Genomic DNA, 55,212 nt, shown 5'->3' with positions numbered 1-55,212 from the left:
AGGCAGCGCGGAGATCGCCGCCGCGGCGCCGTCTCCCCCGCCGAGGAAGCCGCCGCTCGGCGACACCGTCGCGCCGGCGACCGGCAGCGCCTGCACCTCCCAGTCCTCGCGGACGTCGACGAGCGCCACGGGCGCGTCGCCGGCGAGCAGTGCCGCGGCGTCGACGGCGCTCATGCTGGCGGGGCCGAGCCCACCGCCCGTCGTGCCCGTGCCGGCGTCCGCCGTGCCGCCGACCGGGGCGGGCAGGCCGCAGAACGCGGCGTACGCGGCGTCGTCGGCGAGCAGCTCGGCGACGGGCTCGCGCGTGGGGTCGGGGCGGACGGCGAGCTGGCGCCACGAGAGCTCGAGCGCGTCGTAGACGGCGATGCGGCCGAGCAGCGTGGTGCCCGCGCCGGTGATCAGCTTGACCGTCTCGGTCGCCATGACCGAGCCGACGGTGCCGCACAGGGCGCCGAGCACGCCGCCGGTGGCGCAGTCGGGCACGGTGCCCGGCGGCGGGGGCACCGGGAAGACGTCGCGGTAGGTGACGCCGCGCTCGCGGGCGCCGTCGTCCAGCACCGGCGCTCCCCAGAAGACGGCGACCTGGCCGTCGAACTGGTGGATGGCGCCCCACACGACGGGCACGCCGAGGATCTCGGCCGCGTCGGAGACGAGGTAGCGGGTCGGGAAGTTGTCAGCCCCGTCGAGCACGACGTCGTACCCGCCCACGATCTCCAGCACGTTCTCGGGGGTGAGCCGCACGGGGTGGGTCACGACCTCGACGTCGGGCGCGAGGTCGGCGAGCCGGTCGCGCGCCGACTCGACCTTGGGCCGGCCGAGGTCGGCCGTGCCGTGCACCACCTGGCGCTGCAGGTTGGAGAGGTCGACGACGTCGTCGTCCACGACGCCGAGCGTGCCCACCCCGGCGGCCGCGAGGTACTGCAGGGCCGGGCTGCCGAGGCCCCCCGCCCCCACGACGAGCACGCGCGCGGCGGCGAGCCGGCGCTGCCCCTCCGGCCCGACGCCGGGCAGCGGCAGGTGCCGGGCGTACCGGGCGAGGCGCGCGGCGTCGAGCTCCGGGCCGGGTGCGACGAGGGGGGCGAGCGACGTCATGCCGCGTACCGCTCCTCGAGCGCCGCGAGCTTGGCGTCGGCGTCGGCGTGCACGCGCTTCTCGAGGACGAACGACATCACCGGCACGACGCCGGCGAACACCATGGTGGCGAGGCGGCCGAAGCCCCAGCGCATCTTGGACCACAGGTCGAGCACCGTGACGAGGTAGACCACGTAGATCCAGCCGTGCGCGAACGGCACCCAACCCAGGTAGTCGATGACGACCTCGACCGGCACCACGTACTTGAAGAACAGCTCGACGCACAGGATCAGCAGCATCACACCGGTGAGGATCGCCATGAACCGGTAGCGCTTGAGGGCGCCGCGAGCCTTGCGGATGGCGGCCTCGGCCTGGGCCTGGCTGGCGCCGCCGGCGGGCGACGGCGAGGGCTGCGGGGCGGGGGTCTGCTGCGGCGTGCTCACCCCAGCATCGTAGGCGCGAAACGATGCGGTTAATCCGTGGCCCGGTGTCGGCGGGCGTTCGTAGGCTGGATCCTCGTGCGACCTCTTCCCTTGCCCGACGTGGGCAACCCTCCCCTGAAGTCCCCCGCCCGGCTGCTGGCCTGGCAGGGGTGGCGTCAGCGCGACGTGCTCGCGAAGTCGCTGGTGGCGGGCGTGGTGGCGATGCTGGCGTCGGCCGCGGCCCCGCTGCTCATCGGTCGCGCCATCGACGAGGGCCTGTCTCAGGGCTTCGGCGGCCCCCTGTTCGCCTGGTGCGGCGCGATGCTCGGCGCCGCCGCCATGATCGTCGTCGCCGGCATCTTCAACCACATCTGGGACGTCGAGAACTGGGTGCGGGCGTCGCTGTCGTTCTCCCAGCTCGTGGGCTACAAGGCCTCGCGCGCGGGGCACGCGATCACGCGCAAGCTGCCCACCGGCGAGGTCGTCTCCGCCGTCGCGAACGACGCCCTGCGCGTGGGCGACATGTTCTCCATGGCCGGCCGGTTCACCGGCGGCGTGATCGCGTACGTCGTGGTCGTCGTGATCATGCTGTCGCAGCACGTGCAGCTCGGCCTCGTGCTGGCTCTCGGCATCCCGGCGGTGGCGGCCGTCCTCGGCCTGCTGATCAAGCCGCTGCAGTCGCGCCAGACGACGCAGCGCGAGGCCACGGGCCGCCTGACGTCGCTCGGCGCGGACACCGTCTCGGGCCTGCGCATCCTGCGTGGCATCGGCGGCGAGGACGAGTTCGCCGCCCGCTACGCCCGCCAGTCGCAGGAGGTCCGGCACCAGGGCGTGCGCGTCGCCGTGCTGCAGTCGGTGCTCGACGGCCTGCAGGTGCTGCTGCCCGGGCTCCTCGCCGCGCTCGTGCTGTGGCTCGGCGCCCGCGCCGCCGTCCGGGGCGAGATCACGAGCGGCCAGCTCGTGACGTTCTACGGCTACGCCGCGTTCCTCGCCTGGCCCGTGCAGATGGCCACGCAGATGCTGCAGATGGTCATCCGCGCCGTCATCTCCTCGCGCAAGATCCTCGACGTGCTGCGGGTCACCGAGGCGACGCCGTCGACCGCGACGCCCACGGACGCGCCGCCCCCCGGCGTCGAGCTCGCCGACGAGGCGAGCGGCCTGGTGCTGCGCGAGGGCCGCGTCCTGGGTCTCGTCAGCGCGGACCCGGATGCCTCGGCGCGCGTCGCGACGCGGCTCGGGCGGCTCGACGACGAGGCCGAGGCCGGCACGCCGGTCCGGCTCGGCGGCGTGCCGCTGGCCGACCTCGACAAGGAGGCGCTGCGCCACCGCGTCGTCGTCTCCGAGGCGACGCCGCACCTGTTCTCGGGCGTGCTCGGTGAGGCGCTCGACGCGCGCGGCCGCGCCACCGAGGCCGACCTGCTGGCCGCGATGGTCACCGCCGACGCGCACGACGTGCTCGACAGCGTGCCCGGCGGCCTCGCCGGCGAGCTGCCCGAGAAGGGCCGCTCCCTGTCGGGCGGCCAGCGGCAGCGCGTGGCGCTCGCGCGGGCCCTGCTCACCGAGCCGGAGATCCTCGTCCTCGTGGAGCCCACCAGCGCGGTGGACGCCCACACCGAGGCGCGGATCGCGGAGCGGGTGGCGCAGGTCCGCCGCGGCCGCACCACGCTCGTCGTCACGGCGAGCCCGCTCGTGCTCGACCACCTCGACGAGGTCGTGCTGCTCGACGACGACGCCACGGTCGCGGCCAGCGGCACGCACGCCGAGCTGCTCGCCCGCCGCGACGCCCACGGCGCGGCGTACCGCGCCGTCGTCGGCCGGAGCATGGCGGAGGACACCGACGACGAGACCGACGAGCTGACCGACACCGACCTGGAAGGAGCGGCACGATGAGCAGCACGACGAGCAGCACCACCAACCCGAACCTGCTGCCGATCGCCGACCGCGCCGAGGTCAACCGCACGGTGGGCCGCCTGTTCCGCCGCCACCGCGGCCAGCTCGGCGGCGTCGCGGTGCTGCACACCCTTGCCGCGCTGGCCGGCCTGGCGGGCCCGTTCCTGCTGGGGCGGATCATCGACCTGGTCGCCGACGGCACCACGCTCTCCGCCGTCGACTCGCTCGCGATGGTGCTCGTCGGCGCCGTCGTCGCGCAGGCCGTCATCACGCGGTACGCGCAGCGCCTGTCGATGGTCTTCGGCGAGCGGGTCTTCGCCGACCTGCGCGAGGAGTTCATGGACGCCGTGACCCGGCTGCCGCTGTCGACGGTGGAGAAGGCCGGCACCGGCGACCTCGTCGCGCGCACCACCAACGACGTCAACAAGCTGCAGCACGCCGTGCGGTTCGGCGTGCCGCGCGTGCTCGTGTGCGTCGTGACGATCGTGCTCACGCTGGTCGCGTCGTTCCTCGCGAGCCCGCTCGTGGCGGTCGGGCTGCTCACCGGCGTCCCGCTGATCGTCGTGGCCACGCGCTGGTACCTCCGGCGCGCGACGCCGGGCTACCTGCGCGAGTCGGCGGCCTACGCCGCGATCAACGGCTCCATCACCGAGTCCGTCGAGGGCGCCCGCACCACCGACGCCCTGCACCTCGGCGCCCGCATCCGCCGCCGCATCGACCGCGACCTGCGCGAGGCGTTCGACGCCGAGTCGTACACCCTGGGCCTGCGCCTGCGGCTCATCCCGGCCCTGGACGCGGCGGTCGCGATCGCGCCGATCGTCGTCATCCTCTGGGGCGGCTGGCTCGTGTCGCAGGACCTCACCACCGTGGGCACCGTCGCGACCATCGCGATGTACGGCCACCAGATGGGCGGCCCGGTGTTCGACCTGGTGTTCTGGCTCGACGAGCTGCAGGTCGCGGCCGTCGCGCTGGCGCGTGTCGTCGGCGTCGGGCTGGTCGGCCCGGACCGGACCGCCGGCACCGCCGTGCCGTCGTCGGAGGACGTCCGCGCCCGGTCGGTGCGGTACGCGTACCGCGAGGGCCACGACGTGCTGCACGGCATCGACCTGGACCTCGCGCCGGGCGAACGGCTGGCCGTCGTCGGACCCTCCGGCGCGGGCAAGTCCACGCTGGGCCGCATGCTCGCGGGCATCCACCCGCCCACCGGCGGCTCGGTCACCGTGGGCGACGTGCCGCTCGTCGAGCTGCCGCTGGAGGACCTGCGCCACCACGTCGCGCTGGTCACCCAGGAGCACCACGTGTTCGTCGGGTCGCTGGCGGAGAACCTGCGCCTGGCCGACACGTCGGCCACCGACGACGCCCTGTGGGGCGCGCTCGGCGCGGTCGACGCCGCGTCGTGGGCGGCCGCGCTGCCCGACGGCCTCGAGACGGCGGTCGGGTCGGGAGGCCACACGCTCACGCCCGCCCAGGCGCAGCAGGTCGCGCTCGCGCGGCTCGTGCTGCTCGACCCGCACACGCTCGTCCTCGACGAGGCGACGTCGCTGCTCGACCCGCGGGCCGCCCGGCACCTGGAGCGGTCGCTCAACGCCGTGCTCACCGGCCGCACGGTGGTCGCCATCGCGCACCGCCTGCACACCGCGCACGACGCCGACCGCGTCGCCGTCGTCGACGGCGGCCGCATCACCGAGATCGGCCCGCACGACGAGCTCGTCGCCGCCGGCGGCGACTACGCCAGGCTCTGGCACAGCTGGCAGCACGAGTAGCCCGCGCGCCCAGATCGAGGTATCCGTCGTGAGATCGACCCACTGAAGGTCGATCTCACGACGGGTACCTCGATCTGGTGTGGTTGTCCACAGACGCCGCTTCGTGCACGACCTTTTTCTGACACGCTCCCTCGCCATGACGACACCGCCTGCACGCCCGGGCGACCGCCGAGGGCTTGCCGCTCCGGTCGTCCCACCCGCCACCCGGTTCAGCGAGGGCCGACGCAGCGAGATCGCGGTCGAGGTCTCGCGCGGCAGGCTCGAACGGGTGCGCAAGGGCGTCTACCTGGCGCCGGTCGACGCCGACGGGCCCGCTCGTACCAGGCGGGCCGAGGTCCTGCGACAGGTCCGCGCCGTCGAGGCTAGGCTCTCGACGACGTTCTGGTACTCCCATGCGACGGCGGCCGTGCTGCACGGATGCAAGACAGTCCGGTTGTCCTCCGCGGTCCACGTCACTCAGCTGCGAGCACCCAACGCCGACCAGGCGCGCGAGCGCGACCTCCGCCGCCACTGGACCGCCCTTCCTGAACGCGACCGAACCGCCGTCGACGGCTTGCCCGTCACCACACTCGAGCGGACGGTGGTCGACTGCGCGCGGACGCTCGCCTCCGACCAGGCCCTGGTGATCGCCGACTCCGCGCTTCGGGGCGACGCGGACCCCGCGCTGATCCGGACGATCCTCGAGGAGTCCGTCGGCGGGCGAGGGGTTCGCCGGGCCCGCGAGGTCGTCGGTCTTGCAGATCCCCGTGCGGAGTCCGCCGGTGAGTCACTTCTCCGTTGGATCATCCACGACGCCGGCCTGCCCGCCGCAGAGGTGGGGTATGCCGTCACGACCCGGCGCGGCGACGCGTGGCTCGACCTGGCGTGGCCGGACCGTCGGGTCGCGCTGGAGTTCGATGGCGCCGTGAAGTACTCCGGGGGCGAGTACGGCGACCCCGCTCGGCGCCGCTTCGAAGAGAAGCTCAGGCAGGACGCGCTGGAGGAGAACGGATGGCTCGTCATCCGCGTCGTCTGGGAGGACCTGCAACGCCCGGAGGCTCTCGTCGCCCGCATCCGGTCCGCGTTGCGGTCGCGGGCACCGAGATCGAGGTAGCCGTCGTGAGATCGACCCACCGAAGGTCGATCTCACGACGGCAACCTCGATCTCGCGGTCAGGGCGCGACGGGCTGGCGGATCAGGGTGCGCAGCTTCTCCGGGGCGGTGCGGCGCAGGTCGGACAGGTAGATCTCGTGGTGCAGGCCGCGCAGCGCTCGCCCCTCGGCCTGGATGAACGCGTGCAGCCGTTCGATCGTCGCGGGCTCGGTGGCGAACGGCCCGCGGTGCAGCACCTGCGCGGCCTCGCCCTCGTCGTGACGCTCCAGCCGGACGCGGTCGCCGGCCGGGGGCCGCTTCGCGGCGACGGCGCGCGCCAGCACCTCGGCGGCGTCGACGTGCTCGACGGCGTCCGGCAGGCTGATCATCAGCGTCCAGCGCCACTCGTCCTTGGCGTCCACGCTGAACGTGCTCATGTCGTCCGACCACCACAGGCCCTCGAGCGGCATGACCGTGTAGGCGTCGCCCGTGGCCTCCTTGACCGCCGCCCGTAGCGTGTACGCGAGCGGGTACAGCGTCTCGACCGCCTCACGGTACGCCGGCGCGGTGTTCGGGTCGCCCTCGCCGTCGACCATGAGGAACGGGCGGGGCGGCAGCGCCACCATCGCGGGCGTCGTCGTCGCGCCGTAGTGGTACCGCGGCTCGCGCTTGAGGTCGATGCTCGCCATGCCGACAGCCAAGCAGCCGCCGCCGACATCAGGGGGGTCAGCCGGGCAGCCCCGCGATGCCGGTGCCGACGGGGTCGTCGGAGTCGTCGTGGGTGCGGCCGCGCTTCGTCCCCGCCGCCTCGTCGCGCACGAGCCGGATCCAGAGCACCACCGCGAAGAGCCCGAAGACCCACCACTGCAGGGCGTAGAACAGGTTCTGCAGGTTGACGCCGTCGCTGCCCTCGAGCACGGGGCGCGGCAGCAGGGCCGGGCCGCCCTCGGCGGCGGTCGCCTGCGCGGGGTCGGACGTCGTGAGCACGACGTACCCGGAGTAGATCGGCCCGCCCCACGTGTTGACCAACGCGCCGGTGGAGATGGAGTCGGTGAGCGGCGGGCCGTCCGGGTTGTCGGGGAGCGGCTCGACGCCCTCCTGCACGGACTCCGACGCCTGGAGCCAGCCGGTGACGCGTACCTCGCCGTCGGGGACGTCGAGCGCCGCGGCGTCCGGGGCAGGAGAGTCCACCCACCCGCGCACGACCGGGAGGACCGGCGGCCCGGACAGGTCCGCCCACGACGCACCGCCGGTGCCGTCGTCGGTGACGCGCAGCGGCGTGAGCACCAGGTACCCGGTGCGGCCGTCCAGCGCGCGCCCGGCGACGAGCATCTGCCCCTCGGGCTCGTACTCCCCCGTCACCCACGCCTCGGTGCCGACCAGCTCGCCGGGGAACGACGTCTGCGGCGGGAGCAGGTCGCCCAGCGCCTCGGGCCCGTGCGACGCCTGCTCCGCCGCCTCCTGCTGGGCGGCGAGCTCGGCGCGCTGGTAGGCGCGGTCGAGCTGCCACACACCCAGCCGGCCGCACACGGCGGCGGCGAGCAGGAAGAGGAGCAGGATCCCGATCATGCGGGGCTGGAGGGCCACCGCCCCGAACGACCTGCGGGCGGGCTGGGGGCTGGGCACGGCACCACCGTAATCGGCCCGGGCCCTACCCCAGGAATCCGTGCGCCGCGGGCACCTGACACGTCGCCAGATCGACGTCACGCCCTCTGACCTCGCCGGTCGTGCTGCATTCGGGCACCGGGTGCGGTGGAATGAAGGCGCCGGCCTTCCCCGAGCCCCTGGAGCGTGTGATGAGCACCACGACCACCCCGACCGTCAGCCCCACCCCGTGGCGCACCGGCGCCGGCACCGAGCTCTCGGCCGAGACGATCGACCGGATCGACCGGTGGTGGCGGGCGGCGAACTACCTGTCGGTCGGTCAGATCTACCTGCTCGGCAACCCGCTGCTGCGCGAGCCGCTGACCCGCGACCACGTCAAACCGCGCCTGCTGGGCCACTGGGGCACGACGCCGGGCCTGAACTTCTTGTACGCGCACCTCAACCGGGTGATCAAGGAGCGCGAGCAGTCCACGGTCTACGTCGCCGGCCCCGGCCACGGCGGCCCCGGCCTCGTCGCGAGCACGTATCTGGACGGCACGTACTCCGAGCTCTACTCGGACATCACCGAGGACACCGACGGCGTGCGGCGCCTGTTCCGCCAGTTCTCGTTCCCTGGCGGCATCCCGAGCCACGTCGCCCCCGAGACGCCCGGTTCCATCCACGAGGGCGGCGAGCTGGGATACGCCCTCTCGCACGCGTACGGCGCGGTGTTCGACAACCCGGACCTGCTGGTGGCGGCGGTCGTGGGCGACGGCGAGGCCGAGACCGGCCCGCTGGCCACGAGCTGGCACTCGAACAAGCTGCTCAACCCCGCGCAGGACGGCGTCGTGCTGCCGATCCTGCACCTCAACGGGTACAAGATCGCGAACCCCACGATCCTCGACCGCATCGGCCGCGACGAGCTCGAGTCGCTCATGGTCGGGTACGGGCACAAGCCGCACTGGTTCGAGGTGGCCGACGGCTCCGACGAGTCGCACGAGTCGATCCACCGCCGCTTCGCCGCGGTGCTGGACGAGGTGCTCGACGAGATCGCCGCGATCAAGGCGCAGGCCGCCGTCGAGGGGGTGGACATGGCGCGCCCGGCCTGGCCCATGATCGTGTTCCGCACGCCGAAGGGCTGGACGGGCCCGGAGTACATCGACGGCAAGAAGACGGTGGGCTCGTGGCGCGCGCACCAGGTGCCGCTCGCGAGCGCGCGGGACACGCCCGAGCACCTCCAGGTGCTGGAGACGTGGCTCAGGTCGTACCGGGCCGAGGAGCTCTTCGACGACGACGGCCGCGTCCTCGACGACATCCGCGAGCTGGCCCCGCCCGGCGAGCTGCGCATGAGCGCCAACCCGCACGCGAACGGCGGCGTGCTGCTGCGCGACCTGCGCCTGCCCGACTTCCGCGACTTCGCCGTCGACGTCCCCGCGCCGGGTGCCGGCGCGGTGGAGGCGCCGCGCGTGCTGGGCCAGTTCCTCACCGAGGTGATCCGCCGCAACCCGGACAACTTCCGGATCTTCGGCCCGGACGAGACGGCGTCCAACCGCCTGCAGGCCACGTTCGACGTCACCGGCAAGCAGTGGAACGCCGAGTACTTCTCGCCGGAGGTCGACGAGCACCTCGTCCGCGCCGGCCGGGTGATGGAGCAGCTGAGCGAGCACCAGTGCCAGGGCTGGCTGGAGGGCTACCTGCTCACCGGGCGGCACGGCCTGTTCACCAGCTACGAGGCCTTCATCCACATCGTCGACTCGATGTTCAACCAGCACGCCAAGTGGCTCAAGGTCACCAACCACATCCCGTGGCGGAGGCCGATCGCGAGCCTCAACTACCTGCTCTCCAGCCACGTGTGGCGCCAGGACCACAACGGCTTCAGCCACCAGGACCCGGGCTTCATCGACCACGTCGTGAACAAGAAGGCCGAGATCGTCCGCGTGTACCTGCCGCCGGACGCCAACACCCTGCTGTCCACCTACGACCACTGCCTGCGCTCGCGCCAGTACGTGAACGTCGTCGTGGCGGGCAAGCAGCCGGCGCCGCAGTTCCTCACGATGGAGCAGGCGGTCGCGCACTGCACGCGCGGCCTGGGCATCTGGGAGTGGGCCGGCACCGAGGTCGAGGGCGAGGACCCGGACGTCGTGCTCGGCGCCGCGGGCGACGTGCCCACGCTCGAGGTGCTCGCGGCGGCCGACATCCTGCGCCACCGCATCCCGGACCTCAAGGTCCGCGTCGTGAACGTCGTCGACCTCATGCGGCTGCAGGACGAGAAGGAGCACCCGCACGGCCTGTCCGACAAGGACTTCGACACCCTGTTCACGGCCGACAAGCCGGTGATCTTCAACTACCACGGCTACCCGTGGCTCATCCACCGCCTCACCTACCGGCGCACCAACCACGCCAACATCCACGTGCGCGGGTACAAGGAGGAGGGCACCACGACGACGCCCTTCGACATGGCGATGCTCAACGACATCGACCGGTACCACCTCGTGGTCGACGTCATCGACCGGGTGCCGGCGCTGCGCTCGCGGTACGCGGGCCTGCGGCAGGAGATGGTCGACGCCCGCCTCGCGGCCCGGCAGTACACCCGCGAGCACGGTGAGGACATCCCCGAGGTGCGCGACTGGGTGTGGCCGGACGTCGGCGAGACGGGCACCGAGAACGGCGGGCCCCAGTACGACGCCGCGGCGGCGACGGGCGGCGACAACGAGTGACAGGGGACGCACGATCGACAGGAGACATCGCGTGACGGGCTCGACCCGCAGTCTCTACATCGCCTCCCCCGAGGGCGAGACCGGCAAGTCGACGGTCGCGCTGGGCGTGCTGGACCTGCTGGTCCGGCAGGTCTCACGCGTCGGGGTGTTCCGGGCCGTCTCCCGCGTACCGTCGCCGCCGGCGTCGGACGCGGGGGGCGACGCCCCGCGCGACCACGTGCTGGAGATGCTGCTCGCGCACGACGGCGTCGACCTGACGTACGAGGACGCCGTCGGCGTCACCTACGACGACGTGCACGCGGACCCGGAGGCCGCGCTCGCCCGCATCCTCGACCGCTACCACGCGGTCGCGGAGCGGTGCGACGCCGTCGTCGTGGTCGGCACGGACTACACCGACGTCGCGGGCGCCACCGAACTGGCGTTCAACGCGCGCGTGGCGGCCAACCTGGGCGCCCCGGTGCTGCTGGTGGCGTCCGGCCGCGAGCGCTCGCCGGAGGACGTGCGCGCGCTGGTGCGGCTCAGCCTGTCCGAGCTGCGCGCCAACCACGCGCAGCCGGTGGGGGTCGTCGTGAACCGGTGCCCCCCGCGCGTGCTCGCCGCGGGCGCCGCGGCGCTGGTGGGCGACGGCGACCTGCCCGTATGGACGATCCCCGAGGAGCCGTTCCTGCACGCGCCGACGGTCGGCCGCCTGGCCGAGGCCGTGGAGGGCACCCTCATGCTCGGCGACGCCGACCTGCTGGGCCGCGAGGCGCTCGAGGTCATCGTCGGGGCGATGTCGTTCGAGCACGTGCTCGACCACCTGTCCGACGGCGCCGTCGTCATCCTGCCGGGCGACCGCTCCGACGTGCTGCTCGGGCTGCTCTCGGCGCAGTCCGCGGCCACGTTCCCGTCGCTGTCGGGCATCGTGCTCACCGGCGGCTACGTGCCGCGCGGGGTGATCGCGCAGCTGCTGTCGGCGCTCGGCCCGCGCGTGCCCGTGGTGGCCACCGCGCTCGACACGTTCCAGGCCGCCCGGCGCGCGGCCGAGACGCACGGCTACGTCACCGTCGCCTCGACGCGGAAGATCGACGTCGCGCGCGCCCTGTTCGAGCAGCACGTGGACGGCGCCGCGCTGCTGGCCCGACTGGACCTGCCGCGCACGCGCGTCGTCACGCCGCTGATGTTCGAGTACGAGCTCATCGAGCGGGCGCGCGGCGACCGGCGCCGCGTCGTGCTGCCCGAGGGCGACGACGACCGCATCCTGCGCGCCGCGTCGACCGTGCTGGCCCGCGGCATCGCGGACCTGGTGATCCTGGGCGACGAGTCGTCGATCCGGGCGCGCGCCGCCGAGCTGGGCCTCGACATCGCCGCCGCCACGGTGCTCTCCCCCACGGACCCCGAGCACGTCGAGACGTTCAGCGCGGAGTACGCGAGACTCCGGGCGCACAAGGGCATGACGGTGGAGCGGGCCAAGGAGATCGTCACCGACGTGTCGTACTTCGGCACGATGATGGTGCACCTCGGGCTCGCGGACGGCATGGTCTCGGGCGCCGCGCACACGACGGCGCACACCATCCGGCCGTCGTTCGAGATCGTCAAGACGCAGCCGGGCGTCTCCGTGGTGTCGTCGGTGTTCCTCATGTGCCTGCAGGACCGGGTGCTGGTGTACGGCGACTGCGCGGTGATCCCCGACCCGACGGCGGAGCAGCTCGCGGACATCGCCATCTCGTCGTCGGCGACGGCGGCGCAGTTCGGCGTCGACCCGAAGGTCGCGATGCTGTCGTACTCGACGGGCTCGTCCGGCTCGGGCGCGGACGTCGACAAGGTGCGCACCGCGACCGGGCTGGTCCGCGAGCGCCGGCCCGACCTGTCCGTGGAAGGGCCGATCCAGTACGACGCCGCCGTGGACGCGTCGGTCGCGAAGTCGAAGCTGCCGGAGTCGTCGGTCGCAGGGCAGGCGACGGTGTTCGTCTTCCCCGACCTCAACACCGGCAACAACACGTACAAGGCCGTGCAGCGCTCGGCCGGGGCCGTCGCCGTCGGCCCCGTGCTGCAGGGGCTGAACAAGCCGGTCAACGACCTGTCGCGCGGCGCGCTGGTCGCGGACATCGTCAACACCGTCGCCATCACGGCGATCCAGGCCCAGTCGTTCGGGGCACAGGCACAGGAGGCCACCGCATGAGCATCGTCCCCGAGGCCGAGCGCCCCACCCCGTACAGCGCGTACGGGGCGCACGGGTCCGTGCTGGTGCTGAACTCGGGCTCGTCGTCGCTCAAGTACCAGCTGGTCAACCCGGTCGGCGGGGAGGCGATCGCGGCGGGCACGATCGAACGGATCGGCGAGTCGTCCGGCATCGTCACGCACACGTTCGCCGGCAACAAGACCCGCCGCGAGCTCGAGGTGCCGGACCACGGCGAGGCGCTGCGGATCGCGCTCGGCCTGTTCGACGAGATCGGCCCGCGCCTGGCGGACGCCGGCATCTACGCCGTCGGTCACCGGGTGGTGCACGGGGGCGCGGAGTTCTCGGGGCCGGTCGTGGTGGACGACGACGTCGTGGCGCGCATCGACGCCCTGGTGCCGCTCGCGCCCCTGCACAACCCGGCCAACGTGCAGGGCATCCGGGTGGCGCGCGAGCTGCTGTCCGACGTCCCGCACGTCGCCGTCTTCGACACGGCGTTCTTCTCCGCGCTGCCCGCCGAGGCGTACACCTACGCCATCGACCGGGAGGTGGCGAAGGAGCACGACGTGCGCCGGTACGGCTTCCACGGCACCAGCCACCAGTACGTGGCGGGCAAGGTGGCGCGGGTGCTGGGCCGCCGGGTGCAGGACCTGCACACGATCGTGCTGCACCTGGGCAACGGCGCGTCCGCGTCGGCGGTGGCGGGCGGCGTCCCGATCGACACCTCCATGGGCCTGACGCCGCTGGAGGGCCTCGTGATGGGCACCCGGTCGGGCGACATCGACCCGGCCGTCGTCTTCCACCTGGCCCGCAACGCCGAGATGGGCATCGACGAGCTCGACACACTGCTCAACAAGCGCTCGGGGATGCTCGGCCTGTCGGGCGTGAACGACTTCCGCGAGCTGCGGCGCCTCATCGACGACGGCGACGAGGCGGCCGCGCTCGCGTTCGACGTCTACGTCCACCGCCTGAAGAAGTACGTGGGCGCCTACGCCGCGCTGCTGGGCCGGGTGGACGTCATCGCGTTCACCGCGGGCGTCGGCGAGAACGACGCCGCCGTGCGCGCCGCCGTCTGCGCCGGCCTCGAGGGCATGGGCATCGCCGTCGACCCGGAGCGCAACGCCGCGTCGCGGCGCGACGAGCGCATCATCTCCCCCGACTGGACGTCCACGCTGGTGATGGTGATCCCCACGATGGAGGAGCTCGCCATCGCCCGGCAGTGCGTCGAGGCGGTGGAGCACCTGCGCCCCTCGTCGTCGGTCACGGCGGGCTGAGAGGCACGGGCGCCGGCGCTCAGGCCAGCGCGAACGCCACGCAGGCGATCCCGAAGCCCATCACTCCGATGGCCGTCTCCATGACGGTCCAGGTGCGCAGCGTGGTCTTCACGTCCATGTCGAAGAACCGGCCCACGAGCCAGAACCCCGAGTCGTTGACGTGGCTGAGCACCACGGACCCGGCCGCCACGGCGACGACGATCGCGGCCGTCGCGAGCTGGCTGAACCCGCCGGCGGCCACGGCCGGGGCGATGAGCCCGGCCGCCGTCGTGAGCGCCACGGTGGCCGAGCCCTGCGCCACCCGCAGGACCGCGGCGATGACGAAGCCGGCGACGATGACGGGGAGACCCAGGTCGGCGAGGACGTCGGCGAGGGCGTCGCCGATGCCCGACGCGCGCAGCACGCCGCCGAACATGCCGCCGGCGCCCGTGATGAGGATGACGGAGCAGACGGGCCCCAGCGCCGAGTCGAGCGTCTGCTCGAGCACGGTCCCCTCGACGCCGCGGCGACGGCCGAGCGCCCAGGCCGCCACGAGGACGGCGGCGAGCAGCGCGACGGGAGTGGAGCCGACGACGCCCGCCCAGGTCACGACCGGGTTCTCGGCGGCGACCCAACCCGCGGAGACCGCGGTCTCCAGCCCGGTGTTGGCGAAGATCAGCACGAGCGGGAGCAGCAGGATGCCGACGACCGTCCCGAAGCGCGGCGGGTTCGCGATCTGCGCGGCGTCGGCGCGGCCGAGGATCGCCGGCACCGGGAGCTCGATCCGGCGGCCCGCGAACCGGCCGAAGAGGTAGGCGGTCACGTACCAGGTGGGGATCGCGATGACCAGCCCCAGGAGCAGGACCATGCCGACGTTCGCCCCGAGGAACTCCGACGCGGCGACGGGGCCGGGGTGCGGCGGCACGTAGATGTGCATGACCGAGAACGCGCCGGCCACGGGCAGGCCGTACAGCAGGAGCGACCCGCCGAGGCGGTGGGCCACCGCGAACACGATCGGCAGCATCACGACGAGGCCGGCGTCGAAGAAGATCGGGAAGCCGAAGATCAGCGACGCGACCCCGAGGGCCAGCGGGGCGCGCTTCTCGCCGAACCGCGCGATGAGCACGTCGGTCATCACCTTCGCGCCGCCGCTGGTCTCGATCAGCCGGCCCAGCATCGCGCCGAGCCCGACGAGCAGCGCCACGGACGCGAGGGTGGAGCCGAAGCCGTCCAGCAGCACGTCCAGGACGCCGCCGGCGGGCAGCCCTGCGGCCACCGCGGTGAGCAGGCTGACGAGCACGAGCGCGAGGAACGCGTGCAGGCGCACCTTGATGATGAGCAGGAGCAGGAGCGCGACGGCTCCGGCGGCGATGGCGAGCAGCGGCCCGGCCGTGAGCGTCTGGGTCCAGTCGTCGGTGGGCGCGGCGGCGGTCATGGCGAAGGGCATGACAGAGGGCAGGGAAAAGGGCATGGCGAAGTCCTCGTCGAGCGGCGTACGGGGTGGGTCGGGCGGGTCAGGCCCGGTCGGCGAGCCAGGCGAGCACGGAGGCGACGATCTCGGCCGGCGCGGCGGCGACGTCGATCCTGATGCCGTCCTCGTCGTCGTCGAGCGGCTCGAGCGTGGCGAGCTGGGACGGCAGGAGCGCCGGCGGCATGAAGTGCCCGCTGCGGTGCGCCATCCGGTCGGCGAGGAGCTCGGGGGTGCCGTCGAGGTGGACGAACCGCACCCGGCCGTGCGCGCCGCGCAGGACGTCGCGGTAGGAGCGCTTGAGCGCGGAGCAGGTCACGACGGCGGACCTGCCGCCGTCGGTCTCCCCGGTCAGCCAGTCGCGGATCGCGGCGAGCCAGGGGGCGCGGTCGGCGTCGGTGAGGGGCGTCCCGGCCGACATCTTGTCGATGTTGGCCTGGGGGTGGAACTCGTCGGCCTCGGCGACGTCGACGCCGAGGCGCTCGGCGAGCATCCCGGCGATCGTGGTCTTGCCCGAGCCGGCGACGCCCATGACGACGAGGTGCCCGGCGACCGGCGGCCGCGGCGCGCTCACGGCGCGAGCGTCACCGGTGGCGTTCATGACGACAGTGTCCATCTCGACTTCCCTGTTCGGTCGGCGACCCGCCGGGGCGGGCCCCGCGGCGACTGCTGCGTCGCCGCGTCGTCCGAGGATGCCTTATTGGTACTACCTTTGACAACACTGGTCACACCAATCGCTCGCTCGACCCGACGTCGATAGGCTCCGCCCATGTCGTCACCGTCCCTGCACGCCGGAGTGCTCGACGCGCTCGGCCTCGCGATCACCAGCGGAGACGTCCCCGCGGGCACCCCCCTCACGCTCGACGGGATCGGCGCCGAGCACGGCGTCTCGCGGACCGTGGCGCGCGAGGTGATGCGGATGCTCGAGGGCCTCGGGATGGTGCGCTCGCGGCGCCGGGTCGGCCTCGTGGTGCTCGGCATGGAGGACTGGAACGTGCTCGACCCGCGCGTCATCCGCTGGCGGCTGCAGGGCCCCGGCCGAGACGCTCAGCTGCGCAGCCTCACCGAGCTGCGCCACGCGGTCGAGCCCCTCGCCGCCGCCGGTGCCGCTCGTCACGCCACCCCGCAGGTGCGCGGCGAGCTCGTGGACCTCGCCCGCCGCATGCGCACCCTCGGCGAGGCGGGCGACCTCACCGAGTTCCTCGCCCTCGACGTCCGGATGCACGAGCTGCTGCTGCGCTCCAGCGGCAACGAGATGTTCGGCCCGCTGGCCGACGTCGTCGCCGAGGTGCTCGCCGGGCGGACCCACCTCGGTCTCATGCCGCCCTCCCCCGCGCCCGAGGCCCTCGACCAGCACGAGGCGGTCGCCCGGGCGGTGGCCGAGCACGACCCCGACGCCGCCGAGGCCGCGATGGCCCGGATCGTCGGCGAGGTGCGGCGCGCCCTCGACGACCTGCCCGACCGCACGCCCGACCGCACGCCCGACCGCATGCCCGACGACGAGGACGGCGCCTCCCGCCGGGGTTAGTCTCGACCGCGATGCTGCGCTTCACGCCTCCCTGCGGACCGGTCGACGGCTGGGCGGACGACGACGTCGTCCGCGCCACCGGCATCCCGTACGCCCACGCGGACCGGTTCGCCCGGCCCGCGCCGATCCCCGACCGCAGCGAGGCGTTCGAGGCGACGAGGTGGTCCCCCGCCTGCCCGCAGGCGCCGGTCCCGTTCCTCGACGAGGTGCTGGGCTCGCCGGGCGCTGGCGTCCCCGGCGACGAGCACTGCCAGCGCCTGTCCGTGACGATGCCCGCCGACGTCCGCCCCGACGACCGCCTCCCCGTCATGGTGTGGATCCACGGCGGCTCGTACACCTCCGGCGCGGGCGACCTGCCGATCATGGACCCACGGCCGCTGGTCGCGGAGCAGCGGGTGGTCGTCGTGACCGTCACCTATCGGCTCGGCCTCCTGGGCTACCTCGGCGACGGCCCCGAGCGGCCCGCGAACCTCGGGCTGCTCGACCAGCTCGAGGCGCTGCGCTGGGTGCGCCGCAACGTCGCCGCGTTCGGCGGCGACCCGGCGCGGATCACGCTGTTCGGCCAGTCCGCGGGGGGCGACGCCGTCGCGCACCTGCTGGCCGTGCCCGCCGCGGCGGCCCTGGTCTCGCGCGCGATCGTGCAGAGCGCGCCGCTCGGCATCTCCCGGGGCCGGGACCGGATGAACGCCGCCATGGCGCGCGCCGCCGCCGGGATCTCCGCCCGGACGCCCGTCATGGACGTCGTGGCCGCGGAGGCGCGGGTCGCCCGGGCGGCGACGGGCGCCGGCCTGCGGGCCGCGATGCCGTTCGGCACCCCGTACGGCCACGACCCGCTGCCGCCCGAGGACGAGATCGACGCCGCCTGGGACGCCGGCGCGCCGCAGGTCGCGCTGCTCGTCGGGAGCACCGCTGAGGAGGCGCGGCTGTTCGTCCCCCGGATCCCCGCGATCCGGCGGCTCGCCGCGCTGCCCGTCGTCGGGCCCTGGGTACGACGCGCGCTAGTCGCGGCCGTCACCGCGGCCGTCTACGGGCGCCCCGCCCGGCGGTTCGCCGCCCGGCACGCGGCCGCCGGCGGCACCGCCCACCGGTACGTCGTGACGTGGTCCCCGCCGGGCAGCCCGTGGGGCGCCGCGCACACGGTCGACCTGCCGCTGCTGTTCGGCGACGAGAAGGCGTGGGCGACGGCGGCGCTCACGGACGGTACGTCGTGGGACGACCTGCAGCGCTCCGCCCGGCGCGTGCGCGCCGTGTGGGGCGCGTTCGCGCGGGGCGAGGACCTCGGCGACCGGCTCGAGGTGCCGGGTGCCCTCAGGGTGCGGCGGGTGCGCCGATGACGCTCCTGCTCGACCCGCCCGCCTGGCCCGCGCACGGCACCCTCTGGTCGCACCTGGTCTCGGACACGTCGCTGCACGAGCTACGGTCGTTCGCCCGCGCCCAGGGCGTGGGAGACCGGGCCTTCGACCTCGACCACTACGACGTCCCCGCCGACCGGCACGACGCCCTCGTGGCCGCCGGGGCCGTGCCGGTGACCGGCGGCGAGCTGTCGCGGCGGCTCGCCGGCTCCGTCCTGCGGGTGCCGGGCCGCGAGCGGCGGCGCGCCTCCCACGACGCGCTGCTCGCCCGGTGGGCGACGCTGTGGGAGCCGGACGACGGCGCGCGGTCCGCGCTCGCCGCGGCGGACGACGCCGGTCGCGACCTCGTGGGCCGGTGGCGCGAGCCGCACCGGGTCTACCACTCGCGGCTGCACCTGGCCGACTCCCTCGACGCCCTGGACCTCCTCGTCGCCGACGGCGCGCCGGGCTCGCGCTGGCACGCGGCGACGGCGCTGTGGTTCCACGACGCGGTGCACGACGGCGAGGCCGTCCGCGACGAGGAGCGCTCGGCAGCGCTCGTGGGCACGCTGCTCGGGCCGCTGGCCGGCCACGTGCGCCGGGCGGGGACGGGCGAGCCGCTGACGCACCACGACGTGGACGAGGTCGCCCGGCTCGTGCTCGTGACGACGGCCCACGACCCCGGCGCGGCGGACGGCTCGGGCGCGCTGGTCAGCGACGCGGACCTCGCCGTCCTCGGCGCCGAGCCCGGCCGGTACGCGCGCTACGCGGCCCAGGTCCGCGCCGAGTACGGACACGTGCCCGACGACGCGTTCCGGGCCGGCCGGGCCGCCGTCCTGGACCAGCTCACCGGGCTGCCGCGGCTGTACCGCTCGCCGGCGGCAGCGGCCCGGTGGGCAGACGCCGCGGGGCGCAACCTGCGCGCCGAGCGCGCCGCCCTGGTCCCCTGACGCTAGGTTGCGGGGCGTGACCCCGACGCCGGCCGCCGCACCGACCCCCGTCCGCACCCGGCGCCGTCGTGCGCTGCGCTTCTCCGCCGCGACCGCGGGCGCGCTCGCCCTCGCCGTCGTGGTGCCGGTCGCGTGGGTGCAGCTGACCGGGCAGGCGCGCGTGCGGCCGTCCGTCGCGTCCGTCGAGCCGGTCGACGCGATCCTCGTGCTGGGGGCTGGCATCCGGCCCGACGGCACCCCGTCGCCCTACCTGCGCCGACGCCTCGACGCGGCGGCCGAGCTGTACCACGCCGGCGTGGCGGACCGGGTGGTGCTCAGCGGCGACGGGCAGCCGCGCCGCGACGGCACCCCCTACGACGAGCCCGCCTCCATGCGCGAGTGGATCCTCGGGCGCGGCGTGCCGGACGCGGCGCTGACGCTGGACCGCGACGGCCTCGACACGACCGCGTCCTGCCGCAACACCGCCGAGCTCACGGGGGCCCGCACCGCCGTCGTCGTCACGCAGGACTACCACCTGCGCCGCGCCCTGTTCAGCTGCTCCCGCGCGGGCCTGGACGCGCAGGGCGTGGGCGTCTCGGCCGCGAGCGCGACGCGCCGGCACTGGGTGTGGTGGCACGTGCGCGAGATCCCGGCGTCGTGGCGCGCGGCGGTCCGCGAACTCTGACTCGGTCCGCGGACGTCGGCGACGACGACCCGCTCCGACGGCCGCTATCGTCTCGGCATGACCGACGACGTCCTCACCAGCGCCGCCGAGGGCGTCGCCACCGTGACCCTGAACCGGCCCGCGAAGAAGAACGCCCTCACCACCGCGATGTACGCGGCGCTGGCCGACGCCCTCGACGCCGCGGAGGCCGACGCGGGCGTCCGGACGGTGGTGCTGCAGGGCGACGAGACCGTGTTCTGCGCGGGCAACGACATCCGCGACTTCCTGGACCGCCCGCAGGCCGGCACCGACGACCCGGCGTTCCGCTTCCTGCGCACGATCGCGCGGTTCCCCAAGCCGGTCGTCGCGGGGGTGTGCGGCCCGGCCGTCGGCGTGGGCGCGACCATGCTGCTGCACTGCGACCTCGTGTACGCCGGCGAGGGCGCGACGCTCCACTTCCCGTTCGTCGACCTGGGCCTGATCCCCGAGGCGGGGTCCAGCCTGCTGCTGCCGCAGGTCGTCGGGCACCAGCGCGCCGCGGCGGCCCTCCTGCTCGGGGAGCCGTTCGGCGCCGCCGCGGCGGCCGACGTCGGCCTGGTCAACCAGGTGCTGCCGGACGCCGAGGTGCTCGGCCACGCCCGCGCGCAGGCCGCCCGGCTGGCCGCGAAGCCGGTCACCGCGCTCGTCGAGACCAAGCGCCTCCTGCGCTCCGGCACCCAGGCCGCCCTCCTCGACCGGATCGAGGACGAGGGGGCGGTCTTCACCCGGCTGCTGGGCGAGCCCGCCGCGCAGGCCGCCCTGGGCTCCTTCCTGGCCCGCCCCGGGCGCTGAGGCGGGCCTACGGCAGGCGCAGGCGCCGCATCGCGCCGAGCGCGACGGACAGCACGCGGCTCGGCGTCTCCCCACCGAGCGTGTACAGCGTGTCGAGGGACAGGCCGAACCGGGCGCCGCGCTGGACGGCGACGGTCTGCACCTCGGTGACGGCCTCGATGCCCTCGCGCCCGTGCCGGCGGCCCTGACCGGAGGCCTTGAAGCCGCCCATCGGCGCGGCCGCGGAACCCCAGGCCGAGGCGTACCCGTCGTTGATCACGACGGTGCCGGACTGCACGCGCGCCGCGAGGCGCCGGGCGCGGGCGACGTCGGTGGACCAGATGCTCGCGTTGAGGCCGAACTCGGTGTCGTTCATGACGCGCACCGCCTCGTCGTCCGACGCCACGCGGGTCACGGCGACGACCGGGCCGAACGTCTCCTCTCGGGCGCACAGGGCGTCCTCGGGGACGTCATCCAGCACCGTCGGGGCGTAGAAGTACGGGCCGACGTCGGAGCGGTGCACCCCGCCGACGAGCGCGCGGGCGCCCTTGGCGAGCGCGTCGTCGACGTGGCGGGTGACGCGCTCGAGCTGCGCGGCGGAGACCAGCGAGCCCACGTCCGCGGTGTAGTCGAGCCCGGTGCCCAGCGTGAGGTCGCGCACCGCGACGGCGAACCGCTCGAGGAACGCGTCCGCGATCCGCTCGTGCAGCACCAGGCGCTCGATCGACATGCACAGCTGGCCGGCGTTCGCGAAGCAGGCCCGCACGACGCCGGGCACCGCCGAGTCGAGGTCGGCGTCGGCCGCGACGTACAGCGGGTTCTTGCCACCCAGCTCGAGCGTCGTGCCGATGAGCCGCTCGCCGGCCCGCGCCGCGACCTTGCGGCCCGTCGCCGTCGAGCCGGTGAACGCGATGTGGTCCACGTGGTCCACGAGCGCCGCGCCGACGTCCCCGCCGCCGGCGACGACGAGGAACAGGTCGTCGGGCAGCCCCGCCTCCTGCAGGAGCTCCGCCACCCACAGGGACGACAGGGTGGTCTGCGGGTCCGGCTTGAGCACCACCGCGTTCCCCGCGAGCAGGGCCGGGATCGCCTCCGACAGGACCAGGGACAGCGGGTAGTTCCACGGCGCGATCGCGCCGACCACGCCGACCGGACGGCGGTGCACGCGCACGCCCGTGAGCACGGGCAGCATGCCCGGCACGCGGCGCTCGCCCAGGTACCCGGGGCCGCGCACGGCGTAGTGCCGGCACGCCATCGCGACGTCGGCGACCTCCTCGAACGCGCTGCGCCGGGCCTTGCCCGACTCCATCTGGATCAGGTCGAGGATCTCGGACTGCCGCTCCAGCACCAGGGCGCCCAGTCGGTCCAGCACGGCCGTGCGCTCCCGCAGCGGCGTGCGCGCCCACCCGGGCTGCGCGGCGCGGGCGCGGCCCGCGGCCGACGCGACGTCGTCGGGCGACGACAGCGGGAACGCCGCCAGCGGGGCGCCCGTGAAGGGGAGGACCGAACGGTGCGTCCCGACCGTGTGGGACGTGACGATGCGCCGCGTCAGCGGCTCCACGACGTCGGGCTCCAGGACATAGGTGGCGGCGGGCAGCTCGGGGTCGAGAAGTTCCCCGAGAGCGCCTTCGCCCTCGTGCGCGGTGGACATGGGCGACACCCTACGCGGGTCGCCCGACACCGCGGCAACCGTCGCCCCGGTTCGTCCGGGTCGTTCGCTCTCAGCGCGACCCGTCGAACCACTTCCCGAGCACGACGGTCTCCTGGTCGGCGTACCCGAGGCGGTCGTAGAAGCCCACCACCTGCGCGTTCGTCGCGCGGACCATGAGCTGCACCTTGCGCGCGCCGGCGGCACGCAGCCAGTCCTCCGCGGCGGCCACGGTGGCGCGACCGAGGCCGCTCCCCTGCTGCTGCGGGTCGACGGCCACGTAGTAGAGCCAGCCGCGGTGCCCGTCGTACCCGGCGAGCGCGGAGGACACCACGCGGTCGCCGGCCACCCCGACCAGGACCGTCGACGTCGCGGTGCGCCGCGCGTCGGCCACGTCGCGGCGCGGGTCGTTCCACGGCCGGGTCAGCCCGCAGGCCTCCCACAGCGCGACGACCTGCTCCACGTCGTCGTCCGTGACCTCCCGGAAGGCGACGTCGAGCGCGTCGCGGGTCGCGCGGGTCACTGCGCCGGTGGTCACCGGGGCTGGTAGGGCGAGACGACGACCTCGACCCGCTGGAACTCCTTGAGGTCGGAGTACCCGGTCGTGGCCATGGCGCGGCGCAGCGCGCCGACGAGGTTGAGGGTGCCGTCGGCAGAGCCGCTCGGCCCGAACAGCACCTGCTCGAGCGTGCCGGCCGTCCCGACCTCGACGCGCTCGCCGCGAGGCAGCGCCGGGTGGTGGGCCTCGGGCCCCCAGTGCCAGCCCTTGCCCGGCGCCTCCTCGGCGCGGGCGAGCGCGGCGCCCAGCATGACGGCGTCGGCGCCGCAGGCGACGGCCTTGACGATGTCGCCGGAGCGGCCCACGCCGCCGTCGGCGATCACGTGCACGTACCGGCCGCCGGACTCGTCGAGGTAGTCGCGGCGGGCCGCGGCCACGTCGGAGACGGCCGTGGCCATCGGCGCATGGATGCCGAGGCCCACGCGCGTGGTGTGCGCGGCGCCGCCGCCGAAGCCGACGAGCACGCCCGCCGCGCCGGTGCGCATGAGGTGCAGCGCGGCGGTGTAGGTGGACGCGCCGCCGACGACGACCGGGACGTCGAGCTCGTAGATGAACCGCTTGAGGTTGAGCGGCTCGGCGTTGCCGGAGACGTGCTCGGCCGAGACCGTGGTGCCGCGGATGACGAACAGGTCCACGCCCGCGTCGACCACGGTCTGGTAGTGCTCCTGCGTGCGCTGCGGGGACAGCGCGCCCGCGACGGTGACGCCCGCGGCGCGGACCTCCTTGAGACGCTGCGTGATGAGCTCGGCCTTGATCGGCTCGGCGTAGATCTCCTGCATGCGCTGCGTCGCTCGGCCGGCGGGCAGGTCGCGGATCTCGGCCAGCAGCGGCTCGGGCGACTCGTACCGCGTCCACAGGCCCTCGAGGTCGAGGACGCCGAGGCCCCCGTGGTTCCCCAGCGCCACCGCGGTGGCCGGGCTCATCACGGAGTCCATCGGCGCCGACATGATCGGCAGGTCGAAGTGGTAGGCGTCGATCTGCCACTCCACGGACACGTCCTTCGGGTCGCGCGTGCGCCGCGAGGGCACGATCGCGATGTCGTCGAAGGAGTATGCGCGGCGGCCGCGCTTTCCGCGCCCGATCTCGATCTCGTTGCTCACCCGGACAGCCTACCGGCGCGTGCTGTCGGTGGCCGGTGGCACAGTCCGGGGGCATGACGACGTACGCGGAGCTCGACGCACCGCCGGCCGCCCCCGACCCGGGCTGGTCGCGCGGGCCCCTGCTCGGCTTCGACACGGAGACCACCGGGCTCGACGTCGAGGCCGACCGCATCGTGACCGCCGCGCTCGTGCTGCGGGGGCCGGACGGCTCCAGGTCGGTGCGCACCTGGCTGCTCGACCCGGGCGTCGAGATCCCCGCCGAGGCCGCCGCCATCCACGGCATCACCACCGCGGAGGCGCGCGCCCACGGCCAGGACGCCGTCGGGGCGCTCGAGGAGATCGCCGCGATCCTCGTCCACCACGTGCGCGACGGCGTCCCCCTGGTCGCCTACAACGCCTCGTTCGACCTCTCCCTGCTCGACGTCGAGCTCGCCCGCCACGGCCTGCCGACCGTGCCCGAGCGGCTCGGCCGGCCCGTCGCCCCGGTGCTGGACCCCCTCGTCCTCGACCGCTGGCTGGACCGGGCCCGCGAGGGCAAGCGGCGCCTCGGCGACCTGTGCGCGCTGTACGGGATCGAGGGCGACGGCGAGCTTCACCGGGCGGACGTCGACGTCCTCGCCACGCTCGACGTCCTCGACGCCCAGCTCGTGGCCCACCCGCGCCTGCGGGGCGCCGCGCTCGACGCGCTGCACGCCGCCCAGGCCGGCGCCCACCGCGCCTGGGCGGAGCGCGTCAACGCGGAGCGCGCCGCGACCCCGGGTGGCCGCCCGCCCACGTCGCCCGCGTGGCCGGCATCCACCGGCCGGGCTCATCGGGGTGCCGTCGCCGGATCCTGACCGTGCCGGGCGGCGGCGCAGCGGCGCTCCATGGCCGCCAGCCCACGTCCGCGGACCGCCGTCACCCGCTGTCGCGGCCGGCTCGCTATCGCTACCGGTCGTAGACGGCGTCGACCTCCACCTCGACCAGCCAGCCGTCCACCGGCAGGTTCTCGATCTCCAGCGCGAACCGGGAGGGCCGGGCCGCGTTGACGACCATGGGCTCGCCGGAGGCCGACCCGAGCTGGACGTCGAGCGTCTCCCCGGTGGCGAGGTTCGTGTTGGCGAAGAACTGCCGGTACGCGCGGTTCCAGCCGGCGAAGTCCATGGCCTCCTCGCCGTCGGGGTTCTGCAGGAAGACGCGCATGGAGACGACGTCGTCGTAGGACAGGCCCGCGCGCTCGAGGTTCTCCCCGATCCGCATCAGCGCGTTGATCCCCTGCGCCTCGGTGAGCGTCACGCCCTCAGGCAGCTCGCCGCCGGGGAAGACGTCGGTCGGGACGTAGCGCTCCTCGGCGGAGACGCCCGGGGCGCGGTTCAGGGCGGACGGCCCGAGCCCCGACGACTTGTACCAGGCCACGTTCTTGCCGAGGGCCACGCCGTCGGCGATGGACGGGGTGTCGCCGGTGACGAAGGAGTGCGCCTCGGTCGGCCGCGGCTCGAAGAGCCGGCCTCCCGCGACGGCGGTGGCGGGCACGGCGACGGCGGTCGTGACGGCGACGGCGAGGACGACCTTGGTGGTGTTCTTCATGCGGGGAACGTAGGGGCGCACCGTTTCCGCCGGATGACCGGCGAGGGTCGAACGCGAGTCGCTGACCTGCGGCGACGGCGTCGAAACGCAGCCGTTACCCCAGGCGACGACGCCGTAACCCCGCCGACCCCGGGCCGTGACGCGGCTCTCCTACCGTCGGCCGCGGTGCTGACGGCGGCGCCCGGCATCCAGGGCCGCCGCGACCGTCCGTCAGACCTTTCGACACGAGAGGTAGTGCCACATGGTCACTGACACGATCACCGACGGGGTCACCGACGGGCCCCGGTCCGGCGTCTCCCGCCGCGGCTTCCTCCAGGCCGTCGGCGTCGGCTCCAGCGCCGGCGTCATGTTCGCCACGATGGGGGCGATGGGGCTCGCCCCGACGGCCGCGGCCCAGCCCACCGCGGCCGCCTGGGCCCCGCCCCGGGGCAGCGACTTCTCGCTCACCGGCCGCTCGGCGAAGAAGGTGGTGGTCGTGGGCGCCGGCCCGGCGGGACTCGCCTCGGCGTACGAGCTGCAGAAGGCCGGCTACCGCGTCACGGTGCTCGAGGCGCGCCACCGGCCGGGCGGCCGCACCCTGACGATCCGCGGCGGCGACTCCGAGACGGACGTCGACGGCGTCACCCAGACGGCGCGCTTCGACGACGGCGTCTACATGAACGCCGGTGCCGGCCGCATCGCGCAGTGGATGGTCACCATGGACTACCTGCGCGAGCTGGGCGTGCCGTACGAGGTGTTCACCAACGCGAACGCCGACGCCTACCTCTACAACGAGAAGACCGGGGCCACCCCGGGCCACCCCGTGCGCTACCGCACCGCCAAGGCCGACGTCTTCGGCTACACCTCGGAGCTGCTGAGCTACGCCACCGACCAGGGCGCCCTGGACCAGCGGCTCACCGCCGAGGACAAGGAGAACCTGCGCTCCTTCCTGCGCAGCTGGGGCTCGCTGAAGGCCGACGGCACGTACGCGGGCGGCGACAACCGCGGGTTCACGACCTATCCCTCCGCGTGGAACGAGCACGGCACGCCGCTGCCCGGACCCGGCACGGTCTCGGAGGTGCTCGCCTCGAAGGTGGGGCAGTACTTCCCGTTCGAGATCAACTGGGAGCAGTCGATGCTCATGTTCCAGCCGAAGGGCGGCATGGACACGACCTACCAGTACTTCGTGCGGGCCATCGGCAAGCAGAACGTGCACTTCGGCTCCCCCGTCACCGGCGTGGAGAACACGAGCGACGGCGTGCGGGTCACCTACACGCCCGGCCACGGCCGCCCCCGGCAGATCGAGGCGGACTTCGCGATCGTCGCCGCGCCGGCGGGCGTCATGCGCCGCTGGGACACGAACTGGGGAACGGGGATCGACGCCGCGCTGGGCGAGTTCGCCACCGGCTCGCCCGCGGGCAAGATCGGCCTGCAGTACCGCTCGCGGTGGTGGGAGGACGACCACCGCATCTTCGGCGGCATCACCGAGACGGACATGGACCTGGCGCACGTCTGGTACCCGTCGTACGGGTACGGGGAGCGCAAGGGGCTCGTCGTCGGCTACTACAACACCGGGGCCAACGCCCGCACCTACGCGGACCTCACGCCCCGGCAGCGCGAGCGGCGCGCCGTCGAGCAGGGCGTGAAGATCCACGGCGAGAAGTACCGCAGCGAGCTGGAGTCGTCGTTCTCCATCGCCTGGCACAAGGTGCCGTACATCGAGGGCGCGTGGGCTTACCCGGACACGGAGTCGTCGGGCTTCAAGCAGCTGCAGCAGGGCGCGGGGCGCGTCTACTTCGCTGGCGACTGGATGTCCGAGGTCTCCGCCTGGCAGCACGGCGCGTTCTGGTCCGCCCGGTACGCCGTCCAGGCCCTGCACGCCCGGGTCATGGCGAGCTGACGGCGGGGCGACGGAGGCCCGGTTACCCCCGCGGGGGTGCCGGGCCTCGTCGTGGCGGTCGTGCGGGTCGGCTCAGAACCCGGCGTAGTTCGGCGCCTCGACGGTCATCTGCACGTCGTGCGGGTGGCTCTCCTTGAGCGACGCGGACGTGATGCGCACGAACCGGCCCTTGGCCTGCAGCTCGGGGATGGTGCTGGCGCCGACGTAGAACATCGACTGGTGCAGCCCGCCGACGAGCTGGTGCGCGACGGTGTTCAGCGTGCCCTTGTACGGCACCTGGCCCTCGATGCCCTCCGGCACGATCATGTCGTCGCTGGTGACCTCGGCCTGGAAGTAGCGGTCCTTCGAGTAGGACTTCTTGCCGCGCGACGACATCGCGCCCATCGACCCCATGCCGCGGTACGCCTTGTACTGCTTGCCGTTGACGAGGATCGTCTCGCCCGGTGCCTCCTCGGTGCCGGCCAGCATCGAGCCGAGCATGACCGCCTCCGCGCCGGCCACGATCGCCTTGCCGATCTCGCCCGAGTGGCGCATGCCGCCGTCGGCGATGACGGGGATCCCGGCCGCGCGTGCGGCCAGCGACGCCTCGTACACGGCCGTGATCTGCGGGACCCCGACGCCGGTGACGATGCGGGTGGTGCAGATCGAGCCCGGCCCGACGCCGACCTTGATGCCGTCCGCGCCCGCGTCGACGAAGGACTGCGCGCCCTCCTTCGTCGCGACGTTGCCGCCGATCACCTGCACGTGGCGGGTCGCCGGGTCCGTCTTGAGCTTGCGGACCATGTCGATGAGCATCCGGACGTTGCCGTGCGCGGTGTCCGCGACGAGCACGTCCACGCCGGCGTCGACCAGCGTCGTCGCGCGCTCCCAGGCGTCGCCGAAGTAGCCGATCGCCGCGCCGACGAGCAGGCGGCCCTGGCCGTCCTTCGACGCGTTCGGGAACTGCTCGGACTTCACGAAGTCCTTGACGGTGATGAGGCCCGCGAGGCGGCCCTCGTCGTCGACCAGCGGCAGGCGCTCCAGCTTGTGCTTGCGCAGCAGCAGCGTGGCGTCCTCGCGCGAGATGCCGGCCTGCCCGGTGATGAGCGGGGCGGGCGTCATGACCTCGGAGACCTTGGTCGTGGCCCACTCGGCGACCGGGGTGAAGCGCAGGTCGCGGTTGGTGACGATGCCGGTGAGGTGGCCGCCCGCGTCGACGACGGGGAAGCCGGAGATGCGGTACTCCCCCGCCCGCTTGTCGAGCTCCTCGAGCGTCGCGTCCGGCCCGATCGTCACCGGGTTGGAGATGATGCCGGTCTGCGTCCGCTTGACCAGGTCCACCTGGTACGCCTGGTCCTCGATCGACAGGTTGCGGTGCAGCACGCCGATGCCGCCCTGGCGGGCCATCGCGATCGCCATGCGCGACTCGGTGACGGTGTCCATCGCGGCCGAGACGAGCGGCACGCGCAGGGAGATCTCGCGGGTGAGGCGCGAGGTGGTGTCGATGTCCGACGGGGCGAGGTCGGAGTACCCCGGCAGCAGCAGGACGTCGTCGTAGGTGAGGCCGAGGAATCCGAACGGGTCGTGCGCGGGCGAGGTCGAGTCCGTCATGACAGGAGTCTACGTTCTGGGCGGCCGCCTTATTCCGGCCCGCCCGCCCTCCGGCGCCCGGTCGTGGCGGACCTCACGTCACGGGATCACGTCACCACGGCGAGCGCCTCGTGCAGCATCGCGGTGAACGACCGCACCCGCTGCACGGTGGCCGCCAGCGGCAGCTCGCTCGCGGCGTCGTCCCGCCGCAGGCTGACGATGACCGGCAGCTCGGCGAAGCCCTCGTGCACCGCGTGGATGAGGTCCAGGTCGGGCCGTCGCTGCGCCGTCGCCAGGACGAGCGCCGCCGGCCGCACCATGGTCACCAGCTCGAGCGAGCGGTGCGTGCTCGCGGGCCCGGTCACGATGCGCGCCGTCGCCCCCTTCGCCGTGAGGGCGGCGGCGAGGGCGTGTGCGGACAGCGGCACCACCTCGTCGGGGGCGGCGAAGATGAGCACGATCTTGCGCATCCGGCTCGGGTGGTTGGCCGGCGGGGCCCCGCCGGCCACCATGGCCCGCTCGAACGCCTCGGTGAAGTCCCGCAGCGCACGCAGGGCCGCGGTCGCGAGCACGACCTCGGGGACGGCGCCCGGGCCGGCGAGCACCGTCCGCTGGGCGACACGCTGCCAGGCCGGCTCGGCGATCTCGGTCCACCAGGCTGCGGGGTCGCCCTGCGTCGGGATGGCGAGCAGGTCGTCGCACCCGGCCTGGTCGTACGCGAGGGCGGCGTCCACCACGGCCGACACCCGGCCGGAAGCGCTCCCACCGGGCACGTGACCGGGAGCTGACGCGGCCCCTTCCCCGCCCCCGGGCAGGGCACGGAGGTGGCCTCGACCGCGCGGCGCCTCGCCGTCGGCGGCGGGCGCGGGTCGCGCCGGGTCGGGCTCCGCGTCGTCGCCGGCGTCCGGCTCGGCGCCGGCGCTCGCGGCCTCCTCGGTCGCCTCCTCGAGCTCCTCGACGCCGGCCTCGAGCGCGGCCTTCGCGGCGTCGACCGGCGCGACGCCCTCGAGCGTGAGCCGGCGCATCACGAGCAGGCGCGCCACGTCCTCGGGCGTGTAGCGGCGGTGTGATCCCGCGGTGCGGGCGGACGGTCCGAGTCCGTAGCGTCGGTCCCACGTGCGCAGGGTCGCCGGAGCGACCCCCAGGCGCCTGGCGACCGCCGCGACGGCGAGGCCCGCGCTCGACGCGCGAGACCCGCCCCCGTGAGGAGCGGGTCGGGATGAGGTCATGGCGTCGATTCTGCCGAGAGGACCGGAGGGTCGCCACTGCTCCCCCGGGCGCGCCGCCGTAATCGTCGACGTCGCAGGTCAAAGCCGTTCAGAAGCCCGACGAACCCATTCAGCCCCGCCTGTGAAGTTGAACACTGAATCATCGAATCCGGTCACGAAATCGGACCTTGAACAACTTCTGCACAACTTGTAGGTTGTTCGCCATGACGGAGATCTCGAGGCTTCCCGGTCCGGTGATGGAGTTGTGGGAGTGGCAGTACCAGGGCTCCTGCCGCGACGCGGACGACACGTTGTTCTTCCACCCCGAGGGTGAGCGCGGCTCCACGCGCCGGCGCCGGGCCGAGGCGGCGAAGGCGATCTGCCGCTCGTGCCCCGTGATGATGCAGTGCCGGGAGCAGTCGCTCCGGGTCCGGGAGCCCTACGGGGTCTGGGGCGGTCTCAGCGAGGACGAGCGCTCCGCCATCCTCGCCGGCGGCGCCCGCAAGACAGGCTGACAGCACGAAGGCCCCGCACCGACGACGGTGCGAGGCCTTCTGCGTGCTGGTGTCGTCAGGCGACGACGACCGCGAGGATGTCGCGGGCCGAGAGGACGAGGTAGTCCTCACCGGCGTACTTGACCTCGGTGCCGCCGTACTTGCTGTAGATGACCTTGTCACCGACCTTGACGTCGACCGGGACGCGGTTGCCCTTGTCGTCGAAGCGACCCTCGCCCACGGCCAGGACCTCGCCCTCCTGGGGCTTCTCCTTGGCGGTGTCCGGGATGACCAGGCCGGAAGCGGTCGTGGTCTCGGCCTCGATGGCCTTGACGACGATCCGGTCCTCGAGCGGCTTGATGGGGACCGACACGTCGGACCTCCTTGATTCGCGATGCGTGGATGGACTAGCTGATTGACCAGGTCGCGTCCGAGGGCTGGCCGTCGTCGCGGGTGCCGGTACAGCCTTGCGGTCGCTGACGACAAATCTAGGCAGGCGTTAGCACTCTGACAAGTCGAGTGCCAGAGGTCGGCGGGTCGTTCGCCCAGGGCGTCACCCGCTCGCCTGAGACGATGGCCCGATGGACGCCGCCTCCGTGAGCAAGCTGCTGAGCCCGGACGGGTGGGCGCTGCTCAACTCGCTCCCCCCGTACGACGAGAAGCAGGCCATGGCGCTGGCCACCCGGCTGCGGGCCGACGGGGTCGACGCCGGCCTCGCAGCGGCCGCGCTCACCCAGTCGCGGCTGCGGGCCAAGGCCCGCGCCAAGCTCGGCGACTTCGCCGAGGGGATGCTCTTCACGCCCGACGGCGTGGAGCAGGCCACCCGCCTCGTGGTCGCCGCGCTGCACGCCCGCCGCTACCTCGCCGCCGGCGTCACCAAGGTCGCGGACCTCACGAGCGGGATCGGCGCGGACGCGCTCGCGTTCGCGGGGGTCGGGCTGCGCGTCCTGGCGACCGACGTCGACGAGATCACCGCCGCCCTCGCCACCGTGAACCTGCGGCACTTCCCCGAGGCGGAGGTGCGGCACGCCGACGGGCTCGCGCTCGACCTCGCCGCCGAGGGGGTCGACGGCGTCTACGCGGACCCGGCGCGGCGCACCCGTGGCGGACGGCGCGTCTTCGACCCGGCCGCGTACGCGCCCCCGCTCGACGCCGTGTGGGACCTGCGCACCCAGGTCCCCGCGCTCGGCATCAAGGTCGGGCCGGGCATCCCGCACCAGGGGCTCCCCGACGACGCGGAGACGCAGTGGGTCTCCGTGGACGGCGACGTCGTCGAGGCGGGGCTCTGGTTCGGGCCGCTCGCCCCCGCGGGGCCCGGCCGGTCCGCGCTCGTGCTCGCGACGTCGGGCGGGGCGACGACGTCGCGCTCCCTGCGCACGGACCTGCACGACGACGCAGGCGGCGCCGACCTCGTGCCCGACGTCGGTCCCGTCGGCGCCTACCTGTACGAGCCGGACGGCGCGGTCATCCGCGCCGGGCTCGTGGCGCACGCCGCGGCCGAGCTGGGCGGCCGCCTGCTGGACCGCACCATCGCCTACGTCACGACCGACCAGCCCGCCGCGCCCCCGGCCGAGGGGGCGGCGCCGCTGGCCACCGGCTACCGCGTGCTCGACGTCATGCCGTTCAACCTCAAGCGGCTCAAGGCCTACCTGCGCGAGCGCGGCGTCGGGCGGCTCACCATCAAGAAGCGCGGCACCGCCGTCACGCCCGAGCAGCTGCGCGCCCAGCTCTCGCCGAAGGGCGACGCCGAGGCGACCCTCGTGCTCACGCGCGTCGGCGGCGCGCAGCACGTGCTCGTCGTCGAGCCGCTGCGCTGATCCCGCACCCGGGCGCTCGCGAGGAGGCGGTCGCGCCGAGACCTGGCCGGACCGGCGCGCGGCCCGCCGTCCGCCCGTGGAAGCATGGCCCGCATGGTGCTGGAATTCGCCGCCTCCGAGCGGTCGAGCGTCGGGCTCGAGTGGGAGCTCGCGCTGGTCGACGCCGACTCGGGCAACCTGCGGCAGGTGGCGCCCGCCGTCATCGAGGCGGTGGCCGACGACGTGCGGCACCGCTACGTGAAGCCCGAGTTCCTGCGGAACACGGTCGAGGTGATCAGCGGCGTGCGGCGCACCGTGCCCGAGGCGATCGCGGACCTCGAGCGCGGCATCGCCGCCATCCATGACGCCACCGGCCCCATGCGCGTGGACCTCATGGGGGCGGGCACGCACCCGTTCGCGCACTGGTCGCAGCAGAAGGTCACCGACAAGAAGCGGTACGCCACCGTCGTCGACCGGGCGCAGGTCGTGGGCCGCCAGCAGATCGTCTACGGCGTGCACGCGCACGTCGGCATCGAGGACCGCGCCAAGGTGCTGCCGATCGTCAACTCGCTGCTGGTGTACCTGCCGTACCTGCAGGTGCTGTCCGCCTCGTCGCCGTTCTTCGGCGGCGACGACACCGGCTACGCCTCGATGCGGACCATGATCTTCCAGCAGCTGCCCACCGCGGGGCTGCCCTACCAGTTCGGGGCCTGGTCCGAGCTGGAGCGGTACGTCGCGGACATGCTGCACACCGGCGTCATCGACGACTTCACGGAGGTGCGGTGGGACGTGCGCCCCGCGCCGCACTTCGGCACGGTCGAGATGCGGATCTGCGACGGCACGTCGAACACGTTCGAGCTCGCCGCCCTCGGTTCCCTCGTGCACTGCCTGGTGGAACACCTGTCGACCCTGCTCGACGAGGGCCGCCCGCTGCCCACGATGCCGGCGTGGTTCGTGCACGAGAACAAGTGGCGCGCGGCCCGCTACGGCACCGACGCGATCATCATCCTCGACGACGCCGGCGAGGAGGAGCTCGTCACCGACGCGCTGCCGCGCCTGCTCACGACGCTCGAGCCCGTCGCCGAGCGGCTGGGATGCGCCGCCGAGCTCGACGGCGTGCGCGAGATCGTGCGCCGTGGTGCGTCGTACCAGCGGCAGCGGGAGGTGGCCCGCGTGCACGGCGGCGGCGCCGCGGCGCTCGAGGCCGTGGTCGCGTCGCTCGTCGCCGAGCTGCACGCCGGGCGGCCGCTGCCCGCGGCCGGCTAGGGCGCCGTCTCGGCGGCCGGCGCGAGCGTGGCGGCCAGGACCTGCCAGCCCTCGTCGGCACGCACCCAGAGGCGCGTGTAGACCAGCCGCGCCGACACCGCGGTGCCGCCCTGGACCGCGTCGACGGCGGCGACCAGCCGGGTCGTCCCGCTCGCGGCGTCCTCCCGGACGTCGAGCGACTCCTCCTCCAGGCGGGTGATCCGCAGCAGCCCCGACCGGTAGCTCTCCAGGTCGTCCTCCCGGGAGAACACCGAGCCGTCCGGGCCGGCGCCGACGCACCGGGGATGCAGCAGCGCCCCCAGCGCGTCGACGTCGCCGGCGCGCTGGGCGGCCTGGAGCGCTCGCTCGGCAGCGAGAAGGCTCATCGCACGGCCCCCCGCTCCTTCTCGAAGTCCCACACGACGAGCGAGGGCGTCCCCGCGTACGCCGCGCCCGCCGCCGCCGGGACCCACGGCATCAGCTCCCAGAGGGTCGGCGGCCTGGCCGGGTCCTCGAGCTCCAGGTCGGCTGCGGGGTCGAAGGCCCCCGTCCGGGCGTCCGGGGCCGCGGTGTACTCGCGCCCCCCACCTGCTCCTCCGTCGACGTCGTCCGCGCCGCCGACGTACTCGCGGCAGAACCGCGGCGCCAGGCCCACGGGGAGGGCCGCCTGCAGGTACTCGCTCGTGGCGTGGAACCAGTTCGGGATGTACCCGAACTCGCCGTCCGCGCCCTCGACGAGCGGGTAGAGCGGCGACCCGGTGAAGTACCCCCGCGTGTCGGAGACGACGAGGCGGCCGCCGGGTCGCAGCACGCGCGCCAGCTCGGCGAACACCGGCCCCAGGTCCCGCACGTGGCACAGCGCGAGGGTGACGAGGACGAGGTCGGCGGACGCGTCGACCACGGGCAGCTCGTGCAGGTCGCCCTCGGCGAACCGTGCCCCCGGGACCTTGGCGCGGGCGATCTCGAGCATGTCGGGCGACGAGTCGACGCCGAGCACGTCGTGCCCCTGCTCGACGAGCCACTCGGTGTGCCGGCCCGTCCCGCACGCCGCGTCGATCGCGACGCCGCGGGGCAGGTGCTCCATCAGCGGCCCGACGAGCGGCTCCTCCATCCCCCAGAACCCGTTGGGACCGTCGTAGCGGGGCGCCCAGTGCCGGTAGCCGTCGCGGGTGGTGATCGGCGGGACGTGGTGGCCGTCGCCGAACCGGTCGGCCGCGTCGAGCAGGGCCCGGACGTCGGCCAGCCGCGCCTCGACGAACGCGCGGTCGTGCTCGCCGGCGAACGCGCGCAGCAGCGCCACGCCCTCCAGCCCGACGAGGTACGCGAGCGGGTGCTGGTAGATGGTGGGGCGGTCGGTGTCCACGGTCGGGACGCTACCGACGCGGCCCGGCGGCCACGAGTCTTTTCAGACGGTGATGGTGGTCATCGGCATCGACGAGTCGACCGGGAAGTCGAAGCTCGACGGCGCCGCCCCGGCGCGCACGACGGCGGAGCCCAGCGCGGCGATCATCGCGCCGTTGTCGGTGCAGTAGCGGATCGGCGGGATGCGCAGGTCGATGCCCGCCTCCGCGCAGCGCTTCGCGGCCATCTCCCGCAGCTGGCTGTTGGCGGAGAACCCGCCGCCCACGACGAGCGTCTCGACGTCGTGGCGGCGGCACGCGGCGATCGTCTTCGCGGTGAGCACGTCGGCGACCGCGGCGGCGAACGACGCGGCGACATCGGCCGCCGGCACCTCGCGCCCGGCGTCGACGCAGGCCTCGATCCAGCGGGCGACCGCCGTCTTGAGGCCGGAGAAGGAGAAGTCGTAGGCGTGCTTCGCCTGGTCCTTCGCGGCGGTGAGGCCGCGCGGGAAGCGGATGGCCTCCGGGTCGCCCTCGCGCGCGAGCCGGTCCACGTGCGGGCCGCCCGGGTAGGGCAGGCCGAGCAGGCGGCCGACCTTGTCGAAGGCCTCGCCGGCCGCGTCGTCGAGCGTGGAGCCGAGCTCGGTGACGTCCGTCGCGACGTCGTCCACGAGCATGAGCGAGCTGTGACCGCCCGAGACCACGAGCGCCATCGTGCGGCCGTCGAACGGGCCGTCGACGAGCTGGTTCACCGCGGCGTGCCCGATGACGTGGTTGACGCCGTACAGCGGCTTGTTCAGGCCGATCGCGAGCGCCTTCGCGGCCGACGCGCCGATCGTCAGCGGGCCGACCAGGCCCGGCCCGGCGGTGACGGCGATCGCGTCCACCTCGGACAGGTCGACGTCGGCCTCGCCGAGCGCGCGCCGGATCGTGGGGACCATCGCCTCGAGGTGGGCGCGGCTCGCGACCTCCGGGATGATCCCGCCGTAGCGCGCGTGCTCGTCCATGGAGCTGGCGACGGCGTCGACCAGGAGCTCGTCGCCGCGGACGAGCGCGACGCCCGTCTCGTCGCAGGAGGTCTCGATACCGAGGACGAGGGGGTCACCGACCCCGTGCGCGGATGCCATGGCCCCATGATCGCACCGGAGGCGCGGCGGTGGCGCCGACCCTCTCTCCGGCACCGCTCCCACCAGCCGTAACACGATGGTGACACCGAACTCACGGCGGGGACACGTGGGCGTACTTGGGTTCATCTGAACCTAACCGGCCCCACGGGCCACGGCCACGAAGGAGCACCATGCGTCCTCGAAGCAGCACGGGCACCACGCGCACCGGCACCACCCGACCTGTCGTCGCCTCCCTCGCCGTCCTCGCCGTCGCCGCCCTCTCGGCCTGCGGGGCCCGGGTGGACGCGGCGAGCGGCGACGCCTCGGCCTCCGCGGCGGAGGGCTGCGTCGACACCTCGGGCGACGCGGTCAAGGTCGGCTTCCTCAACTCGCTGTCGGGCACGATGGCGATCTCCGAGCAGACCGTGCACGACTCGCTCCAGCTGGCCGCGGCCGAGATCAACGCCGACGGCGGCGTGCTCGGCAAGCAGCTCGAGATCGTCTCCGAGGACGGCCAGTCCGAGCCCACCGTCTTCGCGGAGAAGGCGACCAAGCTCATCACCAGCGACTGCGTCGCGGCCGTGTTCGGGGGCTGGACGTCGGCGTCGCGCAAGGCGATGCTGCCCGTCTTCGAGGCCAACGACTCGCTGCTGTTCTACCCGGTGCAGTACGAGGGCCTCGAGGCCTCGGAGAACATCTTCTACACGGGCGCCACGACCAACCAGCAGATCGTGCCGGCCCTCGACTACCTCGCCGAGCAGGGCACCAGGTCGCTGTTCCTCGTGGGCTCGGACTACGTCTTCCCGCGGACCGCCAACAAGATCATCAACGCGTACGCCGAGGCGCACGGCATCGAGATCGTCGGCGAGGAGTACGCGCCGCTCGGCCACACGGACTTCTCCACCATCGTCAACAAGGTGAAGGCCGCCGGGGCGGACGCGGTGTTCAACACCCTCAACGGCGACTCCAACGTCGCGTTCTTCAAGGAGTACAACAACGCCGGCCTGTCCGCCGACGACATGCCCGTCGTCTCCGTCTCGATCGCGGAGGAGGAGGTGGGCGGCATCGGCGTGGACAACATCGAGAGCCAGCTCACCGCCTGGAACTACTACCAGACGGTCGACAGCCCCGAGAACGACGCGTTCGTGGAGGCGTTCCAGGCGGAGTACGGCGACGACCGCGTGACGTCCGACCCGATGGAGGCCGCCTACACGTCGCTGTACCTGTGGAAGGCGATGGTCGAGAAGGCCGACTCCTTCGACGTCGGGGACGTGCAGGCGGCCGCGGACGGCGTCACCTTCGACGCCCCCGAGGGCACCGTCGTCGTGGACGGCGAGAACCACCACGTCGCCAAGACGGCGCTCGTCGGGCGCATCGGCGAGGACGGCCTCATCCACACCGAGTGGAGCTCCGAGGAGCCCATCGAGCCGGACCCGTTCCTCGAGGGCTACGACTGGGCCGACGGGCTCTCCTGACCCGGGGCCCCTGGACACGACATGGACACCCTCCTCTCCCAGCTCTTCGCGGGCCTGAGCCTCGGCTCGGTGCTGCTCCTCGCGGCCCTGGGCCTCGCCCTGACCTTCGGTCAGATGGGCGTGATCAACATGGCCCACGGCGAGTTCATGATGGCGGGCGCCTACACGGCGTTCGTGATCCAGGGGCTGCTCGGCGACCCCGGCGCGAGCCTGCTCGTGTCGCTGCCGCTCGGGTTCCTCGTCGGCGGGGCGCTCGGGCTGCTGCTCGAGGCCACGCTCATCCACCGCATGTACCGGCGGCCCCTGGACACGCTGCTCGTCACGTGGGGCGTCGCGCTGCTGCTGCAGCAGGTGGCGCGCGACGTGTTCGGCGCCCCCAACGTGGACGTGGCCGCGCCCGGCTGGCTGTCGGGCGCGGTCACGGTCGGCGGGCTCGCGCTGCCCAAGACCCGGCTGTTCATCCTCGCGCTGGCCGTCGTGTGCCTGGTCGCGCTGGCCGTCGTCATGAAGGCCACCCCCCTGGGACGCCGCATCCGGGCCGTCGTGCAGCACCGCGACCTGGCGGAGGCGTCCGGCATCTCGTCGCGGGCCACCGACCGGCTGACGTTCTTCGTCGGCTCCGGCCTCGCCGGGATCGCCGGCGTCGCGCTGACCCTGCTCGGCTCGGTCGGCCCGACGCTCGGCACGGGCTACATCGTCGACGCGTTCCTCGTCGTCGTCGCGGGCGGCATCGGGCAGATCAAGGGCACCGTGATCGCGGCGACGGCGCTCGGCCTGCTGCAGGCGTTCTTCGAGTACTCCACCACGGCGTCCGTCGCGAAGGTCCTCGTGTTCGTCGTCATCGTCGCGTTCCTGCAGGTACGACCCCAGGGCCTGGTCTCGGTCCGGACGAGGAGCCTCGCATGACCGGCAGCACGAGCACCCGCACCGCACGACTGTCCGCCCTCGTCCGCCCGGGCCGGGCGCGCGCCCTGGCCGGGATCGGCCTCGCCGCCGTCCTGCTCCTCGCCGTCGCGCCGGTACTGCTCAGCCCGTTCCGGCTCGGCCTGCTCGGCAAGTTCCTGTGCCTGGCCATGGTCGCCGTCGGCATCGGCCTCGCCTGGGGCCGCGGCGGCCTGCTCACCCTCGGCCAGGGCGTGTACTTCGGCCTGGGCGCCTACGTCATGGCGATGCACCTCAAGCTCGCCGACGCCGGCCCGGGCGGCGTGCCCGACTTCATGCTGCTCTACGGCACCGGCGAGGTGCCCGGCTGGTGGGAACCCCTGCGCTCGCCGGCCGTCGCCCTCACCCTGGTCGTGCTCGTGCCCGCCGCGCTCGCCGCCGCCCTCGGCTGGGCCGTCTTCACGCGGCGGGTGCGGGGCGCGTACTTCGCGATCCTGTCGCAGGCCCTCGCCGCCGCGTTCGCCATCCTGCTGATCGGCCAGCAGCAGACGACGGGCGGCACCAACGGGCTCAACGGGTTCCGGTCGTTCTTCGGCTACGACCTCGCCGACCCGGTCAACCAGCGGATGCTCTACCTGATCGCCGCCGGGGTGCTGCTCGTGATGGTCGTGGTCGCCCGCCAGCTCATGGTGTCGCGCTTCGGCGAGGTCCTCGTCGCCGTCCGCGACCAGGAGGACCGCGTCCGGTTCCTCGGCTACGACCCGGCGGCCGTGAAGACCGTCGTCTACGTGGTCGCGGGCGTGATGGCCGCCGTCGGCGGGGCGCTGTTCGTGCCCATCGTCGGGATCGTCTCCCCCGCCGACGTCGGCGTCGTGCCGTCCATCGGCTTCCTCGTCGGCGTGGCCATCGGCGGCCGGGCGACCCTGCTCGGGCCCGTCCTCGGCTCCGTCGCCGTGAGCTGGGCGCAGACCTCGCTGTCCGAGCAGTTCCCCTCCGGCTGGATCTACCTCCAGGGGGCGCTGTTCGTGCTGGTCGTCGCCTTCCTTCCCGGCGGCCTGGCGTCGGTCGTGCCGATGCTGCGTCGCCGACGCCGCACCGTCCGTGAGGCGGAGCCGGACGCCCCCGCCGCGCCGGACGACGCCCCGTCCCCCGACCTCCTGCCCGAAGGGAGCCGCGCATGACCGAGCAGACCGAGCAGATCGACCTCGCCGCCGCCGACGCGCTGCTGGGGGACGACACCTCCCGGTTCCGCCACGACTACCTCGAGGTGCGCGGCCTGCGGGTGGAGTTCGGCGGCTTCGTCGCCGTCCGCGACGTCGACCTCACCGTCGCCCAGGGGGACCTCCGGTTCCTCATCGGCCCCAACGGCGCGGGCAAGACGACGCTCATCGACGCCGTCACCGGCCTCGTGCGGGCGGCCGGCGGCTCGGCCCGGTTCGGCGGGACGGAGCTGCTGGGGCGGGCCACGCACCGCGTCGCCCGGGCGGGTGTGGGACGCACGTTCCAGACGGCGAGCGTGTTCGAGCAGCTCACGGTGCTGCAGAACCTCGACATCGCCGCGGGCGCGCGCCGCCGGCCGACGACGATGCTCCGCCGGCGACGGGGCGTCCCGGAGGCGGTCGAGCAGGCGATGGAGACCGTCGGCCTCGCCGCGCTGCGCGACGTTCCCGCGGGCGTCCTGGCGCACGGCCAGAAGCAGTGGCTCGAGATCGGGATGCTGCTGGTGCAGGACGCTCACCTGCTGCTGCTCGACGAGCCCGTCGCGGGCATGACCCAGGCGGAGCGCGAGGAGACCGGCGAGCTGCTGCGCCGGGTGGGCTCCCAGCGTGTCGTCGTGGTGGTGGAGCACGACATGGAGTTCCTGCGCTCCTACGCCGACTCGGTGACGGTCATGCACCAGGGCGCCGTCCTCGCCGAGGGGACGGTCGCCGAGGTGCAGCAGGACCCGGCGGTCGTCGAGGTCTATCTCGGCGCCCCGGCCGGCGAACCCGGCACGACGACGGAGGGACCCGCATGATGCTCGAGCTGAGCGGCCTGAGCACGGGGTACGGCCGCACGGCCGTCGTGCACGACGTCGACCTCGCCGTCGAGGACGGCACGCTGACCGCCGTCCTCGGCCACAACGGGGCGGGCAAGACGACGCTCCTCAAGGCCGTGCTCGGCCTGCTGCCCGCCCGGGCCGGGTCCGTGCGCCTGGCCGGCGACGACGTGACGCGCTGGCCGACCCACCGGCGCGTGCGCGCCGGGATCGCGTACGTGCCGCAGGGCCAGCAGTCCTTCGGCCAGCTCACCGCGCGGGAGAACCTGCAGGTGGTCGCGGACGCCCACGGCGCCGCCGGCCGTCGCCGCACCGACGACGCGCTCGACCTGTTCCCCGCGCTGCGCGAGCTGCTCGGCCGCCAGGCGGGGCTGCTGTCGGGCGGCCAGCGCCAGCAGCTCGCCATCGCCCGGGCGCTCGTCACCGGCCCGCGGCTCCTGGTGCTCGACGAGCCCGCCGAGGGCATCCAGCCGAACGTCGTGAGCGAGATCCACGCGGCGATCACGACGCTGACGGCGGCGGGCGGGCTGTCCGCGCTGCTGGTGGAGCAGCACCTCGGCTACGCCGTCGAGCACGCCGCCGAGTACGCCGTGCTCGCGTCCGGCCGCGTGACCCACCGGGGCACGGGCGGCGGCGCCGACGCCCTTGCCGGCGCCCGCGAGGCGATGGCGCTGTGAACCGCACGCCCGTGCGCACCGAGGAGGGCCCGTGCACCTGACCCCCGCCGACACCGAGAAGCTGCTGCTCGCCGTCGCGGGCATGGTCGCGCGCGACCGCCTCGCGCGCGGCGTGCGGCTCAACCATCCCGAGTCGGTCGCCCTGCTGTCGTGCTGGGTGATCGAGCGGGCCCGCGACGGCGCCGACGTCCCGACCCTCATGCAGGACGGCCGCGAGGTGCTGGGCCGCGAGCAGGTGATGGACGGCGTGCCCGAGATGCTCGTCGACGTGCAGGTCGAGGCCACCTTCCCCGACGGCCGCAAGCTCGTCACCCTGCACCACCCCATCCCGTGACCCCGGTACCCGCCGGCCGTCCCGACCCGACCCCGATCCAGGAGGTCCCGTGACCGCACACGCCCCCTCCGGCCCGGGCGCGACCCGCGTCGCTCCCGGCCGCCTCGAGCTCAACGTGCGCCCGGCGCACGAGCGGCTGCGCCTCGTCGTGGAGAACACCGGCGACCGGCCGGTGCAGGTGGGCTCGCACGTGCACCTGCCCGACGCCAACGACGCGCTCCGCTTCGACCGCGCCGCCGCGCACGGCTTCCGGCTCGACGTCCCGTCCGGCACGTCGCAGCGGTTCGAGCCGGGCGTGAGCCGCGAGGTCGACGCCGTGACGATCCGCGGCGCGCGGCGCGTGCCGGGCATCCGCCGGGGCAAGACCGGCGGCGGCGCGCTCGGCGCCGTCCCGACCCCGCAGGCCACGGCGCCGCACGAGGAGCAGGAGGACTGATGGTCTGGATCGACCGCGAGCGCTACGCGGCCCTGTACGGGCCGACCGTCGGCGACCAGCTGCGCCTCGGCGACACCGACCTGTGGGTCGAGGTCACCGAGGACCGCACGGTCGGCGGCGAGGAGGCCGTGTTCGGCGGTGGCAAGTCCATCCGGGAGTCGATGTCGCAGTCGACGCGGAGCCGTGCCGCCGGGGCCCTGGACACCGTGATCACCGGCGTCGTCGTCCTCGACTGGTGGGGCGTGGTCCGGGCGGACGTCGGGCTGCGCGACGGGCGGGTCGTCGCGCTCGGCCGTGCGGGCAACCCGGACGTGGCCGACGGCGTGCACCCGGACCTCGTCATCGGGCCGTCGACCGACGTCATCTCGGGCGAGGGCCGGATCCTCACCGCCGGCGGCTTCGACCCGCACGTGCACCTGCTGTCGCCGTCGGCCCTGCACGAGGCGCTGGCCACCGGCATCACGACCGTCGCCGGGGGCGGCACGGGCCCGTCCGAGGGCTCGAAGGCCACCACGGTGACGCCCGGCGCCTGGCACCTGCGGTCCGTCCTGCGCGCGCTGGACTGCCTCCCGCTCAACGTGCTGCTGCTCGGCAAGGGCAACACCGTGGGCGCGGAGGCCCTCGCGGAACAGGCCCTGGCAGGAGCGGCCGGGTACAAGGTGCACGAGGACTGGGGGTCCACGCCCGCGGCCCTCGACGCGGCGCTGCGGGCCGCCGACGAGTGGGGCCTGCAGGTGGCGCTGCACTCCGACTCGCTCAACGAGGCCGGGTTCGTCCAGTCCACGATCGACGCGATCGGCGGCCGCGGGATCCACGCGTACCACGTCGAGGGCGCGGGCGGCGGACACGCCCCCGACATCCTCACCATCGCGAGCCTGCCGCACGTGCTGCCGGGGTCGACCAACCCGACCCTGCCCCACACGGTGAACACCGTGGCGGAGCACCTGGACATGCTCATGGTCTGCCACCACCTCAACCCGGCCGTCCCCGAGGACCTGGCGTTCGCCGAGTCCCGGATCCGGGCGTCGACCATCGCCGCCGAGGACGTGCTGCACGACCTGGGCGCCATCTCCATCACCTCCTCCGACGCCCAGGCGATGGGCCGCATCGGCGAGGTGATCACCCGCACCTGGCAGGTGGCGCACGTGATGAAGCACCGGCGCGGGCCGCTGTCGGGCGCGGAGCCGGCGGACAACGAGCGCGCCCGCCGGTACGTCGCGAAGTACACGATCAACCCGGCGGTCGCGCACGGCGTCGACGCCCACATCGGCTCCGTGGAGCCGGGCAAGCTGGCCGACCTCGTGCTGTGGGACCCCCGGTTCTTCGGGATCCGGCCCGAGCTCGTGATCAAGGGCGGCGTGATCGCGTGGGCGGCGCTGGGCGACCCGAACGCGTCCATCCCCACGCCGCAGCCGGTGCTCATGCGTCCCGCGTTCGGCGACGCCGTCGGCGCGGACACCTCGCTCGCGTTCGTCGCGCCGGCCGCGATCGAGGACGGCCTGGCCGGGCGCCTGGCCCTGCGCCGGCAGCTCGCCCCCGTCGCCCCCACGCGCGGCGTCACGAAGGCGGACATGCGCAACAACGACGCGCTGCCGGACATCGACATCCGCCCCGACACCTTCGAGATCCGCGTCGACGGCGACCTGGTGGAGCCCGCGCCCGCGGTGCGCCTGCCGCTCGCCCAGCTCTACTCGATGTTCTAGCCGCTCATGACGTCCCTGTCCCCGCACCCCGCCACGGTCGCGATGCTGCTCGCGGACGCCCGCCTGCCCGGCGGCGGGCACGCCCACTCCGCGAGCCTCGAGCCCGCGCTGCGCGGCGGCATGCCGCCGGCCGACGTGCCGGCGTGGATGGTCGGGCGGGCGACGACGGTCTGCCTGGTGGAGGCCGGCACGGCGGTGGTCACCGCCCGGCTGCTGGCCGACGCCGAGCCCGACGCCGGTTCCGTCGACGCGCCGCACGACCGGGTCGACGCCGTCGTGCGCGCCTGGGCGGCGCGGACGCCCTCCCCCGCGCTGCGGGACGCGTCGCGCCTGCTGGGCCGCGGGTACCTGAGGGTCGCACGCACCCTGTGGCCGGACAGCGCGGCCGTGCGCGTCGTCGCCCGGCACGACGCGGCGAGCCGCCGCCGGGAGAGCACGGGGCACCGGCACGGCACCGGCGCGCTGCCCCGCGCCGTCGTGCTCGGCGCGATCTGTGCGGCGGCCGGCGTCCTCCCGGCGGACGTCGTCCGGCTGACCGTCTACGACGACGCCCAGGCGGCGGCGTCGGCCCTGCTCAAGCTCGAGCCGCTGGACCCCCTCGCCCCGGCGCGGTGGGTCCTCGACGCGTGCGCCGCCGCCGAGGAGCACGTGCTCCGCGTCGCGGCGTGCGCCACCCCGGAGGACATCCCGTCCTCCGGTGCCCCGTTGACCGAGGGCTGGGCCGAGGCCCACGCCGTCACGACCCAGAGGTTGTTCCGTGCCTGAGACCACTCCCCCCGCCACCCCCGCGAGCCCGTCGCTCCCCGCCCGCGCCCTGCGCCTGGGCGTCGCCGGCCCCGTCGGCGTCGGCAAGTCCTCCCTGATCGCGACCGTGTGCCGGGCGCTGGCCGACGAGCTCGCGATCGGCGTCATCACCAACGACATCTACACCGACGAGGACGCGCGCTTCCTGCGCTCCGCCGGCGTCCTGGACCCCGAGCGCATCCGCGCCGTCGAGACCGGCGCCTGCCCGCACACCGCCATCCGCGACGACGTCACCGCCAACCTGCTCGCGGCCGAGGACCTCGAGCGCGACTTCGCGCCCCTCGACCTCGTGATCATCGAGTCCGGCGGCGACAACCTCACCGCCACGTTCTCCCCCGCCCTGGTGGACGCCCAGATCTTCGTGCTCGACGTCGCGGGCGGGGGCGACGTCGCGCGCAAGGGCGGGCCCGGCATCGGCCGCGCCGACCTCCTCGTGGTCAACAAGACCGACCTCGCGCCGCACGTCGGGGTGGACGTCGGGCAGATGGTCGCCGACGCGTCCGCCGCCCGCGACGGCCGGGACGTCGTCGCCCTGTCGCGCACGGACCCGGCGTCCGTCGCGGAGCTGCGGGCGTGGCTCCTCGGCGTGCTCGACCTGTTCCGCGCCGGCGCGCACGTGGCGCAGGACCCCGGCCCGATGGCGCCGCACTTCCACGCCGACGAGGACGGCGGGGGCGTCCTGCACAGCCACGCGGACGGCGACGAGGCCCATGCCCACGCGCACTGAGCGTCGCACGCTCGTCGAGGTCGAGCCGGGCACCGTGCCGGGCGCCCCCGTGCGCGTCCGCACCCGGGACGGGCTGCTCGCGGCGCGGACCGTCGCGCGCGGGACGACGCACGCGGAGGTGGCGCTGGTCGCGACCGGCGCGGTGCTGCTCGGCGGCGACCACGTCACCGTGCAGGTGCGCGTCGCCGACGGCTGCGCGCTCACCCTCACCGACGTCGGCGGCACGGTCGCGTACGACGGCGAGGGCGTGCCGTGCCGCTGGGACGCCGAGGTGCGGCTCGGGGCCGGCGCGCGGCTCGACTGGGAGGGCCTGCCGTTCGTCGTGTCCACGGGCGCGGACGTGACCCGGTCGACGGACGCGGTGCTCGGCCCGGGCGCGCGGCTGCGGCTGCGCGAGACCGTCGTGCTGGGGCGCGACGGCGAGCGCGGCGGCCGCGTCGTGCTGCGGTCCCGCGCGCACGACGACGACGGGCCGCTGCTCGTCGAGGAGGTCGCCGCCGCCGGCGACCGCCCCGTGCCGGGGGTGCTGGGCGGGGCGCGCGTGATCGACACGGTGACCGACCTCCGGCGCACGCCTGACGACGACCTTGCCGACGACCCTGCCGACGACCCTGCCGACGACCCGGCCGCGATCAGCCCCGACGGCGCGGTGACGCTGCGCCTGGAGCGCGGCGGCACCCTGACCCGCTGGCTCGGGCCCGCCGCTCATCTCAGCCCGTTGCACCGGTCTCATCCCGTACCGGCCCGCCCCGTCGCGGCGCCGCCCGCACCGCCCCTCGTCCGTCTGGAGCCCGCATGACCCGCACCGCCCTCGTCGTCGCCGCCCTGCACGTCGTCGGGATCGGCGGCCTCGCCGCCACCCTCGCGCTGGACGGTGGCTCCGGCGCGATCACCCTCGTCATGGCCCTCACGGCGTACGGCTTCGGCCTGCGGCACGCGTTCGACGCCGACCACATCGCCACGATCGACAACACGACGCGGCGGCTCGTGCGCGAGGGCCGCGACGCGCGCGGGGTGGGCCTGTGGTTCTCGCTCGGCCACTCGACGGTGGTCGTGGGCGCCGCGCTGCTGCTCGCCGTCGGCGTGCAGGCGCTGGCGCCCGCGCTCGAGGACGAGTCGTCGCCCTGGCGCCGGTTCACCGGCGTGTGGGGCCCGGTCGTGTCGGGAACCTTCCTGCTGACGATCGCCGTCGTGAACGTCCTGCTGCTGCGTCGCGCCCTGCGCGCCGGCCGGCGCGCGGACGGCGACGGCCACCACCACGACCTCGACGCCGTCGGCGGCCCGGTCTCGTGGGCGCTGCGCCGGTTCACGTGGGCCACCGACCGGCCGGGGCGCATGTACGGCGTGGGGCTCGTGTTCGGGCTCGGCTTCGACACCGCCACGGAGATCGGCCTGCTCGCGATGACGGCGTCGACCGCCCTGGGTCAGGTGCCGTGGTACGCGCCGCTGCCGCTGGCGGTGCTGTTCGCCGCCGGGATGTCGCTGCTCGACTCCCTGCAGGGCTCGGCCGCCCGGCGCGCGTACGCCCAGGCGGGCGTCGGCGCGGAGCGGGGCCGCCTGCGCTACGACGTGCTGGTCACCGGCGTCTCCGCGGCGGCCGCGGTGGGCATCGGCGGGGTGACCCTGCTGCAGGTGGCCGCCGAGCACGTGCCCGCCCTGTCCGAGGTGCCGGGCGCGTCGGTCGGCCTCGAGCCGTACGGCCTGGTGCTCGCCGGGGTGCTACTGGTCGCGTGGCTGGTCGCCCTGCTCCGCCTCCGCCAGCCGCGCGTCGAGGCCTGACAGCACGTCCTGCCCCCGGGACGACAGGTGGACGCGGACCACGCGACGGTCGAAGGCGTCCACCTCGCGGTACACCAGCGCGCGGGTGACGAGCGCGTCCACGCGGCGGCCGAGGGTCGCCTTGTCCGTGACCGTCGCGGCGCGCAGCTCGGACATCATGGCGCCCGGCCGGCGCCGCAGCGCGTCCAGCACGAGCCACTCGTCGACGGTGCAGCCGGCGGGGGCGAGGGCCTCGGACGCGCGTCGCGCGGCGCGCCGCCCGGCCACCACGGAGCCCCGCAGCGCGGCCGCGGCCGTCGCCCCGGACGCACCCCCGTCGGGGCCCGCCGTGGGGCTCTCCGACCACGTCGACGTCCGCATGCTGACCCGCCTTCCCTCGCCCTCGTACACTACCGGCCATCACAGGCCGGGGCCCGGACCAGGGCCCCTCGCGCGGACGGGACGTCATGTCGGACTTCGTCGTCGGCGTCCTGCTGCACTTCCAGGGGCCGGGCGGGATCTACGGCCCCTCGTGCCAGGCCGTCACGGAGCTCGCGGTCGCCGAGCTCAACGCCGCGGGCGGCATCCTCGGGCGCCCGGTGCGGGCCGAGCTGCTCGACGCCGGCCAGCCGGTCGCCAGGCTCCGTCAGCGCCTCGGGGCCGCGCTCGACGCCGGGCGCCTGCACGCGCTCACCGGCTGGCACACGTCGGCGGTGCGGCGCGCCGTAGTGCCGCTCGTGCAGCGCCGCGTGCCCTATGTGTACCCCGCGGCGTACGAGGGCGCCGAGACCCGCCCCGGGCTCTACGTCACCGGGGAGGTGCCGTCGGCGCAGCTCTTCCCCGCGATCGAGCGGCTGCGGGCCGAGGCGGGCACGCGCCGGTGGTTCGTCGTCGGGGACGACTACGCCTGGCCCCGTGGCACGTACGCGGCTCTCGCGCCGCAGCTGGCCGCGCTCGGCGCCGGGTTCGCGGGCGCGCGCTTCCTGCCCGAGCAGGGCGCGAGCGACGCGCAGCTCGCCGCCACGCTCGACGACGTGGCGCGCTCGGGCGCCGAGGGCGTGCTGCTGCTGATGGTCGGGCAGAACGGGGTGCGGTTCAACCGCCTGTTCGCCCGGCGGGGCCTGCACGAGCGGGTCGTGCGGCTCAGCACGCTCATGGAGGAGAACATGCTCATGGGCAGCGGGGCCGGCGCGACGGCGAACCTGTACTCGGCCGGCGGCTGGTTCCGCAGCCTCGCGACCGGCGAGGCGCTCGACCTCGTGGGCCGCTACACGGCGCACCACGGGCTGCACGCGCCCGCGATCGGCGCGGCCGCCGAGGCCTGCTACGAGGGGATCCTCGCGCTGCGGTCGATCGTCGAGCGGGCGGGCAGCGCCGCGGTCGCCGCGACCGACCGCTCCGTCGACGGGCTCGCGTACGAGGGGCCGCGCGGCCTGGTCCGGTTCCGCGGCAACCACGCGGAGCAGAGGCTGTACCTCGCGCGCGCCGACGGGTTCGACTTCGACCCCCTCGCGGCGCTGTGACCTGGAGCGCTGTGGGGCACGTCACGGCTGCATCCGGAATCATGCGTCTGCATCTATGTGTTCCGGCAACCATGACCGAGACCCTGACGCCCCCGTCCACGTCCCTCGCCGTCGGCGACGACGTGGCGGACCTCCTGTTCCGCTCCGCCCGCACGACCTCGCTCTTCACCGCCGAGCCCGTCACCGACGAGCAGCTCACCTCCGCCTGGGACCTGGCGAAGTTCGGGCCGACGGCGATGAACACGCTGCCGCTGCGCGTGCTGGTCGTGCGCTCCGGCGACGCCCGCCAGCGCCTCGTGACCCACATGGGCGACGGCAACAAGGACCGCGTCGCCGGCGCGCCGGTCTCCCTGGTGCTGGCCGCGGACCCGGCCTTCCACCAGCACCTCGACACCCTCTTCCCCGCCTACCCGGGCATGAAGGAGCAGCTGGAGCCCGCCGCAGAGGTCCGCGAGCAGATGGCTCGCAACAACGCCCTCATCCAGGCCGGGTACCTCATCGTGGGCCTGCGGGCCGCCGGCCTCGCAGCCGGCCCGATGAACGGCATGGACTTCGACGGCGTCGACGCCGAGTTCTTCGCCGAGTCCGGCTGGAAGTCGTTCCTCGTCATCAACGTCGGCCACGCCGAGGGCGAGGGCTCGCCCTACCCGCGCGGCCCGCGCCTGTCCTTCGACGAGGTCGCGCAGGTCCTCTGACCCGCGCCTCACGACGCACGGCCCGGTCCCCCGAGGGGGCCGGGCCGTCGTCGTCGCCGGCGTCGACGACGAGGGGCGGTCGCCGCCTAGGGCCGCAGCACGAGCTTCCCGACGTGCGCCCGGCGGGCGAGCTCCTCCTGCGCCCGGGCCGCGTCCTCCAGCGGGAACGTCGCCGCGACCACGGGCTCGACCTCGCCGCGGCGAGCCAGGTCCATCAGCAGGTCGAAGTGCGCGCGCGTGTGCATCGACGACCCGACGACCTGCGCGTTGTGGAGGTACAGGCGACGGACGTCGAAGGTCACCTCGTGCCCGCCGAGCGCCCCCGCGACGACCCACCGCCCGCCTTCGCGCAGCAGCGGGAGCCCGTCGCCCAGCAGGTCGCCGGCGACCACGTCGAGCACGACGTCGACGCCGTCCGGGGCCGCGGACCGGACCTGCCCGACGACGTCGTGCGCCCGGTCCACGACGACGTCGGCGCCGGCGTCGCGCACGGCGGCGATCTTGTCGCCGCTGGAGATCGCCAGCACGCGCGCCCCGCGGGCGCGGGCGAGCTGGACGAGCGCCAGGCCGACGCCGCCCGACGCCCCCGAGACGAGGGCGGTCTCGCCCTCCCGCAGCCCGCCCCGCTCGATCATGCCGAGCGCGGTGCCGTAGGCGGTGGGCAGGGTCGCGAGCTGGTCGTCCGTGAGGGGCGACCCCGTCATGTCGTGCACCTGGTCGGCGGGCGCCGTCACGTACCGGGCGTACCCGCCGTCCCGCTCGCTGCCCATGAGGCCCACCGGGTGGGCGTCCGGGCCGTCGCCGTCGTAGCTCGCCGGGTCGATCACGACCCGGCGCCCGACGAGGCCCGCGTCCGCGCCGGCGCCGACGGCCACGACCTGCCCCGCGACGTCCGCGCCCTGGGTCCGCGGGAAGGCGACGGGGCCGCGCCAGCCGGACAGCGCGGCCGGGTCGCCCGGCCTGCCGTAGGCCCCCTCCCGGGTCCACAGGTCGGTGTTGTTCAGCGCCACCGCGGCCACGCGCACCAGCGCCTCCCCCGGCCCGGGCGCCGGGACGGCGACCTCCGTCACCTGGAGGACCTCCGGGCCCCCGTGCCGGTGCATCCGTACCGCGCGCATCGTCTCGGGCGTGCTCATCGATCGACCTCCCGTGTATACAGATCGGTATACACGCGACGCTAGCACGACTCCCGGGGACCACCAGGGGAACGAGGTGCGCTAGGGCCGGTCGCCCGTGACCGCCGGCCGCGACGGGTCGTTCGACCACTGCGACCAGGACCCCGGGTACAGGGCCGCCGGGATGCCCGCGCACGCCAGCGCGGCGATCTCGTGCGACGCCGTGACACCCGACCCGCAGTAGACGCCGACGGCGAGCACCGCGTCGTCGGCGGCGTCCTCCGGCCCGTCGCCGGGCGCGCTCAGGCCGAGGTCCGCGAACCGGCCCTGGAGCGACTCCTCGTCGAGGAACGCGCCGTCCTCGCGCAGGTTCTCCGTGGTCGGGGCGCTCACGGCACCGGGCACGTGGCCCGCGCGCGGGTCCACGGGCTCGCTCTCGCCCCGGTACCGCTCGGCGGCCCGCGCGTCGAGCAGGGTGCCGCTCTCGGCCAGGTCCGCCGCGTCGTCGGCGTCCAGCACGGGCAGGTGTCCCGGACGGGCCACCAGGTCGCCCGGCGCGTGCACGACCTCACCGCTCTCCAGTGCGTACCCCGCCCGGACCCAGGCGGGCAGGCCTCCGTCGAGGATGCGCACGTCGTCGACGCCGAAGTACCGCAGCAGCCACCACGCCCGCGCCGCGGACGTGCCGCCCACGGTGTCGTACACGACGACGCGCGAGGAGCTCCGCAGCCCCCAGGCCCGCGCGCTGCGCTGGAACGACGACGCCGAGGGCAGCGGGTGCCGACCCTCCTCCGCCGACGCCTCCGCGGCCAGCTCGGACTCCAGGTCCACGTACACGGCGTCGGGCAGGTGCCCCCCGAGGTAGCGCTCCCGGCCGTCGGTCATGCCGAGCGCCCAGCGGACGTCGAGCAGCACCGGCGCGCCGTCGGCCGGGTCGGGCCCGGCGCTCAGCCGCAGGTCGGCCGCGAGCTCCGCGACCGACACCAGCACCCGCGAGCGCGGCGAGTCCTCGCGGGTCACGACGCCGTCCCCTGCCGCGCGTGGTCGTCGCGCAGGTCGAGCCGCATCGTGAAGGCGTCCTTGTCCTCCGGCTGGTAGTACCGCCTGCGCAGCCCGATCCGCTCGAAGCCGTGCCGTTCGTACAGCGCGAGGGCGGGCTCGTTGTCGACCCGCACCTCGAGCAGGACCGCCTCCGCCTTGAGCTTGCGCGCCCGACCCACGAGCGCCTCCAGCAGGGCGCGCCCCACGCCGTGCCGCTGGTAGTGCGGGTCCACGCCGATCGTCATGACCTGCGCGACGTCGCCGTCGAACCAGAGACCGGCGTACCCGACGACGGGCTTCGGGCCGATCCCGTACACCGCGACGGCGTCCGGGCCGGCGGGCTCGGCCACGACGTACCAGCGTCCGAGTGCGGCCAGCTCGTCGGCGAGCATCCCGTACGTCCACGCCCCGGCGCCGAACAGCACCCGCTCGAGCTGGAGCACCCGGTCGAAGTCCGCGCTGGCCAGCGGGCGCAGCCGGCACGACGGCTCGTACACGTGCTGCACCGTGCGCGGCAGGTCCGGGGCGGGGCGCTCGGGCGCGGCGGCGACCGGCTCGGTGGTCGGCGGCTCGGAGGCCGGCTCGGTGGTCGGCTGCTCGGTGGTCATGCCGGGCTCCCGGTGGCGGGGACGAGGCGCGCCGGCGCCGGCTCCTGCACGTCGGGCCGGCGCAGGTACAGCGGCTCCGTCGGCAGCTCCTCGCCGGCGGCACGGCGGGCGAGCGCGAGCCGCGCCAGGACCGCGGCGTCCGGGACGAGCGGGGCGTCCTCGTCGGCGGGCAGGTGCTCCGGGTACAGGGTGGCGCCCTCCCCCACGACGACCAGGCGGCCGCCGTCGGCGGGCGCGTCCGCGAGCCGCGCGGCGACGTCGGCGGCCTTGTCCACTCCCGGACCGGCCAGGGTCTCGACGACGGGGACGCCGTGCGGCCCCTCGTGCGCGACGACGCGGTAGTGCGCCCAGTAGACCTCCTTGCGGCGGGCGTCGGTCGCGACGAGCACCTCGTCGCCCGGCGTCAGTCCGAGGTCGGCGACCGCCTGCACCGCGACCGCGTCCACGCTCGGCACGCCGAGCACGTCGATCCCGAGCGCGAGCGCCAGGGTGCGCGCGGTCACGAGCCCCACGCGCAGGCCGGTGAACGGTGCGGGCCCGGTGCCCACGGCGACGGCCGTGAGGTCCGTGCGGTCCAGGCCGGCGTCGGCGAGCACCGCGTCGACGAGCGGGGCCAGCGACTCGGCGTGCCGGCGTCGCTCGTCGGCCGAGCGCGCGGCGAGCCGGGCGCCGCCGGGGTCGACGAGCGCGACGGCGACGGCTGCGGAGGTATCCAGTGCGAGAACGGCCACGGCCTCAGCCTACGTTTCCCACCGGCCGGACGGGGCGACGCATCGTCCGTGCTGGTTTGATCCTCACACAGGGCGCCTGAGGATCAATTCCGCACGCTCGATTCCTTGACGGGTCAGCGGGCGGTGAGGGCGGCCAGGTCGACGCCGGCCCAGCGGGGGCCGACGCCGCGCAGCGTCGCGTGGCGGGTCCCGGCGCCGGGGTCGGCCTCGTCGTCGGCCCCGTCGTCGGGCGCGCCGGCGGCCGTGCCGCGCGGGCGCTCCAGGTCGATCTCCAGGCGGTCGTCGGTGAGCGCCTCGGCCAGCCCGCGGCCCCACTCGACGACGGTGACCGACTCCTCGAGGGACGAGTCCAGGTCCAGCGCGTCCAGCTCCCCCAGGCCTCCGAGCCGGTAGGCGTCCACGTGCACGAGGGCGGGACCGCGCGTGCCGTCCTCGCGGGGCAGCGGGGGGTGCTCGCGCGCCACGATGAACGTGGGCGACGCCACCTGGCCCCGGATGCCCAGCGCGGCACCCAGGCCCTGGGTGAGCGTCGTCTTGCCCGCCCCCAGGTCCCCCGTGAGGATCACCAGGTCCCCCGCCCGGAGCACCCCGGCCAGGGCCGCCCCCAGCGCCCGCGTGGACTCCGCGTCCGGCAGGTCCGTCTCCGTCCGCACCACGACGTCGCTCACCGCTGCACTTCCTTCCAGGTCTCCGTGTCGGCCTTCATGGCGAGGCCCGTGTACACGCGCACCGCGCGCGCCCCGATGCCCGTGACGATCTCGTAGCTGATGGTGCCCGCCGCGCGGGCCCAGTCCTCGGCGTTCGGCACCGTGCCGGCCGTGACGGCGCCCGCCGCGGCGCCGTGCTCCACGCCGTCCGACTCCCCGAAGAGGGTGACGACGTCGCCCTCGCGCTCGGTGGCGTCCGGCCCGAGGTCGAGCACGAACTGGTCCATGCACACCCGCCCGGCCACGCGCAGCACCCGGGCGGACGCGCCGCTCCCGACGCCGACCGGGCCGCCGACGCCGAGGCCGCCGCCCGACGCGTGCCGCTGGATGCCGTCCGCGTACCCGAGCGGCACCACGCCCAGGCGGGTGTCGCGCGGCGTCGTGTAGTGGTGCCCGTAGGACACGCCGTGGCCGGCCGGCACGTCCTTGACGGTGGCGAGCCGCGCCTGCAGCGTCATCGCGCCGCGCAGCCCGTAGTCGCCGGGCGCGCCGAGCTGCGGCACCGGCGAGTGCCCGTAGACGGCGATGCCGGGCCGCACGAGGTCGTAGTGCAGCCGGGGGTCGGTGAGCACGGCGGCCGAGTTCGCGAGGTGCCGCACCTCCAGCGACGCGCCGGAGGCCTCGACGACGGCCACCGCGGCGTCGAACTCCGCCGCCTGGAGGGCGATCGACGGGTGCCCGGGCTCGTCGGCGCACGCCAGGTGCGACATCACGCCCACCACCCGCAGCACGCCCTCGGCCTCGAGCGCGGCCGCCCGGCGCACGACGTCCGGCAGGTCGGCGGGCACGATCCCGCTGCGGCCGAGGCCGGTGTCGACCTTGAGATGCACGCGGGCGGGCTCGCCGGCGGCCCGCGCGCCCGCGGCCACCTCGTCGAGCGCCCACGGCGCCGCGACGCCGACGTCCACGCCCGCCGCGACGAGCCGGTCGAACGGCGCCCCCGGCGTCGCGAGCCAGGTGAGCACCCGGGCGTCCGCGGTCGTGACGCCGCCGGCGCGCAGTGCGAGCGCCTCGGCGGGTACCGCCGTGCCGAGCCAGGTCGCGCCGCCCGCGAGCGCCGCCCGCGCCACGGGCAGCATCCCGTGCCCGTACCCGTCCGCCTTCACCACGGCCATCACCGCCGCGCCCGGGGCGTGGCCCGCCAGCGCGCGCACGTTGTCGCGCACGGCGGACAGGTCGACGACCGCACGCGCCAGCGCGTCGTCGGGGAAGGGCAGGTCGGCCGGCGCGGCGGGTGTGCTGTCGGAGGGGACCTCGGTGCTCACGGTCATCGATTCTCTCACCGCGCGCCGTCGCCCCGGCCGCCGCCCGTGCCGCCGTCGCCCCTGCCCCCGCCGCCGGGCCACGCGGCGAGACGCCGCCGGGAGCGGAACTCGCGGGGGTCGCCGCTGAGCGGGTCGACGAACGCGAGCGAGCGGGCGAGCAGCTGGAGCGGGCGGTCCGGGTCGTCGGGCGCGTCCTCGCGCAGCACCGGCCAGAACGGGTCGTGCAGCAGAGGCAGTCCGAGGGACGCCATGTGCAGGCGGAGCTGGTGCGTCTTGCCGGTGTGCGGCTCGAGCCGGTAGAGCCCGAGGCCGCGGGCCTCGTCCCGCGCGACGAGCGTCACCCGCGACTCCGCGTTCGGCTCCCCCGGCTCCTCCTGGGCGCGCACGACGCCGCGGTGCTTGACGATGCGCGAGCGCACCGTCGTCGTGCCCTCCCGGTCCAGGCCCGAGCCCGGCGCCGGCAGCGGGGCGACCGCCTCGTAGACCTTGCGCACCGCTCGGTCCTGGAATGCCGTCTGGTACGC

Annotated in this window: 54 protein-coding genes (2 of these 54 only partly in view); 30 read left to right on the top strand and 24 right to left on the bottom strand. The window is 74.6% G+C overall.

The annotated features are described in order from the left end of the window. Window positions 1–1,092, bottom strand: the 5' portion of a protein-coding gene (locus ACFQ8T_RS16180) for a ThiF family adenylyltransferase (RefSeq protein WP_430547502.1). The gene continues 132 nt to the left of window position 1, outside the view; 1,092 of the gene's 1,224 nt are visible here — the first part of the coding sequence; its start codon is at window positions 1,090–1,092; its stop codon lies off the left edge, out of view. Next, on the bottom strand, window positions 1,089–1,514 hold the full coding sequence (locus ACFQ8T_RS16175) for a DUF3817 domain-containing protein (RefSeq protein ID WP_430547501.1): 426 nt from the start codon (window positions 1,512–1,514) through the stop codon (window positions 1,089–1,091). The genes ACFQ8T_RS16180 and ACFQ8T_RS16175 overlap by 4 nt, the downstream gene beginning before the upstream one ends. A 99-nt stretch (window positions 1,515–1,613) precedes the next feature. Between ACFQ8T_RS16175 and ACFQ8T_RS16170 the strand changes: the two genes are divergently transcribed. The 3 genes from ACFQ8T_RS16170 (at window position 1,614) to ACFQ8T_RS16160 (ending at window position 6,239) form a co-directional block, all read left to right on the top strand. Further along, window positions 1,614–3,383, top strand: coding sequence for an ABC transporter ATP-binding protein (locus tag ACFQ8T_RS16170; RefSeq protein ID WP_430547500.1), 1,770 nt, complete (start codon window positions 1,614–1,616; stop codon window positions 3,381–3,383). Next, entirely contained in the window at window positions 3,380–5,146 is a 1,767-nt protein-coding gene (locus ACFQ8T_RS16165; protein ID WP_430547499.1) for an ABC transporter ATP-binding protein, read from the top strand. Before ACFQ8T_RS16170 ends, ACFQ8T_RS16165 begins: the two co-directional genes overlap by 4 nt. Window positions 5,147–5,414: 268 nt before the next feature. Continuing rightward, window positions 5,415–6,239 carry a hypothetical protein gene (locus tag ACFQ8T_RS16160; RefSeq protein ID WP_430547498.1) on the top strand — a complete coding sequence of 275 codons (825 nt, stop codon included), beginning with the start codon at window positions 5,415–5,417 and terminating at the stop codon, window positions 6,237–6,239. A gap of 58 nt (window positions 6,240–6,297) precedes the next feature. On the opposite strand, the gene ACFQ8T_RS16155 is transcribed toward ACFQ8T_RS16160, so the two are convergent. Both ACFQ8T_RS16155 and ACFQ8T_RS16150 read right to left on the bottom strand, forming a co-directional pair. After that, complete coding sequence (locus ACFQ8T_RS16155; RefSeq protein WP_430547497.1) at window positions 6,298–6,906, bottom strand: GyrI-like domain-containing protein; 609 nt, start codon at window positions 6,904–6,906, stop codon at window positions 6,298–6,300. A 37-nt stretch (window positions 6,907–6,943) separates the two neighbouring features. After that, entirely contained in the window at window positions 6,944–7,843 is a 900-nt protein-coding gene (locus ACFQ8T_RS16150) for an SURF1 family protein (RefSeq protein ID WP_430547496.1), read from the bottom strand. Between the two features lie 170 nt (window positions 7,844–8,013). Between ACFQ8T_RS16150 and ACFQ8T_RS16145 the strand changes: the two genes are divergently transcribed. Genes ACFQ8T_RS16145 through ACFQ8T_RS16135 form a run of 3 tightly spaced genes read left to right on the top strand, consistent with a single transcriptional unit; the run spans window position 8,014 to window position 13,950 of the window. Next, window positions 8,014–10,518, top strand: a complete 2,505-nt coding sequence (locus tag ACFQ8T_RS16145) for a phosphoketolase (RefSeq protein ID WP_430547495.1) — start codon at window positions 8,014–8,016, stop codon at window positions 10,516–10,518. Window positions 10,519–10,549: 31 nt separating this feature from the next. Next, window positions 10,550–12,679, top strand: a complete 2,130-nt coding sequence (pta, locus tag ACFQ8T_RS16140) for a phosphate acetyltransferase (protein WP_430547494.1) — start codon at window positions 10,550–10,552, stop codon at window positions 12,677–12,679. Then, window positions 12,676–13,950, top strand: coding sequence for an acetate/propionate family kinase (locus ACFQ8T_RS16135; protein ID WP_430547493.1), 1,275 nt, complete (start codon window positions 12,676–12,678; stop codon window positions 13,948–13,950). Before pta ends, ACFQ8T_RS16135 begins: the two co-directional genes overlap by 4 nt. Window positions 13,951–13,969: 19 nt before the next feature. Here the strand turns inward: ACFQ8T_RS16135 and ACFQ8T_RS16130 are convergent, their stop codons facing one another. After that, window positions 13,970–15,400, bottom strand: a complete 1,431-nt coding sequence (locus ACFQ8T_RS16130; RefSeq protein ID WP_430547492.1) for a GntP family permease — start codon at window positions 15,398–15,400, stop codon at window positions 13,970–13,972. Between the two features lie 43 nt (window positions 15,401–15,443). Then, window positions 15,444–15,998 carry a gluconokinase gene (locus ACFQ8T_RS16125; RefSeq protein WP_430547491.1) on the bottom strand — a complete coding sequence of 185 codons (555 nt, stop codon included), beginning with the start codon at window positions 15,996–15,998 and terminating at the stop codon, window positions 15,444–15,446. Window positions 15,999–16,166: 168 nt separating this feature from the next. Between ACFQ8T_RS16125 and ACFQ8T_RS16120 the strand changes: the two genes are divergently transcribed. The 5 genes from ACFQ8T_RS16120 to ACFQ8T_RS16100 are packed head-to-tail and all read left to right on the top strand — an operon-like array spanning window position 16,167 to window position 20,680. Then, window positions 16,167–16,925 carry a FadR/GntR family transcriptional regulator gene (locus ACFQ8T_RS16120; RefSeq protein WP_430547490.1) on the top strand — a complete coding sequence of 253 codons (759 nt, stop codon included), beginning with the start codon at window positions 16,167–16,169 and terminating at the stop codon, window positions 16,923–16,925. Between the two features lie 11 nt (window positions 16,926–16,936). Next, window positions 16,937–18,259 (top strand): carboxylesterase family protein, encoded by a 1,323-nt coding sequence (locus ACFQ8T_RS16115; RefSeq protein ID WP_430547489.1) that lies wholly within the window; start codon window positions 16,937–16,939, stop codon window positions 18,257–18,259. Next, the gene (locus ACFQ8T_RS16110; RefSeq protein WP_430547488.1) at window positions 18,256–19,206 is read left to right on the top strand and encodes a DUF4031 domain-containing protein; all 951 of its coding nucleotides are present in this window, start codon (window positions 18,256–18,258) and stop codon (window positions 19,204–19,206) included. The genes ACFQ8T_RS16115 and ACFQ8T_RS16110 overlap by 4 nt, the downstream gene beginning before the upstream one ends. Window positions 19,207–19,222: 16 nt before the next feature. Next, the gene (locus ACFQ8T_RS16105) at window positions 19,223–19,870 is read left to right on the top strand and encodes a vancomycin high temperature exclusion protein (RefSeq protein WP_430547487.1); all 648 of its coding nucleotides are present in this window, start codon (window positions 19,223–19,225) and stop codon (window positions 19,868–19,870) included. Window positions 19,871–19,927: 57 nt separating this feature from the next. Then, entirely contained in the window at window positions 19,928–20,680 is a 753-nt protein-coding gene (locus ACFQ8T_RS16100) for an enoyl-CoA hydratase (RefSeq protein WP_430547486.1), read from the top strand. Window positions 20,681–20,687: 7 nt separating this feature from the next. Here ACFQ8T_RS16100 and ACFQ8T_RS16095 read toward each other — a convergent pair whose 3' ends face one another. The 3 genes from ACFQ8T_RS16095 to ACFQ8T_RS16085 form a co-directional block, all read right to left on the bottom strand. Then, window positions 20,688–22,310 carry a succinic semialdehyde dehydrogenase gene (locus ACFQ8T_RS16095; RefSeq protein WP_430547485.1) on the bottom strand — a complete coding sequence of 541 codons (1,623 nt, stop codon included), beginning with the start codon at window positions 22,308–22,310 and terminating at the stop codon, window positions 20,688–20,690. A gap of 70 nt (window positions 22,311–22,380) precedes the next feature. Then, window positions 22,381–22,845: a GNAT family acetyltransferase gene (locus ACFQ8T_RS16090; protein ID WP_430547484.1), complete on the bottom strand. Its 465-nt coding sequence runs from the start codon at window positions 22,843–22,845 to the stop codon at window positions 22,381–22,383. Further along, window positions 22,842–23,966: a GuaB3 family IMP dehydrogenase-related protein gene (locus tag ACFQ8T_RS16085; protein WP_430547483.1), complete on the bottom strand. Its 1,125-nt coding sequence runs from the start codon at window positions 23,964–23,966 to the stop codon at window positions 22,842–22,844. Before ACFQ8T_RS16085 ends, ACFQ8T_RS16090 begins: the two co-directional genes overlap by 4 nt. Window positions 23,967–24,019: 53 nt before the next feature. Here ACFQ8T_RS16085 and ACFQ8T_RS16080 point away from each other — a divergent pair, with 53 nt between their 5' ends. Further along, window positions 24,020–24,802, top strand: a complete 783-nt coding sequence (locus tag ACFQ8T_RS16080; protein WP_430547482.1) for an exonuclease domain-containing protein — start codon at window positions 24,020–24,022, stop codon at window positions 24,800–24,802. A gap of 91 nt (window positions 24,803–24,893) precedes the next feature. Here the strand turns inward: ACFQ8T_RS16080 and ACFQ8T_RS16075 are convergent, their stop codons facing one another. After that, window positions 24,894–25,532: a Rid family hydrolase gene (locus ACFQ8T_RS16075; RefSeq protein ID WP_430547481.1), complete on the bottom strand. Its 639-nt coding sequence runs from the start codon at window positions 25,530–25,532 to the stop codon at window positions 24,894–24,896. A gap of 241 nt (window positions 25,533–25,773) precedes the next feature. On the opposite strand from ACFQ8T_RS16075, the gene ACFQ8T_RS16070 reads away from it, so the two are divergent. Continuing rightward, on the top strand, window positions 25,774–27,411 hold the full coding sequence (locus ACFQ8T_RS16070; protein ID WP_430547480.1) for a flavin monoamine oxidase family protein: 1,638 nt from the start codon (window positions 25,774–25,776) through the stop codon (window positions 27,409–27,411). A gap of 72 nt (window positions 27,412–27,483) precedes the next feature. On the opposite strand, the gene guaB is transcribed toward ACFQ8T_RS16070, so the two are convergent. Beyond that, on the bottom strand, window positions 27,484–29,001 hold the full coding sequence (gene guaB, locus ACFQ8T_RS16065; protein ID WP_430547479.1) for an IMP dehydrogenase: 1,518 nt from the start codon (window positions 28,999–29,001) through the stop codon (window positions 27,484–27,486). A gap of 86 nt (window positions 29,002–29,087) precedes the next feature. Continuing rightward, entirely contained in the window at window positions 29,088–30,209 is a 1,122-nt protein-coding gene (locus tag ACFQ8T_RS16060) for a MerR family transcriptional regulator (RefSeq protein ID WP_430547478.1), read from the bottom strand. Window positions 30,210–30,412: 203 nt separating this feature from the next. Here ACFQ8T_RS16060 and ACFQ8T_RS16055 point away from each other — a divergent pair, with 203 nt between their 5' ends. Continuing rightward, on the top strand, window positions 30,413–30,703 hold the full coding sequence (locus ACFQ8T_RS16055) for a WhiB family transcriptional regulator (RefSeq protein ID WP_380317624.1): 291 nt from the start codon (window positions 30,413–30,415) through the stop codon (window positions 30,701–30,703). A gap of 55 nt (window positions 30,704–30,758) precedes the next feature. Here the strand turns inward: ACFQ8T_RS16055 and groES are convergent, their stop codons facing one another. Next, window positions 30,759–31,055, bottom strand: a complete 297-nt coding sequence (groES, locus tag ACFQ8T_RS16050) for a co-chaperone GroES (RefSeq protein WP_079572552.1) — start codon at window positions 31,053–31,055, stop codon at window positions 30,759–30,761. Between the two features lie 208 nt (window positions 31,056–31,263). Between groES and ACFQ8T_RS16045 the strand changes: the two genes are divergently transcribed. Together ACFQ8T_RS16045 and ACFQ8T_RS16040 are read left to right on the top strand one after the other, a co-directional pair. Beyond that, complete coding sequence (locus ACFQ8T_RS16045; RefSeq protein WP_430547477.1) at window positions 31,264–32,499, top strand: SAM-dependent methyltransferase; 1,236 nt, start codon at window positions 31,264–31,266, stop codon at window positions 32,497–32,499. A gap of 93 nt (window positions 32,500–32,592) precedes the next feature. Then, entirely contained in the window at window positions 32,593–33,744 is a 1,152-nt protein-coding gene (locus ACFQ8T_RS16040; protein ID WP_430547476.1) for a glutamate--cysteine ligase, read from the top strand. On the opposite strand, the gene ACFQ8T_RS16035 is transcribed toward ACFQ8T_RS16040, so the two are convergent. The 3 genes from ACFQ8T_RS16035 to tsaD are packed head-to-tail and all read right to left on the bottom strand — an operon-like array spanning window position 33,741 to window position 36,190. Continuing rightward, window positions 33,741–34,109: a nuclear transport factor 2 family protein gene (locus ACFQ8T_RS16035; protein WP_430547475.1), complete on the bottom strand. Its 369-nt coding sequence runs from the start codon at window positions 34,107–34,109 to the stop codon at window positions 33,741–33,743. The two genes, ACFQ8T_RS16040 and ACFQ8T_RS16035, sit on opposite strands and share 4 nt — an antisense overlap. Further along, window positions 34,106–35,086 (bottom strand): class I SAM-dependent methyltransferase, encoded by a 981-nt coding sequence (locus ACFQ8T_RS16030; protein ID WP_430547474.1) that lies wholly within the window; start codon window positions 35,084–35,086, stop codon window positions 34,106–34,108. Before ACFQ8T_RS16030 ends, ACFQ8T_RS16035 begins: the two co-directional genes overlap by 4 nt. Before the next feature lie 42 nt (window positions 35,087–35,128). Continuing rightward, window positions 35,129–36,190 carry a tRNA (adenosine(37)-N6)-threonylcarbamoyltransferase complex transferase subunit TsaD gene (tsaD, locus tag ACFQ8T_RS16025; RefSeq protein WP_430547473.1) on the bottom strand — a complete coding sequence of 354 codons (1,062 nt, stop codon included), beginning with the start codon at window positions 36,188–36,190 and terminating at the stop codon, window positions 35,129–35,131. 170 nt (window positions 36,191–36,360) lie between these two features. Between tsaD and urtA the strand changes: the two genes are divergently transcribed. The 12 genes from urtA to ACFQ8T_RS15965 are packed head-to-tail and all read left to right on the top strand — an operon-like array spanning window position 36,361 to window position 47,024. Beyond that, entirely contained in the window at window positions 36,361–37,644 is a 1,284-nt protein-coding gene (urtA, locus tag ACFQ8T_RS16020; RefSeq protein ID WP_430547472.1) for an urea ABC transporter substrate-binding protein, read from the top strand. Between the two features lie 21 nt (window positions 37,645–37,665). Continuing rightward, window positions 37,666–38,550: an urea ABC transporter permease subunit UrtB gene (gene urtB, locus ACFQ8T_RS16015; protein ID WP_430547471.1), complete on the top strand. Its 885-nt coding sequence runs from the start codon at window positions 37,666–37,668 to the stop codon at window positions 38,548–38,550. Then, entirely contained in the window at window positions 38,547–39,707 is a 1,161-nt protein-coding gene (urtC, locus tag ACFQ8T_RS16010) for an urea ABC transporter permease subunit UrtC (RefSeq protein ID WP_430547470.1), read from the top strand. Before urtB ends, urtC begins: the two co-directional genes overlap by 4 nt. Next, complete coding sequence (gene urtD / locus ACFQ8T_RS16005; protein WP_430547469.1) at window positions 39,704–40,543, top strand: urea ABC transporter ATP-binding protein UrtD; 840 nt, start codon at window positions 39,704–39,706, stop codon at window positions 40,541–40,543. Before urtC ends, urtD begins: the two co-directional genes overlap by 4 nt. Beyond that, window positions 40,540–41,241: an ATP-binding cassette domain-containing protein gene (locus ACFQ8T_RS16000; protein ID WP_430547468.1), complete on the top strand. Its 702-nt coding sequence runs from the start codon at window positions 40,540–40,542 to the stop codon at window positions 41,239–41,241. Before urtD ends, ACFQ8T_RS16000 begins: the two co-directional genes overlap by 4 nt. 31 nt (window positions 41,242–41,272) lie before the next feature. Beyond that, on the top strand, window positions 41,273–41,575 hold the full coding sequence (locus ACFQ8T_RS15995) for an urease subunit gamma (protein WP_429727897.1): 303 nt from the start codon (window positions 41,273–41,275) through the stop codon (window positions 41,573–41,575). A 49-nt stretch (window positions 41,576–41,624) separates the two neighbouring features. After that, the gene (gene ureB, locus ACFQ8T_RS15990; protein ID WP_430547467.1) at window positions 41,625–42,011 is read left to right on the top strand and encodes an urease subunit beta; all 387 of its coding nucleotides are present in this window, start codon (window positions 41,625–41,627) and stop codon (window positions 42,009–42,011) included. Next, window positions 42,011–43,714: an urease subunit alpha gene (locus ACFQ8T_RS15985; RefSeq protein ID WP_430547466.1), complete on the top strand. Its 1,704-nt coding sequence runs from the start codon at window positions 42,011–42,013 to the stop codon at window positions 43,712–43,714. The genes ureB and ACFQ8T_RS15985 overlap by 1 nt, the downstream gene beginning before the upstream one ends. Before the next feature lie 6 nt (window positions 43,715–43,720). Beyond that, window positions 43,721–44,479 (top strand): urease accessory protein UreF, encoded by a 759-nt coding sequence (locus ACFQ8T_RS15980; RefSeq protein ID WP_430547465.1) that lies wholly within the window; start codon window positions 43,721–43,723, stop codon window positions 44,477–44,479. Then, the gene (gene ureG, locus ACFQ8T_RS15975; protein ID WP_430547464.1) at window positions 44,472–45,245 is read left to right on the top strand and encodes an urease accessory protein UreG; all 774 of its coding nucleotides are present in this window, start codon (window positions 44,472–44,474) and stop codon (window positions 45,243–45,245) included. The genes ACFQ8T_RS15980 and ureG overlap by 8 nt, the downstream gene beginning before the upstream one ends. Then, a complete protein-coding gene (locus ACFQ8T_RS15970) occupies window positions 45,229–46,044 on the top strand; it encodes an urease accessory protein UreD (RefSeq protein WP_430547463.1) in 816 nt (271 codons plus the stop codon). The genes ureG and ACFQ8T_RS15970 overlap by 17 nt, the downstream gene beginning before the upstream one ends. Beyond that, on the top strand, window positions 46,041–47,024 hold the full coding sequence (locus ACFQ8T_RS15965) for a HoxN/HupN/NixA family nickel/cobalt transporter (protein ID WP_430547462.1): 984 nt from the start codon (window positions 46,041–46,043) through the stop codon (window positions 47,022–47,024). The genes ACFQ8T_RS15970 and ACFQ8T_RS15965 overlap by 4 nt, the downstream gene beginning before the upstream one ends. On the opposite strand, the gene ACFQ8T_RS15960 is transcribed toward ACFQ8T_RS15965, so the two are convergent. Further along, window positions 46,965–47,384, bottom strand: coding sequence for a MarR family winged helix-turn-helix transcriptional regulator (locus ACFQ8T_RS15960; RefSeq protein WP_430547461.1), 420 nt, complete (start codon window positions 47,382–47,384; stop codon window positions 46,965–46,967). The genes ACFQ8T_RS15965 and ACFQ8T_RS15960 overlap by 60 nt on opposite strands. Before the next feature lie 86 nt (window positions 47,385–47,470). Between ACFQ8T_RS15960 and ACFQ8T_RS15955 the strand changes: the two genes are divergently transcribed. Next, entirely contained in the window at window positions 47,471–48,526 is a 1,056-nt protein-coding gene (locus ACFQ8T_RS15955) for a substrate-binding domain-containing protein (protein WP_430547460.1), read from the top strand. Window positions 48,527–48,597: 71 nt separating this feature from the next. Beyond that, window positions 48,598–49,221 (top strand): malonic semialdehyde reductase, encoded by a 624-nt coding sequence (locus ACFQ8T_RS15950; protein ID WP_430547459.1) that lies wholly within the window; start codon window positions 48,598–48,600, stop codon window positions 49,219–49,221. Window positions 49,222–49,307: 86 nt separating this feature from the next. Here the strand turns inward: ACFQ8T_RS15950 and ACFQ8T_RS15945 are convergent, their stop codons facing one another. The 7 genes from ACFQ8T_RS15945 to ACFQ8T_RS15915 all read right to left on the bottom strand — a co-directional run. Continuing rightward, complete coding sequence (locus ACFQ8T_RS15945; RefSeq protein ID WP_430547458.1) at window positions 49,308–50,357, bottom strand: zinc-binding dehydrogenase; 1,050 nt, start codon at window positions 50,355–50,357, stop codon at window positions 49,308–49,310. An 81-nt stretch (window positions 50,358–50,438) separates the two neighbouring features. Further along, window positions 50,439–51,356: a sulfurtransferase gene (locus ACFQ8T_RS15940; protein ID WP_430547457.1), complete on the bottom strand. Its 918-nt coding sequence runs from the start codon at window positions 51,354–51,356 to the stop codon at window positions 50,439–50,441. Then, a complete protein-coding gene (rimI, locus tag ACFQ8T_RS15935; RefSeq protein WP_430547456.1) occupies window positions 51,353–51,985 on the bottom strand; it encodes a ribosomal protein S18-alanine N-acetyltransferase in 633 nt (210 codons plus the stop codon). Before rimI ends, ACFQ8T_RS15940 begins: the two co-directional genes overlap by 4 nt. Continuing rightward, entirely contained in the window at window positions 51,982–52,716 is a 735-nt protein-coding gene (tsaB, locus tag ACFQ8T_RS15930; RefSeq protein ID WP_430547455.1) for a tRNA (adenosine(37)-N6)-threonylcarbamoyltransferase complex dimerization subunit type 1 TsaB, read from the bottom strand. The genes rimI and tsaB overlap by 4 nt, the downstream gene beginning before the upstream one ends. 113 nt (window positions 52,717–52,829) lie before the next feature. Beyond that, on the bottom strand, window positions 52,830–53,384 hold the full coding sequence (tsaE, locus tag ACFQ8T_RS15925; protein ID WP_430547454.1) for a tRNA (adenosine(37)-N6)-threonylcarbamoyltransferase complex ATPase subunit type 1 TsaE: 555 nt from the start codon (window positions 53,382–53,384) through the stop codon (window positions 52,830–52,832). After that, on the bottom strand, window positions 53,381–54,694 hold the full coding sequence (gene alr, locus ACFQ8T_RS15920; protein ID WP_430547453.1) for an alanine racemase: 1,314 nt from the start codon (window positions 54,692–54,694) through the stop codon (window positions 53,381–53,383). Before alr ends, tsaE begins: the two co-directional genes overlap by 4 nt. A gap of 8 nt (window positions 54,695–54,702) precedes the next feature. After that, window positions 54,703–55,212 carry the 3' portion of a pseudouridine synthase gene (locus ACFQ8T_RS15915; protein ID WP_430547452.1) on the bottom strand. 516 nt of this gene lie beyond the right edge of the window, so the window shows 510 of its 1,026 coding nt (coding positions 517–1,026); its start codon lies off the right edge, out of view; the stop codon is at window positions 54,703–54,705.

Origin of the sequence: Isoptericola sp. NPDC056618 (assembly GCF_042792715.1) — a bacterium.
In the GTDB taxonomy this organism is placed as follows: Bacteria; Actinomycetota; Actinomycetes; order Actinomycetales; family Cellulomonadaceae; genus Isoptericola; species Isoptericola nanjingensis.
Note: the sequence above shows the minus strand (reverse complement) of the source record. Positions and strands in the feature narration are given on the sequence as shown.

Excerpts from the sequence above, each read along its gene's own strand:
- ACFQ8T_RS16040 (WP_430547476.1), top strand. The coding sequence starts at position 32,593 with ATGGTGCTGGAATTCGCCGCCTCCGAGCGGTCGAGCGTCGGGCTCGAG.
- ACFQ8T_RS16095 (WP_430547485.1), bottom strand. The coding sequence starts at position 22,310 with ATGTCCACCGCGCACGAGGGCGAAGGCGCTCTCGGGGAACTTCTCGAC.
- tsaD (WP_430547473.1), bottom strand. The coding sequence starts at position 36,190 with ATGGCATCCGCGCACGGGGTCGGTGACCCCCTCGTCCTCGGTATCGAG.
- rimI (WP_430547456.1), bottom strand. The coding sequence starts at position 51,985 with ATGACCACCGAGCAGCCGACCACCGAGCCGGCCTCCGAGCCGCCGACC.
- ACFQ8T_RS15970 (WP_430547463.1), top strand. The coding sequence starts at position 45,229 with ATGCCCACGCGCACTGAGCGTCGCACGCTCGTCGAGGTCGAGCCGGGC.
- ACFQ8T_RS15985 (WP_430547466.1), top strand. The coding sequence starts at position 42,011 with ATGGTCTGGATCGACCGCGAGCGCTACGCGGCCCTGTACGGGCCGACC.
- urtB (WP_430547471.1), top strand. The coding sequence starts at position 37,666 with ATGGACACCCTCCTCTCCCAGCTCTTCGCGGGCCTGAGCCTCGGCTCG.
- ACFQ8T_RS16155 (WP_430547497.1), bottom strand. The coding sequence starts at position 6,906 with ATGGCGAGCATCGACCTCAAGCGCGAGCCGCGGTACCACTACGGCGCG.
- ACFQ8T_RS16075 (WP_430547481.1), bottom strand. The coding sequence starts at position 25,532 with ATGAAGAACACCACCAAGGTCGTCCTCGCCGTCGCCGTCACGACCGCC.
- ACFQ8T_RS15960 (WP_430547461.1), bottom strand. The coding sequence starts at position 47,384 with ATGCGGACGTCGACGTGGTCGGAGAGCCCCACGGCGGGCCCCGACGGG.
- ACFQ8T_RS16080 (WP_430547482.1), top strand. The coding sequence starts at position 24,020 with ATGACGACGTACGCGGAGCTCGACGCACCGCCGGCCGCCCCCGACCCG.
- ACFQ8T_RS16125 (WP_430547491.1), bottom strand. The coding sequence starts at position 15,998 with ATGAACGCCACCGGTGACGCTCGCGCCGTGAGCGCGCCGCGGCCGCCG.
- urtA (WP_430547472.1), top strand. The coding sequence starts at position 36,361 with ATGCGTCCTCGAAGCAGCACGGGCACCACGCGCACCGGCACCACCCGA.
- alr (WP_430547453.1), bottom strand. The coding sequence starts at position 54,694 with ATGACCGTGAGCACCGAGGTCCCCTCCGACAGCACACCCGCCGCGCCG.
- ACFQ8T_RS16165 (WP_430547499.1), top strand. The coding sequence starts at position 3,380 with ATGAGCAGCACGACGAGCAGCACCACCAACCCGAACCTGCTGCCGATC.
- ACFQ8T_RS16115 (WP_430547489.1), top strand. The coding sequence starts at position 16,937 with ATGCTGCGCTTCACGCCTCCCTGCGGACCGGTCGACGGCTGGGCGGAC.
- ACFQ8T_RS15950 (WP_430547459.1), top strand. The coding sequence starts at position 48,598 with ATGACCGAGACCCTGACGCCCCCGTCCACGTCCCTCGCCGTCGGCGAC.
- ACFQ8T_RS15945 (WP_430547458.1), bottom strand. The coding sequence starts at position 50,357 with ATGAGCACGCCCGAGACGATGCGCGCGGTACGGATGCACCGGCACGGG.
- ACFQ8T_RS16060 (WP_430547478.1), bottom strand. The coding sequence starts at position 30,209 with ATGACCTCATCCCGACCCGCTCCTCACGGGGGCGGGTCTCGCGCGTCG.
- urtD (WP_430547469.1), top strand. The coding sequence starts at position 39,704 with ATGACCGAGCAGACCGAGCAGATCGACCTCGCCGCCGCCGACGCGCTG.
- ACFQ8T_RS15965 (WP_430547462.1), top strand. The coding sequence starts at position 46,041 with ATGACCCGCACCGCCCTCGTCGTCGCCGCCCTGCACGTCGTCGGGATC.
- ACFQ8T_RS15980 (WP_430547465.1), top strand. The coding sequence starts at position 43,721 with ATGACGTCCCTGTCCCCGCACCCCGCCACGGTCGCGATGCTGCTCGCG.
- ACFQ8T_RS16070 (WP_430547480.1), top strand. The coding sequence starts at position 25,774 with ATGGTCACTGACACGATCACCGACGGGGTCACCGACGGGCCCCGGTCC.
- ACFQ8T_RS16110 (WP_430547488.1), top strand. The coding sequence starts at position 18,256 with ATGACGCTCCTGCTCGACCCGCCCGCCTGGCCCGCGCACGGCACCCTC.
- ACFQ8T_RS16035 (WP_430547475.1), bottom strand. The coding sequence starts at position 34,109 with ATGAGCCTTCTCGCTGCCGAGCGAGCGCTCCAGGCCGCCCAGCGCGCC.
- ACFQ8T_RS16100 (WP_430547486.1), top strand. The coding sequence starts at position 19,928 with ATGACCGACGACGTCCTCACCAGCGCCGCCGAGGGCGTCGCCACCGTG.
- ACFQ8T_RS16120 (WP_430547490.1), top strand. The coding sequence starts at position 16,167 with ATGTCGTCACCGTCCCTGCACGCCGGAGTGCTCGACGCGCTCGGCCTC.
- ACFQ8T_RS16130 (WP_430547492.1), bottom strand. The coding sequence starts at position 15,400 with ATGCCCTTTTCCCTGCCCTCTGTCATGCCCTTCGCCATGACCGCCGCC.
- ACFQ8T_RS16055 (WP_380317624.1), top strand. The coding sequence starts at position 30,413 with ATGACGGAGATCTCGAGGCTTCCCGGTCCGGTGATGGAGTTGTGGGAG.
- guaB (WP_430547479.1), bottom strand. The coding sequence starts at position 29,001 with ATGACGGACTCGACCTCGCCCGCGCACGACCCGTTCGGATTCCTCGGC.
- urtC (WP_430547470.1), top strand. The coding sequence starts at position 38,547 with ATGACCGGCAGCACGAGCACCCGCACCGCACGACTGTCCGCCCTCGTC.
- ACFQ8T_RS16135 (WP_430547493.1), top strand. The coding sequence starts at position 12,676 with ATGAGCATCGTCCCCGAGGCCGAGCGCCCCACCCCGTACAGCGCGTAC.
- ACFQ8T_RS16145 (WP_430547495.1), top strand. The coding sequence starts at position 8,014 with ATGAGCACCACGACCACCCCGACCGTCAGCCCCACCCCGTGGCGCACC.
- ACFQ8T_RS15955 (WP_430547460.1), top strand. The coding sequence starts at position 47,471 with ATGTCGGACTTCGTCGTCGGCGTCCTGCTGCACTTCCAGGGGCCGGGC.
- ACFQ8T_RS16045 (WP_430547477.1), top strand. The coding sequence starts at position 31,264 with ATGGACGCCGCCTCCGTGAGCAAGCTGCTGAGCCCGGACGGGTGGGCG.
- ACFQ8T_RS16000 (WP_430547468.1), top strand. The coding sequence starts at position 40,540 with ATGATGCTCGAGCTGAGCGGCCTGAGCACGGGGTACGGCCGCACGGCC.